Below are 55081 nucleotides of genomic sequence, written 5' to 3'. Positions count from 1 at the left end.
ATCTACAGCCCGTGGATTTCGGGCTTTCCGGCGTGGATCACGATGAAGCCGGTCTGGAAGTTCTGCTGTACGCCGCCGGGGACCGCGAACTCGTCGCTGATCGGGAAGCCGAGCTTGCCGTGTTCGAAGCCCTGCTTCCCCCAGGCGTCCATGATCGGTCCGTTGCGTACCGCCCACGCGCCCGACAGCGGACTCCAGTAGATGTTGCCGCCCTCGAACCGGCTGATCCGACCGGCGTTGACCAGCGGCTGTTCCGGTGCGACCGGGAAACCGAGGAAACTGTTCTCGAAACCCAGCTGCGCGTACTTGCCCAGGATCAGCCCCACCACCCGGTGGGCTCCGGACTTGGCGCTGTAGTACATCGGGCCGTTCTGGAAGCCCTGCACCACGCCGTCCCGGTTCGGTGTCCTGGTCTCCGGTCCCGTCGGATATCCGGCCGGGCCGCGCTCGAGTCCCAGCTGACGCCACGCGTCCAGGATCGCCCCGCGCACCACCTGCGCGCCGGTCTGCGGGGACCAATAGATCACGCCGTCGCGGAAGTTCTGGAAACGTCCGTGGCCGTCGGGCAGCGGACGTTCGTCGGAGACCGGAAAGCCCAGCGGCCCAGCGGGTCCCGCGGTCGCCTGATAGGTGCCGCTGATCGCACCGGCCACCGGATGCGCACCGGTCGCCGGAGACCAGAAGACCTGACCGCCGTGGAAGTCCTGTGCGCTGCCACCCGCCACCTGGTATTCGCCGGTGGTGCACGCGCCGAGCCAGTGACCGACCTTGGCCGCGCCCGCGATCGCGCCGCCGGAAGTGCAGGCGGGGGCGTCGGCCTGCAGGCCGAGCGCCTGCGCGGCCTGCGGCCAGGACTGCCGCATCTCGAAATCCCAGTACGGCCAGGAATGCGTGCCCGAGGGGCGATATTCCGCGGTCACCGGGATCGCCAGCTTGTTCAGCTTGCTGACGAAGTTCTGGGTGGTCAGGCGGGACAGGACCTCGAGGCCCATACCGGCGACATTCGTGCTCATACCCGGTGCGACACCCGATGGCGTGTCATAGGTCCCCGTGGTGCCCGCGCCCGCGGAGACGTACAGGCTGATCCCTTTGAGCTTCTCGGCCAGACCCGCGGGATCGTGCGCGGCCCATTCCGAACTGGTTGGCGGACCCCACATGTTGTTGGCGTCGAAGCCCCCCGCGTCACGCATCGCGTACATGATCGCCTGCGGCATGCCCAGCGTCGTTGTGGTCAGGAAGCCCGAATACGAGGCCGCGTACTTGACCCAGTTCGGATTTCGCCCGGCCAGGAACATCGCCGCCGTGCCGCCCATCGACAGTCCTTCCACACCGCGCACGGTCGTGGCCCGCCACTGACTCTCGAGGACCGGGGACAGTTCCTTGGTCAGGAAGGTCTCCCACTGGTAGTTCTTGCCGTTGTCGGGCTTGGCCCAGTCGGAGTAGAAGCTGGACTGCCCGCCGATCGGCAGCACGACCAGCGCATCCTTGTCGGCGAAGAAGTCGGTCGCACCGGCGTCGTGCGTCCAGCCGCTGTAATCGTCGGTCGCCCGCAGCCCGTCGAGCATGATCAGCTGCGGAAAACGCATATCCGGCCGGGTGTACCAATCACGCGGCAGCAACAACTGCACCTGAACCGGCGTGGCCATGGACGGCGAATTGACCCACAGCGAAACCCACCGGTGGTTCAGCCACACCACCTTCTGCACACTCGCCCCACCCGGCAGCGGAGCGGGCGCCGGCGCCGGCTTGGCCTGCGGTGCGGGAGCCGGTTGCGCGGCTTGCGGCGCAGGAGCCGCCGGCTGCGGCGCGGGAGCAGCCTGGGGCGCGGGAGCAGGAGCCGCCGGCTGAGGCGCCGGAGCGGCAGGCTTCGGGGCCGCGGGCTTCGGCGCGGGCGGAGCAGGAGGCTGCATACCCGCCGCCGGTGTCGTCCCGGCAGCCGGAGCCGGTGCAGCAGGAGCCGGTGCGGGGGCGGCCGGAGCAGCCGCAGGGACGGGAGGGTGAGCAGTGGGAGCCGGAGCCGGAGCAGCCGCAGGGGCAGGAGCGTGAGCAGTGGGAGCCGGAGCAGCCGGTGCCGACGCGGGCGCAGCAGGAGCCGGAGTGGGCGCGGCGACCTCGTGCGGAGCTACTCGAGCCGGAGGAGCGGAAGCCGCAGGGGCAGGCGTCGGAGCAGCCGAGGCGCGCCTCGGGGCAGCGATCTCAGCCGGAGCTTCACGCGCTGCCGATCTCGCGGGGGCCGGAGCCGCGGGAGCTGGCACGACCGGGGCCGGAGCGGGTGCCGCGGCAGGCCGAGCAGCCGCAACTGACGACGTAGGCGCGGCGGCCGGGGCCGCATGTGCCGGAGCGGCTGGGGCCGGTTGGGGTGGGACTGCGGGAGCCGGGGAAGTTGAGGTTCGGGGGGCGGGCTGCCGTGGTGCGGGGGTCGGAACTGAGGGTGGCTGGGCGATAGCCGGCACACCTGCCGAATAGCCCGCTGCGATCGGTAGGACGACAGCGGCGGATAGCGCCGCGAGCCTGAATCGGCGCGCGCGGGCGCGTTTGACACTCCCTCTGCTCTCATACGCCACACCTGCCACAGGGGTTTTTCTACCGCGCAAATCACGTTTGAACGTGCCGACGCGCGGATAACACTAGGGGTTGTCCATTCAACGACCGGAGAGTCACGGACAAACCGGCCGCAAACGACAACCGGCGCCGTGCACGAGGCACGGCGCCGGTCGGGGAAATACCGATTACATGTCAGGCATGAAGTGCGCGCAGGATGCCCGGACGGGCCTTGGCCAGCTCGTCCTGCCAGTTCCGCCAGATGTGGGTACCGGTGGCCGGGAAGTCGTAGGTGGCCGGGATACCCAGCGACTGCAGACGCGCCTGGAAGGTATAAGTGCTGACCATCGCGATGGCCTCGAGCGCCATGGCGTTACCCGTATTGAACAGGCCCACAGCCGAACTCAAGTTGTCGCGCTGATCCGGCAGACCGCTGCCGGAAGAGATGAACATCGGCAGGCCGCGCAGCTGCGGGGCGAAGACCATCGGGTCCGAGCGCAGCCACTGCGGACTCCACGGTGCGGCCATCGAGTCGGCGTTGAAGCGACCGGCGTCGAGCATCATGACGCGGATCGCCTCGCGCATACCCGGCGCGTTCCAGTTCAGCGGGCCCGAGAACGAGGCCGCGTACTTGAACTGGTTACGGTGGAACCCGGCCAGCCGCAACGCGGCCGGACCGCTCATCGATAGACCCGCGACTGCCCAGTTGGAGTGCGAGACGCCGTACCTACCCAGGAAGTCGGGCAGTTCCTTGGTCAGGAACGTCTCCCACATGTAGGTGAACTTCTGGCCGTTGGTGTTACTCGGCGACTGCCAGTCCGCGTACCAGCTGGACTGACCGCCCACCGGCATGACCAGCGTGACGTTGTCGTTACCGAACATCTGCTGCGCGTTGGTCTCGAACGACCACGCGTTGCGATCGTCGCGGGCGCGCAGACCGTCGAGCAGCAGCAGCGCGGCATTGCCGCCGCGCCGGGCCCACTGCACCTGGACCTTGATCGGGCCCATGGAGGAGGGAACCATCAGCTGCTGGTAGCCGCCGGGCGGAGTGCTGTGCACCGGGTGACCCACGATCGGGGACGCGGTGGCGAGCGACGGGACTGCTGCTGCCGTCGCCAGCGGGAGCGCCAGTGCTGCGGCACCGACGGCGAGAAGTCGCGCGCGCCAACCGAACCGAGCATTTCGCCGCCCTGTGTGGACTTCCGCCGAGGCGGGCGCCGAATCCGACGCCGGCGCGGCGGACCTGCCGAAACGCATGGATACTGCTCACTTTCTGCTGCTGTAGTCTGCTGTTGTAGGCGTGCCGCATAACCGCAGTCGGACTGCTGTCGGCGGCACGATACACACTCACCTCGGATCCCGATCTCCGAAGCGAGCAACGGCGCGTCTACGAGGTGGTCACACTTGCGCTCGCTGGACCATATTCGACGGATCGGCGGTTAGCAAGATGAGGGGCGAACCCATGTCCGAAATCCGCCCGAGACCTTTCGTAATCGTGCAGTGACCCTATCGCGTTCGCGCGGTTATGTCGCGGGAACCCTTCCTGGATCCGGGAATTCGTGGTAACTGCGAATCCGCTCGACAGCGCGCCGCTGTCCGAATTCGCCCGGGGCAGCGGCGAGTTCACAGATACCACCCGGCATGATCACCGTTTCCGGAATGTTCACATATCCGAATAGGCGCGCAGTACAACACAATCCGCGCGTCGGCCGACGCCGCCGAACACGGCCGGACCGCATTCGGCCCGGGGCCCACCGGCCCCGGGCCGAACGTGACCATCCCGATCAGCCGATATTGTGCGACATGTCCGGAATCATGCGATACGCCTCGTTACTCCAGTTGATCCAGTCGTGGATGCCGTATTGGGGGAACGAATACACCGCGTTGCGAGCGCCGAGCGTCTGCATTCGCACCTGGAACGCCCGAGTGTTCAACAGCGCCAGGAATTCCAGCGGCATACCGCGGATCACGCGATCGGCCGCGGCGACGACCGGCGGTGCCAGATCCGCCTGGTCGGGAAGGGCGCTGCCGGCGGCGATCCACACCCTCGTATTGTTCGCGACCAGCCTGGGCGCGAACACGAACGGATCCATCGCCAGCCACTTCGCCCCCCACGGCGGCGCCATCGAATCCACGTTGTATCCGCCCGCGTCGATCATGGCCGTCCGGAGGGCCTCGCGCATACCTGGTGCGGAAACGTTGAGATATCCGGAGAACGCCCCGGCATAACTGAACTGGTCGGGGTGATACGCCGCCAGCATCAGCGCCGCGCTGCCGCCCATCGACAGGCCGAACGCGCCGTTGCGCGTGGACCGGAAACCGAGCCGGTCGTGCAGCGCGTTGCGCAGATCCCGGGTCAGGAATGTCTCCCAGTCGTACCGGTAGCTCTTACCCGGCCCGGCCATGAACGTCTCGGTCGCACCCGATCCGGTGGCGGAGCCGGTATTGGTCGGCGGCAGGCCGACGAACGAACTCGGCGCATTCCAGTCGGCGTAGAAGCTGGACTGACCGCCGACCGGCATCACCACATTGATATTCCAGTTGGCCAGCACCTCGGCGACATTGGTCTCGATCTCCCAGCCATTGAGGTCCTGCCGGGCGCGCATGCCGTCGAGGGCGTAGACGACGCGATCGGTATTACCGTCGCGAGCGCGCAGGACCCGGGTCTTCACCGGTCCCATCACCGCATTGTTCACCCAGAAGTCGAAGGCATGCGGATCGAATGCCGCCGCGGCGCGCGGAACCTCGCCGTGCACCGCCAGCCCGATCGGCATCGCCACGACCAACGCCGCCGCCATCGCCGTGCGGCCGAACCACCTTCGCGCCGAGCGGCCGAACCTGCGGCCGCTGAACGATTGTCGGGAGCCGGGTGAACCGAGGCCTGGCTTCCTGGGCGCAAATCGCATCGGGTCTCGCCTTTCGCTCGGGCATCGGTCGTCCGCATACCCGCTCGCGGCCCGACACCCATCTATTCGGACAACACAGACGAACTCCTCGGCGCATACGGTGCGCCTCCGTACTGCACGGATCGTCGATACGGATCGAGTATCGACGACCTCATCACGCACGAAGATGATTGAAACCCGAGTTCTCCCGAAACAGCGCCAGCCACACCGGAAACGATGCAACCGTGTCGCAGCCGATACAGGCTAATGGACAGCAACTGGCCCCAGAGTGATCAATTCACCCTGGGGCCAGTTGCGTTCGGACCCTGCGCGGAAGGCCGGTCAGCCGATGTTGGCGGACAGGTCGGGGATCATCTTGTCGACCTCGGTCTCCCAGTTGTGCCAGTTGTGCACGCCGAAGGTCGGGAAATCGTAGATGGCGTTCTTCGCGCCCAGGCTCAGCATGCGGATCTGGAAGGCCCGGGTATTGGCCAGGGCCAGCGTCTCGAGCGGGGATCCCTGGATGACGTCCATCGCGTTGGACACATCACCCGAACCCGGGATACCGCTGCCCGCCGCGACCCACAGCCTGGTGTTGTTGGCCTTGAGCTGCGGCGCGAAGACGAACGGATCCATGTAGTACCACTTCGGGCTCCACGGCGGGGCCATCGAGTCGATGTTGTAGCCACCCGCGTCGATCATCGCCGCGCGCAACGCCTCCCGCATACCGGGACCGGAGATGTTCAGATAACCCGAATACGCGCCCGCGTAGTGGAACATGTCCGGGTGGTGCGCGGCCAGCGTCAACGCGGCGCTGCCGCCCATCGACAGGCCGAACACGCCGTTGCGGGTGGTCCGGAAACCGAGCCGGTCATGCAGTGCGTTGCGCAGGTCGTGGGTGACGAAGGTCTCCCAGGTGTACCGGTAGCTCTTACCCGGGCCCTCACCGAGAATCTGCAGTCCACCCGAGCCCGACGACGAACCCGAGGAGGAACCCGACGAACCGGACTGCGGCGGAATGCCCAGGAACGAACTGGGCGAATTCCAGTCCATATAGAAACTGGACTGGCCGCCCACCGGCATCACCACGTTGATGTTGGCGCGGGTGAGCGCATTCGCGACGTTGGTGTTGATCTCCCAGCCGGACAGGTCCAGACCGGCGCGTTCACCGTCGAGCGCGTACACCACGCGGTCGGTGTTGCCGTCGGCGGCGCGGAAGACCCGCGACTTGATCGGACCCATGGTCGCCGAATTGACCCAGAAGTCGAATCCGGTGGGGGTGAACGCCGCGGACGCGGTACCCGCCTCCGCCGCGGACATCGCCAGTGGCAACAGCGTAGCCAACGCCAGTCCGAGCGCCGAGCGCCTCATCCAGCCGGGCCGTCGTTGTGTACCCCGATCCAACGACCGTCTCCGACGTCTTTCCTGCGCCCAACGCACAGTCACGCCTCGCATATCCTGTTCGGCCTTTCCCTTGTGCGGCCGGGCTCGGCCGCTTCGTGCGGGCCGTCCATCAGCACAGGAATGGCCTGCACCGCCGGACGGAAGTACTCGGTAACCATATCGCCTCAACCACGCCGCAGCGTTACCAAAATGAGATGAAGTGGTAGAAAACGCAGTTTAGAACAGGTCGCCATCACATCACGGCCGGGGCATCCCGACAACCGGAGGCGACGAACTGCGTCCACGATGACCTGGACACCTCGACCGTCCGGCCCGGTTCTCGACCGAGCCGGACCGCACCTCGAATACACAGCCACTTCACAGCTACCGTAAGGTCCGGGCCCCGTCGCTGTGCCGAGGACCTACTTCGGCGGTGTGAGCGCCGGCGGAGGCGGCGGCGGGACCGGGTCGACCAGGTGACAACGCTCGATCTCGTACTTGGGCACGCGATCGAGGCGGTACTTGGAGAACGACCACGCCTGGATCACATTGTGCTTGAACCGCGAGAGCGTCAGCGGGGCCCGCGAGGAGGCCAGCAGATCCTGGGTGGCCGGGCACGACAGCGCGGTGTGCGCCCGCATCGCCCACTTCTCGTCCATGTACCAGGGCATCCACGGATGCCGGTCGACCATGCCGGTATCGGCCAGCGGCCAGTCCGGGTAGAGGTTCTTGTCGTGCCCGATGCGGCCGTCGGTGAGCCGGTCCGAATGCGCGGCAAGCGGATAGGCCAGGCCCTCCTGATCGATGACGCGCACGTTCAGCGGAACGTTCATGCTGGTCATGCCGAGGTTCAGGAAGTAAACGGTGTGACCGGCCCCGCCCTGCGGGATCGGCTGCGGCGGCGGCGCGATGTACCACATCATGAACGACGGCGAGTTCAGCAGCAGACCGCCGTTCGGGGTGTTGTTTATGCCGTCGACCATCGCCCGCATGCGCGGATAGTCCAGATAGTCCTCGGCCAGGATCGGATGATCGTGACCGCTGTTGAGCACGTAGTAGATTCGCTCGTCGACGATGCCGTCCGTGCTGATGTTCGCGCCCGCCTTGTTACCGGTGGTGTTCGACGCGAACAGCGCCCAGGCGATCGTGGCCACCCAGACCACCGGCAGCGCGAACGCCCAATTCCGGTGCAGCGCACCGCGCGCGGCCGCCCCGAGTCGCCACACCGGCACCACCGAGACCGGCAGCAGCAGGGTGAACAACTGCGGCAACAGCATTCGGCCGTGCATGAAATCGCCGCCGACGCGCAGTTCGAAGGTGATCAGCAGCAGCGCGCCGACCAGGATCAACGTCACCACCGCACGCGGGGTCCGCAACTGCTGCCGGACGCGTTCGATCCGGCCGAGCAGGCCCGAACGTCCCTGCGCCGCAGTCGATTCCGCATCGGTCTCGGTCGAGGAGGGGCGCTGCGGCCGGCGCGCGCGCAGGATCAGCACCGCGACGATCGCCAGCACCAGCAGCGGCGCCCACAGGAAGTACGGCCCGCTCATATCCCACAGGTATTTGAAACCCTGACCCCACTTCGCACCGCCCGCCTCCTTGGCGACCGCGGTGTTGGGCACCGGAAGTCCGTAGTACCCCATCCGCCAGATCTGATATCCGACCGGAACCAGACCGCCGACGGCAACGATGCAGGCGCGCAGCAGAATCGGCCGCAGCCGCGAGGCGGGCATCGGCGCGCAGAACACCAGCAGCAGGGCCAGCCCGCCCAGGATGGTCATCTCCGGACGCACCACCCAGCACAGCCCGGCCCAGAACACCAGGCCGAAAAGGCTTGGCAGCCGGACGCGTTCGGCCTGCGACCAGCGCATCAGCAGATACCACAGCACGCCGAGCCAGAAGATGACCAGGCAGTTCTCCAGGCCGGAGGTGGCGTAGTCGCGGGCCGGGGGCACCGCGATGTAGACCACCGCACCGGCCGGAAGCAGCAATTGCGTTGCCGCACCGCCCCACAGCCGCGCCGCGCCCAGCATCGCGAACACCACCGCGAGCAGCGACAGCGTCAGCGCGGTCAACAGGCTCACGTATTCCAGGCGGGCGTGGGTGATCCAGCTGAAGAACCAGATCACGTAGGTCCACGCGGCGCTGGTGTTGGTCTCCACGCGGTCGCCCACGTTGAAGACCGGGCCGTTTCCGGCCATCAGATTGCGCACGGTGCGCAGGACGATCAGGCCGTCGTCCGCGATCCACCGACGCGCCCAGGCGCCGCAGGCGAACACGACCACGGTGGTGGCAATCCCACCGACGAATGCCAGGCGGGCGAACAGCGCGAAACGCCGTGCGGGATCACGTAGCTCGACACGGTCGAGCGATCCGCCCGAACCGTCCGTCCCCTCCCGCTCTTCCCCGTCTGCCAACATCTCGTCAGGTGAGATAGACAGCGACACCTACCGCTCCGATCCAGGCGATGGCCAGGAACTGCAGGATGCGGTCCCCCAGCGCGATCTCTTCGGGTTCACCGGCCTCGCCGCCATCGACGTCGACCGAGTAACGCAGGACTGCGATCGTAAACGGAATCATCGAGATGGCGAACCACTGGGTGTGCTTGTGGTCGGTCTCGAAAGCCCACAGGCCGTAGAACACCACCAGCGCCGTGGCCGACAACGTCCAGATGAATCGCAGATAGGTCGGCGTGTAGTACTGCAGCGACTTTCGGATCTTCGCGCCGGTGTCGAGGGCGATCTTCAACTCCGCGTAGCGCTTTCCGGCCGCCATGAACAGCGAGCCGAACGCCATGATCAGCAGGAACCACTGCGACAGCCGGATGTCCGCGGCCGCGCCACCGGCGACCGCGCGCAGCAGGAAGCCCGAGGAGACGATGCAGATGTCCAGCACCGCTTGATGTTTGAGTCCGAAGCAGTAGCCCAGCTGAATGCCGATGTACACCGCCATCGTGACCGCGAGCTGCCAGGCGGCCACGAACGAGATCACCAGCGAGCCGGCCAGCAGCACGACCGACAGCGCGTAGGCCAGATTGATCGGCACGACACCGGCCGCGATCGGACGATAACGCTTGGTCGGGTGGGCCCGGTCCGCCTCGACGTCCATCGCGTCGTTGATCAGGTAGATGCCCGAGGCCGCCATGCAGAAGACCGCGAAGGCGATGCCGATGTGCCAGTCGCGCGTCACATCGGCGATCGCGTAACTGCCGTCGGGCAGTTTGCCCGCCGCCAGCGGCGCCGCCAGCACCAGGACGTTCTTCACCCACTGACGTGGCCGCATGGTCTTGATCAGACCCCCGGCCAGGGTCTTGGGCGGGCCCTTCAGGACGGCTTCGTCGAGGTCGGTGCCGGTCGGCTCTTCACTCATTTCAGCGAGGGCTCTTTCCTGTGCGGTCACTGGCAAATCTCTTTTCGGCGGCTAGCACGGCGGCAGCTGACGCGGCGCCCAGCGCGGAACCGGCGAGCACGTCGGAGGGATAGTGCACTCCCAGAACCATCCGGGAGAGCAGCATCGGGGGCACGAGCACCGCAGGCAAGGGTAGCCCGGTCAGCCGTCCGAGCAACACCGCCGCCGCCGTGGTGGAAGTCGCGTGCGAGGACGGGAAACTCAATTTGCTCGGCGTCGATACGTTGACCTGCACCGACGGATCGTGCGGGCGCTTGCGCCGGACGATCCGCTTGATGACGACCGATGCGGCATGGGAGCCGAACGCGCCGACCGCCACACCCGCCCACTGCCGCCGGCGCGGCTTGTCGACGAGTGCGCCGACCGCCCCGATCGCCATCCAGCCCAGCGAGTGCTCCCCGAAATGGGACATTCCGCGCGCGGCCGAGATCACGGCCGGGCTGCGGCCGATGGTGCCCTGCACGGCGTTGAGGACCTTGACCTCGCCCGATCGCGTCTGCGGATCGGGCACGACATGCAGTCCGGGCGACCTGCCGATCGCGTCGGCGGCTTCTGCGGTCATTTCGGGTTCTCCTGTTTGCTCGCGGCCTGGCCGATGCCGAAGGCGTCCTCCCAGGCCGCGGTGCTGGTCAGCTTCGCGTGCGCCGCACGATACTGGTTGCGCACCTCGGGGAAACGCTCGGCCAGTTCCCGGCGCAACCGCATGGCTTCCTTGAACAGCTCGAGCGCCTTGCGCGGATCGCGCTTGCGGTACACCACGCCGCGGCCGTCGGCCGTGGTCACGGTGACGCCGTCCACCTGCGAGAGCAGGAACCAGCGCGCGTCGAGCGTGGGGACGTTCAGCTGCGGAGTCTCGTGGTGCTTCGGGTTGGCCTTGCGGACGTTGTGCAACAGGCCTTTACCCAGGCGCGCCACCTTGGCGATCGGATTGCCCGGTTCGCCGACCGCGCCGACCTCGGCGTGCGAGGCCAGCGGCAGTTCGGTGGAGGAGGGCAGGGTCACCGCGTCGGGGAATTCCTTGCGCATGGCGTGCACCTTGCCCAGCGCGGTGGGCAGCAGGCCGAACAGCTTGTCGGGTCCGGCGAGGTAGTCGCGGATCGCCTCGTTCTGGATGGCGACCGTCGAATACTCCAGGCACAGCAGGTGTTTCAGCGTCGCCTTGATGGTGTTGACCACCATCGGACGGCCGTCGTTGGGCAGGTGCAGGGAGGCCACGACCAGGCGATTGCGCAGATGGAAGTACGCCTGCCAGTCGATCGCGTCGTCCTTGTCGGACCAGGCCATGTGCCAGACCGCCGCACCCGGCAGGGTGACCGTCGGATAGCCGTGTTCGCGTGCGCGCAAACCGTATTCGACGTCGTCCCACTTCAGGAACAGCGGCAGCGGCTGGCCGAGTTCCTCGGCGACCTTGCGCGGGATGACGCAGGTCCACCAGCCGTTGAAATCCACGTCGATGCGGCGGTGCAGCAGCTTGGAGTTGTCGCGGTCGCGCAGCGGATTCTTGGAGAAGTCGTGGTCGTATTCCACGTTCGGGGCGGCGGTCCACATGAAGATGGAGCGGTCCACCACCTCGCCCATGGTGTGCAGATGCGAACGTTCCTGCAGGTTGAGCATCTGGCCGCCGGTGAGAATGGGCGAGCGGGCGAACCGGGAGAAGGCCAGGGCGCGCAGGATGCAGTCCGGCTCGATCTCGATGTCGTCGTCCATGTAGACGATGTACTCGGCGTCGGTGGTCTTCAACGCCTCGTACATGACCCGGCTGTATCCGCCGGATCCGCCCAGGTTGGGCTGGTTGTGGAAGGCCAGCCGATCACCCAGCGGCACAGCGGCTTCGGCGAATCCGGGTTCGTCGACGACCTTGCGGGTGCCCTGGTCCGGAATGATGACCGCGCGGATCTTCTCCAGCACCAGCGGGTCCGAGCCAAGGGCGGCAATGGTTTTCACCGCGTCGCCGGGACGGTTGAAGGTGGGCATGCCGACCGCGATGGTGCCCGCGCCGGGCGCCTCGATCGGCGCGTACCAACCGCCGCTGCGCAATTCGACCGCCGAATCGGTGGTGATGTCGAACCAGATCCAGCCGCCGTCCTCGAACGGGGCCAGCTCGACCTCGAATTCCACCGACTCCGTGGCGATTCCGGCGGCCTGCTCGGCGTCGCCCTGCGCCGGATCGGCGGGCATCGTGCCGAATTCATTGCCCTGCACGTGAATTCGCGATCCGTCGGCCTTGGACCGGTACACGTCCACCCGGCCGTGGCCGGACAGCTCGAGCCGCAGCACCACCGAGTTCAGCACACTCCAGCGCCGCCAGTAACTGGCCGGAACCGCGTTGAAGTAGGTGCAGAACGAGACCTCGGACTCCGCGCCGATCGACAGCGAGGTGCGTGAGACCGCGTGTGCGCGACGGGCGTTGGTCTCCGACTCCTCCAGGTAGAGGGTGCGCACGTCGAGCGGTTCGCCCGGACGCGGCAGGATGACCCGCTGTAGCAGCGAGATCGCGCGAGTGTGAGTGGGCATCTGTTCCAGGGTCGCTTGTGCGGTCACCGATTGTCCGCCTTGGATACTCCGTCGTTCACAACAGAGAGGGTAGAGCGGAGGTGTCGCTGTTGATACATAGCAACATCTTTCGATAGTATGTTCGAATGAATGAGGTGGTGCGGTACACGTACCGGCTCAGGCCCGGGGGCACTGCCGAGGAAGCGTTGCTGGCCGAATGGGGCCGCTGCCGGTGGCTGTGGAACGAAGCCGTGCACCAGCAGAAATCCGGTCGGAAACCGACGTTCGCACGGCTGGGGAAGCTGCTTACCGAAGCGCGGGCGAAGCTGCCATGGTTGCGTGACGGTTCGCAGGTCGCCCAGCAGCAGACGCTGCGCGACTACGCGCAGTCGCTGGACCACTCGTTCAAGGTGAAAGGCCGTGGCCGTCCGAGTGCCAAATCCCGCAAGACGTCCCTGCCGTCGCTGCAATACACGACTCGCGGCTTCTCGATCCGAGATGGCCGTTTGGCGCTGCCCAGGGGTCTCACCATTCCGGTGGTGTGGTCGCGGGAACTCCCCTCGCCGCCCACGTCGGTGCGGGTCTACCGCGACAGCCTCGGTCACTGGTATGCCTCGTTCGTCGTGCGCCGCGAGATCCAGGTCCACCCGTCCGGGCACGGCGGTATCGGGATCGACTGGGGTGTGTCCACCACGGCGACCGCCACCGATCCCACGTTCGACCTGCCGCATTCCGGCCATCGGCGACGGTGCGCTGCGGAGTTGGCGAGGGCACAACGGAAGATGGCCCGACGGCACCGTAAGGGCCGAGCGCAATCCAGAGGCTATGCACAAGCCAAACGCGAGGCTGCTCGACTGTTGAAGAAAGCCGCCCGGCAAACCGTCCACTCGTCGCGAGTCTGGGCGAAACGCGTTGTCGATCGCCATGATCTGATCGCTGTCGAGGACTTCGAACCGCTGTTCCTGGCGAAGTCCACCATGGCCCGCAAAGCCGCCGACGCGGCAGTCGGTGCAGTGAAACGCGAGCTTGTTCAGCGTGCCGTGCGGGCCGGGCGGAAGGTGGTGATGGTCCGGCCCGCTTACACGACGATGACGTGCAGTTCCTGCTTTGCGAGAGCCAAGCAAAGACTCGAACTGCACGAACGAGACTTCCGGTGCGAGAGTTGCGGCTTCCGCGACGATCGGGACCGGAACGCTGCCAGAGTGATTCTGGCCGTGGCAGAACGGGGCCACGTCAGTGTCGAAGATGTAAGACAATCGGATTCACCTCCTTCGGGGGCGGTTTCGGTTGCGATCCGAGCTGGAGATCTTCTTGCCGTCAGGCAGCAGAGCCGTTAATTCACTTCCTGCTCGGCCGCCGCCGCCGCCGCGTGCGCGGATCACTGGTTTTGCTCGACCAAGGGCGCGCCGGATTCCAGGTGCGGGCGCAGGATGTTGTCGAACATGCTCAGCGCGCTGCCGATCGCCATGTGCATGTCCAGGTACTGATAGGTACCCAAACGTCCGCCGAAAAGCACCTTGGCCGTGACGGTTTCGTTCTTGGCCAGGTCACGGTAGGCGACCAGCTTCGCACGGTTCTCGGCGCTGTTGATCGGATAGTACGGCTCGTCGCCGGTCTGCGCGAAACGGGAGAACTCGCGCTGGATCACCGTCTTGTCCATCGGGTAGTCGCGCTCGGGGTGGAAGTGGCGCGGCTCGATGATGCGGGTGAACGGGACGTCGCCGTCGTTGTAGTTCATCACCGAAGTGCCCTGGAAATCACCGGTGTTCAGCACCTCGGTCTCCAGATCGATGGTGCGCCAACCCAATTCGCCCGCGCTGTAGTCGAAGTAGCGGTCCAGCGGGCCGGTGTACACGACCGGGGCGTCCGGGCTCTGCGCGCGAATCTCCTCGCGCACCTCGAACCAGTCGGTGTTCAACCGGATCTCGATGAGCTCGGATTCGGCCATCTTCTCCAGCCACGCGGTGTAGCCCTCGCGCGGCAGGCCCTCGTAGGTGTCGTTGAAGTAGCGGTTGTCGAAGGTGTACCGGACCGGCAGGCGGTTGATGATGCCCTCGGACAGTTCCTTCGGATCGGTCTGCCACTGCTTGGCGGTGTAGTCGCGGATGAACGCCTCGTACAGCGGGCGGCCGATCAGCGAGATGGCCTTCTCCTCGAGGTTGGACACATCCGCGGCGTCCACCTCGGCGGACTGCTCGGCGATCAGCGCGCGCGCCTCGGCGGGGGTGAAATAGCGGCCGAAGAATTGCGAGAGCAGACCCAGCCCCATCGGGAACTGATACGCCTGACCCTTGTGCATGGCGAAGACGCGATGCTGGTAGCCGGTGAATTCGGTGAACTGGTTGACGTAGTCCCAGACCCGTTTGTTCGAGGTGTGGAACAGGTGCGCACCGTATTTGTGCACCTCGATACCGGTTTCGGGATCCGCCTCGGAATATGCGTTGCCGCCCAGGTGGTAGCGGCGTTCGACGACCAGCACCCGCTTGCCTAATTGGGTGGCGGCACGTTCGGCGATGGTCAGCCCGAAGAATCCGGAGCCGACGATGATCAGATCGAAGGGCGTTGCGGCGGTCACGGGTGCCCAGCGTATCGGAAGTCCGCGACGACGCCCGGCGGAGTAGCACACTGCCTCGAACCGACCCGCGCGACCGGCACATTTCCGATGCCCGACATCCGCATTTCGCGTGGAATTCGCAGTGTGGGGAGGAATCGGACATCCGGGCGGTATGACATGGCGGCAACTGAACGGACGACCAGTTCATTGTCGTGGCAATGGCGCCGCGCTTCAGCGCGACCGAAAGACCCCTCATGCGGATCACCAGCCCCCTCACCCCGTTGTTCGGCGCGCTCGTGGTGTCGGCGGCGCTCGCCGCGGGCCTGCTGACGCCCTCGCCCGCGCATGCCGGCGCATCCGGCGCGCTGGCCGCGGTCCCCGTCGCCGACGCATCCGGCGCCTGCGGGCACGGCTCACCCACGTTCGACGACGTCGTCACCTATCTGGTCAACGGACTCGACGCGGTCCGCACCAGGCGGCTGGATCACACGATGTCGGTCTCGCGCCTGACGGTGAACGACGTCATCGAGGTGTTCATCCTGACCACCCGGATCGTGAAGATTCCGGCGCAGGTGATCGCGGGGCTGGTGCCCACGGCCGGGTTCTTCCTGAGCTTCATCGTCGGCGGCGTGTTCAGCGGCGTGAAGTGCCCATCGACCGCGCCGCCCTCGACAGCGACGCGGCGGGGCTGCGAGAGTTCCTGCGCGACAACCGGGTTGACTCTCGCCTTCGCCCCCGTCCGCTACGGCGCGCCCATTCTGCGCGGGATCACCCAAACCATGTGCCCGGCATAGGCTCTCGCGGTATCGAATCACCCGTTGATCATGAATCCGCCCGTGTACCACCGGGATGCGTGATCAATCGAGCGTGGCGCCGCGTCGGGCGGCGGCCCGCGCGCCCGGCCCAGTACGCGCACGAGATCATATCTCCCCCTCCAGATCTTCGGATGCGAACTCTACCGCGCCGAGCGCCGAATTCAGCTCTGTCGAAGCATATTCCGCACGACCGGCACGGCGGTTGCCGGTTCGGACGCGTCGCACGTGTTCCGGCATCGGAATCGACTCGGGCACAGGATCGCGATCCTGTGCCCGAGTTGGCATTTCGTTGCTCTGCTGATCAGTAGCGCGGGTACTGAGGCGGCGCGTAGTTGATCTGCGGAGGCTGGGGCGGCCGCACGCCGCACCAGCGCTTCGTAGAGGCGGACAGGGTCAGGAAGAGCATCACGACGACGATCACCAGTCCGGGAACGGAGAACGCCGCCGAGGCCGGTACGCCGGAGGCGAATCCGATGATCATGCCGATCAGACCGCCGACCACGCCGAGGCCGGACAGCACGGCCAGCATGATCCGCCCGCCGTTCTTGTGTCTGAGCAGCAGGAATCCGCCGATGAGGAACAGCACGGCGATGATGGCCTCGATGACCACTCCGAAGTAGTAACCGCCCGCGTCGAAATCGTGGTGCGAGCTGACGCTGGTCCCGTACTGGCTGTTCATCGAATCGACCGTGCTGTTGAGGCTGTCGATGGCCGCCTGCGCGTCACTCATGGCGTTCAGGGTGACGACGATCCCGATGATGCCGAGCACGGCGAGCGCGATCGCAAGCACACCCGCAGTGATCGCCGTACCGCCGCCGGTGGACGGCTGTGCATTACCGAACTGTTGGGGAAAACCCTGCGGCTGAGGCATTCCCGGCTGTTGGGGATACCCCTGCGGCTGAGGCACTCCCGGCTGCTGGGGATAACCCGGCTGCTGCGGATAACCAGTTTGCTGCGGGTAGCCCTGTTGTGGATAACCCTGCTGCGGTGGATATCCGGGCTGCTGTGCATAGCCCGGCTGCTGGCCATAGGGTTGAGGCTGACCGCCGCCGTAACCTGGCTGGCCGTATGGGTAGCTCATCGGATTTCCTTTCCTCCCCTGATCTCGGGCGCGAACTCTACCGCGCACGCTTGCCCCGGGCGACCCGAAAATTCCCTACACAGAAGGTATCCGAGCTGTGCGGGATTACTGCGAAATCGCCCCCGGCGTCGAAATCACCGGCGAGTGAACGCTGCCGACCGGGCGACGGCCACTTCCGCCTGCTGAGGTGAAACTCGTTCGCCACCAATGATATTCACCTATCCATCAATCCGGACCGAGCGCAAACCATCCCGGAACCCCGATCGATGATCGCCGACGCGCAGAAATCCGGCATCCCCCAGGGATATTCGACCGTGATCGGCGCGTATGACGAAATCCTCTGTTCCCCAGTTTATTCGAATCGACGGCAATCGAGTTGCCACCGGAAGAGTCGCCCTGCGATATCCGGGCAGCTCCATCCATCTCCTGTGGGATCTGTACCGGATGAACGCGAATCACCGCTAATGCAAACGGTTTTCGGCGTATGCGTACATCGCGTCACGGACGAATTCGGTCGTGCCCTCACCATGCTTGTCGTAATTCGCGGCGAAACGCGGGTCCGCGACGTACATGTCGCCGAGGCCGGTGAAGGCGCAGGCATCGGGCTGCTCACCGCCCCAGCCCGTGGTGATCCAGTCGTAGTGCCGTTGCGCGATCGCCTGTACCTGCGCACTGTCCGGCGCCAGACCGGTGGAATGCGCCCGGCCGTAGTCGGCGGCGATGTCCAGATGGGTCTGCTGGAACTTCTTGCGATCCGCCGCGCTCATCGAGCGCCACCAGGCATCGCTGTTCTCGTACGCCTCCTTGCCCCAGCGTTCGATCACCTCGTCCTTGTATCGGCTGTGGTCGAATCCGTCGAATGTCTCCTCCGCCATGAGCGGCTCACCTGCTTCCGTCTTGCGCAATGTCGTGTGCACCGACGCGATCTGCCGCGCGATCCGATCCCGCTGCTGGTACAGCAGTTCCAGATGCGTTCGCAATGCGGCCGCCGTATCCTGTTCCCCCGCAAGCACTTCGGCGATGACTGGCAGGCCGAGGCCGAGCTCGCGCAACAACAGGATGCGCTGCAACCGCACCAGGGAATCCTGGTCGTAATACCGATAGCCATTGGCCCCGACCCGGCTGGGCGGCAACAACCCGAGCTGCCCGTAGTGTCGCAACGTGCGGCTGGTCGTCCCCGCCGCCCGCGCCAACTCCTGAATGGACCACTCATCCACGGCCAACACCACCCGTTTCCCCTGATCACGTCGACGCAACCAGCATGCAAGTTGACGCTACGTCAAGGTCAAGGCTTATTCGGCAAAGTCACCCCGAGAACATGCGAGTGCCCCAAGCGCACCCGGCACGCCTACGGCCCAAACTGCACACCCGGTTCACACGGTGGATATTCACGCTCGAGGTTGTCACCGGCCGACATCACAGGAGGGCAGGAACACATACGAGTCACCTCGCACGCATCTGTACCGACCGTCTGAGACGAAACCGAGGACCGTGCAACTCGCCCGGACGTTGTGCAACCGCAACGTGCGCGGAGCCCGGGCCGACCTCGCATCCGCGGCCGGGCGATGAGAGCCGGACCGGGAGTCGCCCCGCAGCCGAAGCACCGAGATCGAAAACAGGGGTGGCACCCAGCCAGACGAACCCGGAACCTCTGCGGCGACGGGCGATTGCACCACTTGCACCACAGCCTCCGAAAGACCTGAGGCAGTTGGAGCCTGCGCGTAGGTCGTGACCGACGGCGCATCGGCGGCCGGTACGACGGACCCCGGAACCCCGGGAGTTGGAGCCGAAGCACCAAGATAGAAGTCAAGGACGGATCCAGGGAGACGAGCCCGGAACCTGCGGCGACGGAGATTGCGACGCCGCCTCTGGAACAGCCGGGACGGGTTCCGCCGGGGCCTGCGCGGAGCTCGGGGCCGACGGCGAATCGGCGGCCGGGGCGATGGGGGCGGCCGGAGCCGAGGCACCGGGAGTCGCAGCGTTGGACGACGGGACCTGCGGAGATGGCGGTTGCGCGGTCGCATCCGGGGCTGATCGGGTGGGTGTGGCTGATATCGGTGCTTGTGCGACCGCAGTCGGTTGCGCGGACGGGTCCTGGGCGGCCGGGGTAGGTGCTGGATCGGACGCGGGATGGGTTGCATTCGGGACGGGGGCAGCGGAAGTCGGGGACGATGCTGCGGCGGGAACGGGAGCCGGAACCGCCGGAGCCGACGCCGCAGCAGGAACGGGAACCTCAGCAGCAGGAGCCGACGCCCCAGCAGGAACGGGAGCCGGAGCCGAGACCCCACCCGGAGTGGGAGTGGGGACCGCCGCAGCCGGAGCCGATATACCAGCAGGAACCGGAACCGCCGGAGTCGGGGCCGGAGCAGGATCCGCTGGAGCCGGAGCCGGAGCCGGAGCGGAAACCGCCGGAACCGCCGGAGCCGATGCAGCGGCGGGAACGGGTGCGGGAGCTGCTGGAGTCGGGGCGGGTGAGTCGGAGTTCGTGGTGGGTTGGCCCTGGGCGGGGGGCGTCTGAGCGGACTGGTCGGTTGTGCCGTTCGGTGTGGGGGCGCTTGCGGCGCCCTGGCTGGTTGCGACGCCGGGGGCCAGTTGCAGGAGTCTGGTGAAGTCGACGACCTGTGCCCCCAGGGCCGGGGTGGCGATGATGACGCCGTTGCGGAACAAGCGGAACGTGCCGCGGTGGCCGGGAAGTAGCGACTCCGGGCCCAGCGCCACACCCAAAATTCCTGTGGGACCGCCTGTTTGGGCATATTTGGTATCGATGGCGCTGGGGCCGGGCGCGGGTTGGGGAGCGGCCGGTGGGTCGGCGGGGGCGATCGGGTCGCCGGGGGTCAATTCGGCTGGGGCCGGGCCGATTTCGAACATGCCGGCGTCCATGGGGTGCACGCCGTTGGGGGCCGAGGAGTATTCGCTGCGCAGCAGGTGACCGTCGCGCAGCAGTACCTGACCCGCGGTCGCGCGGACGGCCGCATCCGTGCGCGGATCCTCCCGGCTGGTCCCCGAATACGCCTGACAGTCCTGCGTGTCGCAGGTCTGCGCGTACGGGTAGCGGGTCTCGGCCAGGGCGTAGGAGCGGGCGGCGATCGCCTGTGCGCGCAATGCCTCGCCGCCACCCTGATCGGCCCAGTCCGCGGACATCTCGGTGGGGACGACGCCGCGCAGGTAGTCCTCGGTGTCGACGCGATCGACCGTACGGATGTCCTGCCCCTCCAGGGCGACGCCGAGCGCGCCCCGATATCCGCCCGCACCGCAGATCTTCAGCTGTTCGGCCGCCGGACGGTTGACGCCGGGCGCGATCGGATAGGCCCAGGGATCGGCGGTCGACCCCTGCCACAGCACATCCCCGCCGCAGCCGGACAGGATGGTGACGTCGGCGCCGCCGGAGGTCGGCGTCAGATGGGCGACCTGGCCGGGCAGCACGCGCCGGCCCGCGACGCTCAGCCCGGAATCGGAGTAGACGTCCAGCGGCTTGTTGTCCTGGCCCATCAGCCGCACCCGCACCATGGTCGGCCCGATCGTGGCCAATTGCGCACCCGGGTAATAGCCCTGCAATATGCCGACCGCGTTCTGCCCCGATTTGGCCTGGTCGAAAGCGCCGAACTGGCTCATTCCGCGACCGTGCCCCTCGTCCACGCCCGCGGTCGTGCGGTACGGCGCCGCATCGGGCCACGCCCAGTAGAGGGCGCCGGTTCCGGCGGTCAGCGCGACGGCCATCCCGCCCGCCATCGCGACACGCCGGCGCCGGCGTTTGCGCCACAGCCCTCCGTGGCGCATCGGAGCGATCCTCGGACGTTTCGAGCTAGTCATCACGCACTCCCACGGATTCCGCGGACAGGACCGCCGGGCCGTTCTCCGCCCGCCTACCCGCTGGATGTCGATCGGAAAGCTACATTCGAGTTATTGCCATCTAATCCTCTACCAAAGGCTTAGATTTGTAACAGTTGGGACCAGTGTGACGCTTGATCCGTCAGGAATCAACCATGGCCTCCCGGCTGACGGTCGCCGGTTCTACCTGAATGGAGCAGCTCGTGCCCGATCGCAGACCCAAAAGGTCGTACGTTCTCCCCGTCGTCGCCACACTCGCGGTGATCGCACCGCTGCCCACGATCGCGATGCAGAATTCGCCAGATTACCGAAACGCGGGTAATAGCGATTTCTCCGCTATCCCTGCGCATTTCGCCGAAGTCCTGCTGTCCTCGGCCCCCGACGCCATCGCGCCCCTGCACGATCTCACCGGTTTGAACCTCCCGGACCTGCACCTGTCCGACCTGCGCCGCCTCCCCCTCCCCAGCTCGATCCCGATCCCCCCGAACCTGCCCCTGCCCCCGGGATTCCCCGCCGAGATCCCGCTACCCCAATTCGGCGGCCCGCAGCCCAGCCCGACTCCCACTGCGCCACAAGCACAATCAGCAACGCCGACGCCCCAACCCGGCATCCAGGCCCCACTCTCCCCACAAGTCCCAGACACCCAACCAACCCCGACCACGGCCCCACTCCCCTACGCCCCGCCGATCCCCTCCGCACCCGGCCCGGGAACAGCGACCCAGCCGACTCCTCGAGCCCCGATCGCCCCGCAACCCAGCCCACGATCCTCCGCAACACCTCAGGTCCCAGCGGCACTGGAGTTCCCGGCAGCACCGCAGGCCGCGAGCCGCGCACCTGTCGCCGCCACACGACCGACGACGCAGCTCACCCGGCTCCTTGATTCCTCAGCGACACAACGGATCTCCGCGCCCTGGGCAGTTCGGACGGACCCCCGAACGTCGACGGCCGCGCAATCCGCCCCGAATGTCATCCCCTCGGCAACACAGCCCGAGGCAACGACTGCACCGCCTGCCACCGCGACCCGCTTCGAGGCCGCGCGACCGGACGTGCGCGCCGATGAAGTCGCAGCCGACCCGGCCGTCCGGGTTGCGGCGACACGGCAAACTCCAGCGGCGCAACGAGTTCCAGCCGATACGCATCATGTGAACGGCGCACCCGCTGTGGCCACGCGATTCGGGGCGGGATCCGTGGTCGTGCCGGTCGACTATCCGGTGTCGCCCGCCGTCCCGGAACCCGCACCGACGTCGGCGAACTCGGGCGACGCGACGTCTGCCGTACCGAACGCGGCGGCGGATCCCGCGTTGGTGCCGGGGGCCGATCCCGCCGCACCGGCGCTGGCCCCCGGAGCGGTCTCGCCGGATGTGGCGGCGCAGGTGGGCGCGCAGGTCAAGGAGGTCACGCGGGAGAAGCCGTTCAGCATGGTGGCGCTGACCGCGAAGGATCTGGACGGGACGACGGCGATGATCCGGGCGCGCGATGCCGAAGGTCGGTGGGGCGCTTGGTATCCGGCGGACCCGATCGAGACCGGGCCCACCGATGGGACCACGGCCGATCGCGCGGGCACCGAGCCGATCTACGTCGGCCGGACCAAGGACGTGCAGGTTCTGCTCACACACGAGGCCGATACGTCGGGGCACGCCCGGGAGGCGACCGCGACCGATCTGTCCGCCGTGCTGATCGATCCGGGGCACGGCCCGTCCGACGCGGCGCTGTCCTCGATCGCCGCGCCGCTGTCCGACGGTGGCCCCAAGGTGATCACCCGCGCGCAGTGGGGCGCGGACCCCTCGCTGCTGTGCGACAAACCGACCTACGACAACGGCCTGAGCGGAATCGTCGTGCACCACACCGCAGGTCGCAATGATTACACCGCCGCCGAATCGCCGGGCATCGTCCGCGCGATCTACGCCTATCACGCGAAAACGTTGGGCTGGTGCGATATCGGCTACAACGCCTTGATCGACAAGTACGGCCAGATCTACGAGGGCCGCGCCGGTGGCCTGGGCAAACCCGTGCAGGGCGCACACGCGGGCGGTTTCAATCAGCACACCGCCGGGGTCGCCCTGATGGGCGATTTCCAATCCCAGCCCCCGACCGACGCCGCGATCCAGGCCGCCGGACGCTTCATCGGCTGGCGCACCGAACTCGCCGGACTCAACCCGCTGAGCACCACCACCCTGTACTCCCAGGGCACCAGCTACACCAAGTACAAGAAGGGCGCGGCGGTGAAACTCCCCACCATCTTCGCCCACCGAGACGTCGGCAAGACCGCCTGCCCCGGCAACGCCGCCTACGCCCAGATGGACCGCATCCGCAAAATAGCCGCCGACACCGCCGCATCCGCGACAAGACGGTCACCTATCGCAGCGAACAGCGATGTGTCACAAGACGATTCCAACCAGTCGCGGAATTCCGACACGTCCACGAACCCGATCCCAACCCAGAACCCCGCAACCCCGACGAGCCCCCGAACAACCCCGGCCACCGGAAACACACCGAGCAGAACATCACCCGGCCCCGAAGCGGCATCGCCCGGCGATCGGTAAGCCTTGTCACACAAGGGCTTTCGTGAACAGCTCCAATGCGGAAGAGCCGGAGCGCATCCATACTCACCTCGGCCACGAATCGACACGACTCACCACGCCGCGAAGCCGAGGTAACACGGACTCGCTGTGGAGCAAAGGCCCGGCCTGCATATCGAGCGACGCGCATTCACCTCACCGACAATGAACTCGCCCCCCGATCGAAGGCCCACCCCAACCGCGTACTCCCACCACGAACTCGATTCCAGCACTGACGAAGTGGCTCGACCAACCGACCGGCATCGAACGACACGGATTCACCTCACGGACAACGCACTCGACTCCGGGCCGAAGGCCCAGCTCCCCACCGCATTCGCCCCACCACGAACTCGGCCCCGGCGACCGCGAAGTGGTTCGACCGGCGAAAACGTTCCGGTGACGTGAATTCGGTTTCGGCAACTCCGAATTCGCCCGGAGTGCCACGAATTCAGCTGGACCACCAGCGTTCCAGGACGCGGGCGACGCCGTCCTCGGAGTTGGTGCCGGTGATTTCGTCGGCGGCGGCGACGGCCTCGGGGTGGGCATTGCCCATGGCTACGCCGTGACCCGCGAGGCGGAGCATCGGGACGTCGTTGGGCATATCGCCGAAGGCGATGATGTCGCGGTGCTCGACGCCCAGGCGTTCGGCGACCATGGTCAGGCCCGATGCCTTGGTGACGCCCGGCGCGGATAGTTCGATCAGGCCGTTGTCGGTGGAATAGGTGAGGTCGGCGCGGCCGTCGAGGTGCGGTTCGAGGGCAGTGCGCATATCGGCGCTGACCACGCCGGGTAACCGGATCAGCATCTTGATGGCGGGGGCGGCGATCACCTCCCGGCGGGCGACCTGCGTATCGTCCGGATTGAGCCAGGCGTGCTGATATTCGGGCGAGCTCACGAACTGCGGGGTGGCCGCATCGTGCGCGGTCTCGCCGACGCGCTCGGCCGCCAGACCGCAACCGGGCAGGACGCGTTCGGCGAGTTCGGCGAGCCAGGCCAGATTCTCCACATCCAGCGAACTGTTGTGCAGGATGCGGTCGGCGGCGCTGTCGTAGACGACCGCGCCGTTACCGCAGACGCACAGCGGGGGGTAGCCGAGCCCGTCCACGATCGGATCGATCCAGCGCGGCGGCCGCCCGGTGGCGAGAACGAAATGCACACCGTCGTCGACCAACGCCTTGACCACGGCCCGAGTTCTCGGACTCACCTGCTCGGCCCGATCGATCAGCGTGCCGTCGACATCGGTGGCCACCAATTTGGGCTTGGGCGAGTTCCGGCGAGTCACCTATTCCATCCTGCCCGAAACGCGCGTGGGGAAGTAATCAGTTCCCCGGACGTCGCCACTGGTCCTCGCTCGCGCCGAGCGGGGGCACCTCGGGAAAGGGCGTCGGCTCGTTCGAATTCGGCGTCGCCCCGGAGTCCGGAGACCGCGGCGCCCCACCTGCGGCCGGTGTGGGCTGACCAGCCCCCGGCCCCGGCTGACCCGCAGACGGCGTCGACGCATCCGAAGTCGGCTGCTGCGACGTCGACGCACCCGGGCCAGGCTGCCCGGGATACGGTGCCGACACACCCGGACCGGACTGACCGGCATGCGGCGACGTACCCGGACCAAGCTCCCCGGGATACGGCGTAGACGCACCCGGACCGGACTGAGCGGTGTACGGCGTCGTCACGCCCGGACCAGGCTGCCCGGGATACGGCGGCGACACACCCGGACCGGACTGACCGGCATGCGGCGACGTACCCGGACCAAGCTCCCCGGGATACGGCGTAGACGCACCCGGACCGGGCTGCCCGGGATACGGCGGCGTCGCACCCGGACCGGGCTGCCCGGGATACGGCGGCGTCGCACCCAGGCCAGGCTGACCCGCATACGGCGTCCACGGCTGTCCTCCGTACGGCGCTCCATGACCAGGCTGTCCGAGATACGGCGCGGGGTTGGGCCGGAACGGGTCCACATACTGTGGGGTCGGCACCGGGTATCCCGGGTGCACGCCCGGCCCCGGATACGGCGCGGGATATCCCGTCGACTGCCCGGGAACGTGCGCGAGCCAACGCCCGGTCGCGGGCAGCAGCGTCAGGATCGCGGTGATGACGGGAAACACCTGCCCGACCAGTCCCCCGAGTCCGCCCATCAGGAACGAACCGGCGGGCGCGCCCACACCTCCGGCGTACAACACGACGTACGAGGCCACGCCCACGACGATCGTGACGACACACCCGGCGGTGATGAGGATCCGCCCGAGCGGCTTGCGCCGGAACATCAGCACCGCACCCGTCCCGAGCAGACCCGCGGTGATGAGACCGATCACACCGATGCCGATCAGATAGCCCGAGAACCAGGAATTGCGCAGCACCTCGTCGTCGAAATCGGGCAGAGCGCTACCCACCACGATGTCCAGTGCGCCGCCGAGAATTTGCCCGGCCGCACCGAGCGAGGCGAGCACACCCGCCGCCATCGCCGTTCCGCTGCTCGGTTCCATGCCCTGGCCCTGTGGATACGGCTGATAGCCGCCCGGATACTGGGGATAACTCACCGAACAGCCCCCTGTCTGTGCCGCCGGACCGCCCGACGGCATGAACCTTCTCTGCACGATATCTCGCAATCGAACGTGAGGTGATCGTGCGTAACGCGCTCGCCGGAATAACTATCCCTATGATCGGGGGCTAGTAACCGACCCGAGGGGACCGATGACCGGCTTTCTGCTACGACGTGCGCTGAACTATGTCGTGCTGTTGGTGCTCGCTTCGTTCCTTACCTTCACGCTCGCATCGATGACGTTCCATCCGCTGGACAGTCTCGAGCAGCGCAATCCGCGCCCACCGCAGTCGGTGATCGATGCCAAGGCCGCCGAACTCCATCTCAACGAGCCGATCCTGCCGCGCTACGGCACCTGGGTGAAGGATGTGGTGGTGCACGGCGACTTCGGCCAGACCCTCGCGGGCCAGCCGGTGAGTCAGGAGCTGGGCCGCCGGATCGGTGTGAGCCTGCGATTGCTGGTGATCGGCTCGGTGATCGGCACCGCGCTCGGTGTGCTGATCGGCGCGGCGGGAGCGATCCGGCAGTACAGATTCAGCGATTATTTCACCACGATCATCTCGCTGCTGGTGTTGAGCACGCCGATCTTCCTGTTGGCGACCCTGCTGAAATATGGTGCGCTGGAACTCAATACGGCAACCGGACAGCAGATCTTCCTCTACACCGGGGAGACCTCGGCCTCGGCGGTGGACGGGTTGTGGAACCAGTTCGTCGACCGGCTACAGCACATGGTCGTGCCCACGCTGGGCCTGGCCCTGGGCTCGATGGCGGCTTACAGCCGCTATCAGCGCAACGCCATGCTCGACGTCCTGCAGAGCGATTTCATCCGGACCGCCCGCGCCAAGGGCCTGACCCGAAAACGCGCGCTGTACAAACACGGCCTGCGCACGGCCCTGATCCCGATGGCGACGCTGTTCGCCTACGGCCTCGGCGGCCTGATCACCGGAGCGGTGTTCACCGAGAAGATCTTCGGCTGGCACGGCGTCGGCGAATGGCTGGTGGACGCGATCAACGGACAGGACCTGTACATCGTGGTCACGGTGACGACCTTCGCGGGACTGGTGATCCTGGTCTCCGGCCTGCTCTCGGACATCGTCTACGCCATGCTCGACCCCCGGGTGCGTGTGTCGTGACCGATACCGAAATCCTCGTACAGGGCGCGCCCGAGCCCGCCGCTGCCGGACGCCGTAAACTGGTGTGGCGCAGGTTCTTGCGCAACAAGGCCGCCATCGCGGGCGCGATCGTGTTGCTACTCATCGTGATCGCGGCGTTCGCGCTGCCGCCGGTCCTGCCCTACGACTACCGGCACATGGACTACGCGGCGCTGTATCAGGCGCCGAGCCCGAGCCATCCGTTCGGCACCGACGGCAGCGGTGAGGATCTGCTCGCGCAGACCCTGCACGGCTTGCAGAAATCGTTGATCATCGGTTTCTGCGTGGCGATTCTCGGCTCGATCATCGCCGTCGCCGCGGGTGCGGTGGCCGGACTGCTCGGCGGCTGGACCGACCGGACGATCATGTGGCTGGTGGATCTGCTGCTGGTGGTGCCCAGTTTCATCGTCATCGCGATCTTCTCCCCGCGCACCAAGGGCAGCGGATCGATTCCGCTGCTGATCCTGCTGCTGGCCGCGTTCGGCTGGATGATCAGCGCGCGCATCGTGCGCGGGCTGACGCTGAGCCTGCGTGATCGCGAATTCGTCCGGGCCGCACGATATATGGGCGCGTCGACGCGTTCGTTGATCGTCACCCACATCGTCCCCAACGTGGCCTCGTTCCTGATCATCGACACCACGCTCGCCCTGGGCGCCGCGGTGCTGTCCGAAACCGGCCTGAGTTACCTGGGATTCGGCGTCCAGCCGCCGGACGTCTCACTGGGCACGCTGATCGCGGCGAATTCCCAATCGGCGCTGACCTTTCCGTGGCTGTTCCTGTTCCCCGGCGGCTTCCTGATCGCGATCGTGCTGTGCGCCAACCTGGTCGGAGACGGGCTGCGAGATGCCTTCGACCCCAGTTCCTCCCGTGCGCGGGCCCGGCGCAAGGCGCCGAAGGCCCCGAAGCAGACCGAGCGGAAGACCCAGTCCTCATGACCGACACATCAGCCACCGAGAACACGGCGGCCGCGCGGCAAACCACCACCGCTCCGCTGCTGGAAGTTTCGGATCTGCGCGTGTCCTTCCCCGGTGAGGAGGGCCGCATCGACGCGGTGCGCGGGGTGAACTACTCCGTCTCCGACGGTGAGGTGCTCGCCATCGTCGGCGAATCGGGTTCGGGCAAATCGGTGTCCTCGCTGGCGGTGATCGGGCTGCTGCCCGACCAGGCGCGGGTGCAGGGTTCGATCCGGTTGCGCGGCAAGGAATTGCTGGGCATGGACGACAAGACCCTGTCGGCCTATCGCGGCAGCCGCATCTCCATGGTGTTCCAGGATCCGCTCTCGGCGCTGACCCCGGTGTACCGGATCGGCGATCAGATCGCCGAGGCGCTGCTCGCGCACGGTTCGATGTCCAAGCAGCAGGCCGCGACCCGTGCGGTGGAACTGCTCGACCTGGTGGGGATTCCCGAACCGCGGGCGCGGGCGCGGGCATTCCCGCACGAATTCTCCGGCGGTATGCGTCAGCGCGTGGTGATCGCGATGGCCATCGCCAACGATCCGGAACTGATCATCTGCGACGAGCCCACCACGGCGCTGGACGTCACGGTGCAGAAGCAGATCCTCGGCCTGCTGCGCACCGCGCGCGACATCACCGGCGCGGGCGTCATCATGATCACCCACGATATGGGCATCGCCGCGACCATCGCGGATCGGGTCGCGGTCATGTACGCCGGGAAGATCGTCGAAACCGCCGGTACCGCAGATCTTTTCCGCTCCCCGCGGATGCCGTACACGGTCGGGTTGCTCGGCTCGATCCCGCGAATGGACGGTCCGGCGCGCACACCGCTGATTCCCATCGAGGGCTCCCCGCCGGCCATGCACGCGCTGCCGTCCGGCTGCCCCTTCGCCCCGCGCTGCCCGGTCGCCATCGACGAGTGCCGCGCGGCCGAACCGCCGCTACAGGACATCACGCCCGGACATCGCGCGGCCTGCATCCGCACCGCGGAAATCGGTTCGGCGGAACTGTTCTCGGCCTATCAGCGCGAGATCACCGAACCCGAGGCCGAGGTCGAGACGGATTCGCATGTGGTACTGCGGGTCTCGGAGCTGACGAAGGTCTTCCCGATCACCTCGGGTGTGATCCTGCGCCGCCGCAGGGGCGAAGTGCGCGCGGTGGACGGGATCGGTTTCGAACTGCGCGCGGGCCGGACACTGGCGCTGGTAGGCGAATCCGGCTCCGGCAAATCCACCACGCTGACCGAGATCATGGAGCTGGCGAAACCGCAGGGCGGCACGATCGAGGTGCTCGGCAGCGACGTCGCCACACTCACCAAGGCCCGCCGCCGGGAGATCCGGGCGAAGATGCAGATCGTCTTCCAGGACCCGTCCGCCTCGCTCGATCCGCGCATGCCGATCTTCGACGCGCTGGCCGAACCGTTGCGCATCGCCGGACGTCCGCGCGAGGAAATCCGTTCGCGGGTGCCGGAATTGCTGAAACAGGTCGGCCTGCGGGCCGAGCACGTCGACCGGTACCCGGCCGATTTCTCCGGCGGGCAGAAACAGCGCATCAATATCGCGCGGGCGCTGGCGCTGGATCCGGAGATCCTGGTGCTGGACGAGCCGGTGTCCTCACTGGACGTCTCCATTCAGGCCGGTGTGCTGAACCTGTTGCGCGACTTGCAGGCCGAGCGCGGACTGTCGTATCTGTTCGTCTCGCACGATCTTTCGGTGGTCCGCAATCTGGCGCACGACATCGCGGTCATGTATCGGGGCAAGATCGTCGAAACCGGCCCGGCGGAACAGATTCTGACCGATCCGCAGCACGAGTACACCCGCGCGCTCATCGACGCGGTTCCGATTCCCGTCGTCGCCCGGTAGGAGCAAGGTTCGTGAAGAGGCGCACATTCGGCAAGGTCGTCGCGGCGGCATCGGTATCGGCACTGGCGGCGGCGTGTTCGTCCGGGACGGGGGGTTCGACCGGCTCGTCGACGCTGGGCACCGTCAACGACATCAATCCGCAGCCGCGCGACAAGGTCCGCGAGGGCGGCAATCTGCGCTTGGCCATCACCTCCATCCCGTCGAACTGGAATGTGCAGTCCGCCGACGGAAACGAGGGCGAGGCAGCCGATCTCATCCGGTGGACGATGCCGCGGGCGTTCAAGGCCGACCCCGCTGGACAGCTCACCGTCGATACGGACTACTTCACCGATATCAAGCTGACCAATACCAATCCGCAGCAGGTCGTCTACACCATCAATCCGAAGGCTGTGTGGTCCGACGGCACCCCGGTCACCTGGGAGGATCTGGCCGCGACCTGGCAGGCCCTGAACGGACGGGACAAGCGGTACCTGATCGCCATCAGCAACGGTTTCGATCGGGTCGAAAAGGTCGAGCGCGGCGTCGACGACCGGCAGGCGGTGCTGACCTTCACCACCCCGTACGCGGACTGGCGCGGTCAGTACTCGGGTAATTCGATCCTCTATCCGAAGTCGGTGACCGGCACCCCGGACGCGTTCAATCACAGTCTGGTCGACCACATGGGCCCGACGGCTGGCCCCTTCATCGTGCAGTCGATCGACCGCACCCAGCGCCGAATGGTGTTGGCGCGCAATCCGAAATGGTGGGGTACGCCACCGAAGCTGGACACCGTCACCTACAGCGTGCTGGACCAGTCGGCTTGGGCGGCGGCCCTGCAGAACGACGAACTCGACCTCGCGCGCATGACGAATCTGAACGACGTCCTGCTGACCCGGCGCACCCCGAGCCTGCAAGTGCGGCACGCGCCCATGAATATGTGGCGCTGGCTGACGTTCAACGGCGCGCCGGGTTCGATCATGTCCGATCCAGCACTGCGCGTGGCGATTTCGAAGGCGATCAATCGGCAGGCCATCGCCGACACGAGCCTGGCGGGCCTGACCGATCATCCGCAGGTGCTCAACAATCACATCTTCGTCAGGGGACAGAAGGGCTACCAGGACAATTCGGCCCCCGTCGCCTACGACCCGGCCGCAGCTGCGCGGCAGTTGGACAGCCTGGGTTGGAAACTGCAGGGCGATGTCCGGGTGAAGGACGGTCGGCAGCTCACGTTCCGCGACGTGATGTACAACGATCCGGTCTGGATCCAGATCGCCAAGATGATCCAGTCGGATCTGGCGAAGGTCGGCGTGAAGATGTCCATAGACACCCGCCCCGGACAGGACTACTTCACCAATGTGATCATTCCGGGCGACTTCGACACTGCCCAATACATCCTGTCGGGTGATGCGTTCGTGTTCAACAGCATTCCGCAGCAATTCGGCCTGTATCCGAACAACGTGCAGGGCAATTTCGGCCGGATCGGCTCGCCCGCGCTGAACGATCTGATCGACAAGGCGCTCACCGAACTCGATCCGGACAAGGCCATCGCCCTGGCGAATCAGGTCGACACCCAGATCTTCGCCGAGGGCCACTCCCTGCCGTTGACCCAGGACCCGGGGAACTGGGCCACCCGGGCCACCCTCGCCAATATCGGCGCGCCCGGCCTGGGCAGCTACGACTACACCTCGATCGGCTTCGCGAAATGAGGCCGCCCCGACGGAAGGATCGATCCATGCGGATTCGTTCGAAATTGGTCCCGCTAGCGATCCCGGCGGTCGCCATCGGATTGGTGTTGTCGGGATGTAGTTCCGGGGCCGGCAATCAGACGGGCAATGTCAATGTCGGAAAGACCAACGACATAAATCCGAAGGACCCGAGCGCATTACGCGACGGCGGCAATCTGCGGCTCGCGATCAGCTCGTTCCCGGCCACCTTCAACTATCTGCATATCGACGGCGGAGACGCGGACATCGCCTCGATCATCGATCCGATGCTGCCGACGGCGTTCGTCAGCAATGCCTCCGGCGAGATGTCGGTGGATCACGACTACTTCACCGATATCAAGCTGACCGGGACCAATCCGCAGCAGGTCACCTACACCATCAACCCCAAGGCGGTATGGTCCGACGGCACCCCGATCACCTGGGCGGATCTGCAGTCCGAGGCGCACGCGCTGGGCAGCGCCAACCAAGGGTTCCAGGTCAGTTCCACCTCGGGCTTCGAGCGGGTGGCGAAGGTGGAACGCGGCGTCGACGACCGGCAGGCCGTCGTCACGTTCAACAAGCCGTACGCGGAGTGGCAGGGCATGTTCGGCCCGCTGTACCCGAAGTCGGTAACCGGGAATCCGCAGGCGTTCAACGATGTGGACCGCAACGACCTGAGGGTCAGCTCGGGTCCCTTCGTCATCGACAATATCGACCGGACCCAGGACAGGATCGTGCTGAAGCGCAATCCCACGTGGTGGGGTGCGAAGCCGAAGCTCGACACCATCACGTTCACCAGGCTCGATCAGAGCGCGGTCCTGGGAGCGGTGCAGAACAACGAGATCGATTACACCTACATGTCGGGCCTGCCCAACGTCGTGGCGGCCAGGAACGCTCCGGGCGTCGTGGTCCGGCGCGCACCCGAACCGAGCTGGAGTCATATCACCTTCAACGGCGCACCGGGCGCACTCCTGTCCGATCCCGCACTGCGACTGGCGATTTCGAAGGCCATCGATCGGCAGGCGATCGTCACCCAGGCCCAGACCGGCATCGTGGACAATCCCACGCCGCTGAACAACCACATCTTCGTGAAGGGGCAGAAGGGGTATCAGGACAACTCGGCGCCGGTGGCGTTCGACCCGAACGCGGCTGCCAAGGAACTCGACGCTCTCGGCTGGAAATTGAACGGTGACGTCCGCGAGAAGGACGGCAAGAAGCTCGAACTGCGTGATGTGATGTTCGATCAGAAGGAATGGGTCGACACCGCCAAGATCGTGCAGCAGGATCTGGCGAAGGTCGGGGTGAAGGTGGATATCCAGACCGTGCCCGGCACCGGGCTGTTCACCGATGTCATCGATCCCGGGAACTTCGATCTGGCGCAGTTCAGCTGGGGTGGAAGTGCGCTCCCGCTCACCGCGCTGCAGCAGATCTACTACTACGACCCCAACAACCTGCAGAGCAACAAGGCGCGCATCGGTTCCACCCAGCTCAACGAGCTGATCGACAAGACGATCTCCGAGCTGGATCCGACCAAGGCCAACGAGCTGGCCAACGAATGCGACAAGCTGATCTGGCAGGAGGGGTATTCGCTGCCTCTGCAACAGGCGTCGGGCACCTACGCCACCCGGGCCGATCTGGCCAACATCGGCGCGTTCGGCCTCGCCACCCCCGATTGGACGAAAGTCGGCTTCCTGAGGTGATTTCCGGCTCGGGCCATCCGCTGGCCTATCCGGTTCTGACGACGATCGGCGCCCTGGTGATCTGCCTCGCCTGGGCGCCGTTCGCCGATTCGGAGCAGTTGGGCATGCTGGGGGCGGTCGCGCTGGTTGTGGTGGTGTACAGCGCATTTCGGTTGATGGTGGCGTCGGGGGTGCTGCCTTGGCATACCGATCCCGGAATACGGTCCGAGCCGACCGATTCCACACCGACGGACTCGGCACCGGACGATCTCGAACCGTCCGACTCCCAGCAGTTCACCCGGGGGCGAAACATCCTGTCCTGCCGCCGGATACGTCAGCAGCACCGCTTGCTCAGCCGCTCCTGGCTCGAACTCGCCGCGAACGGCCGAACCCGCTGGCTGCCGGTCTATTTCGATCCCTCGCTGGTCACCGCGACCGATTCGACTGCCGAATTTCGTGACGGAACAGTGCGTTTCGACGGAGTGCGCCTGTACCCCTCGGGCCCGGTACGCGAACGCGAGCCCCTCGGCCGCCTGCACGACAACCCCACCCGCCCCGATCCCGAGGGCCCCGCCCACGCCGCCGACGCATCCCGCTTCACCCGACGCCTCCTGCTGGACGGCCAATTCGCCGTAGCCGCACCATTCGCGGCCCTGCTGTGGGTCTACGTCGCCGGTGGCGGCTTCCCCGCCTTCATCGGAGCCGCGACCGTCGCCGCAGGTGTCGCCGTGTGGTTCTCCGCAATCCGGGGCTCAGACCCCAGCTGACTGTCCGTCAAGCGGGTTGCTGCTGGGTGGCCGCGTGGATTCCGCCGCCGCCCTCGGCGACCGCGTTGAATTCCACCGGGACGATCTCCCGGCCCGGGAACGCGTCGGCGAGGATGCCCACGGCGCGATCGTCACCGTGACGGTCGCCGTATGCGGGCAGGTAGACCGCGTCATTGCCGACGTAGAAGTGCACATAGGTGTAGAGGAACTCCGCGCCGCGGGTGCCGGGCATATCGGCCCGATTCGGTTGCGGCAGTTCGATGATCTCGAAACCGCGGCCCGCGGCGTCGGTGGCGTCGCGCAGGATCTCGCGGGCGCGGGTGGCGGCGCGGGCGAAGAAGTCGTCGCGATCCGGATCCACCGGACGATCCACCACGACCAGACCCGGCCGGGCGAACCGGGCCACCGCGTCGACGTGACAGTCCGTCACCTCTCCGCCCGCAACGCCCTGCAGCCACACCACTTTTCGCACGCCCAGCAGATCGCCGAGGGCCCGCTCGATCTCGTCGTGGTCGCTGCCGGGATTGCGCGTCGGATTGACCAGTGAACTCTCGGTCGCCAGCAGTGTGCCCTCACCGTCGACCTCGAGCGATCCGCCCTCGGCGACGATCGGCGCGACGACCCGCTCGATTCCCTCGTATTCCAGCATCTTTCGCGCGACTCGCGCATCGAGGTGATATTCGGCCTTCTGCCCCCAGCCGTTGAAATTGAAATCGATACCCACCACATCGCCGTCGGGCGCGGTCACGAACGTCGCTCCGGTATCGCGCACCCATAAGTCGTCCAGCGGCGCGGAGACGACCTTGACCCCGTCGCCGACGACCTGGCGCGCCTGTTCGACATGTTCACGCCGCGCGAGCAACGCGACCGGTTCGTGTTCGGCGATGGCCTGAGCCAGTCGTGCCACATCCGCGCGCGCCGCGGGTAGCAGTTTCTCCCAGACCGACTCCTTGGCCGGCCACGCCAGCCACGTCCGGGCATGCGGCGCGGACTCGGCCGGCATCACATAGCGGCTCATGATCTCCGACCGTATCCACTCGGTCCGACATGCGCCATGAAATGGCAGGTTGCGGCCCTGTCATCAAGGAGACACGGCGCGCCGCACCGCGTGTTGGAACATCCGTCCAGTCCGTTATGTCGCGAAGGCGCCACCGTTCTCATCCGTGAACGCCGCGAGGTGGTCCCGCACCCATTGCGCGTAGGTCCGGGGCGCACGGCCGAGGACCCGCCGGACGTCGTCGGTGACCGTGGTGTTTCCCCCGTCACGGATGAATTCCGAACCGCGCATGACCACCTCGATGTACTCCTCGGACATCCCGCGCGCCCGCAGATGCGCGAGCACCGCCTCCCGCGACAGCGGCGCGAGCGCCACCGGGCGGCCCAGTTCGGTGGCCAGCACGCCGGCCTGATCCGGTTCGGACAACGCCTCCGATCCGGTCAGCGTGTACACCTGTCCGGCGTGCTCGGCGGACAGCAGCGCCTCGACCGCCACGGCCGCGATGTCACGCGGATCGATCACCCCCTGCCTGCCCGTCCCGGTGCGGATCGGCACCGGCTCGCCGGTCCGGATCGCCTCGGCCCAGGCGAGGGTATTGGAGGCGAATGCGCTGGGGCGCAGGATCGTCCACGTCGTACCGCTCTCGCGCACCGCTCGTTCGCCGGGCACATGCCAGTTCGCGAAATCCCGCAGGGCCGGATCACCGGTGCCGATGGCCGAGAGTTTCACCAGCCGCGACACACCCGCCGACCGGGCCGCGGCGACCAGCGCGGCATCGGTGTCGGGCCTGCCCGGCGCGGGGACGTTGACCAGGAATACCGCCCGCGCACCGGCCATGGCCGCGGCGACCGAGGGCGGATCGGTGTAGTCGCCGCGCACCACCTCCACCTCGTCGGGCATCCGCGCCGCCTGCGGATTCCTCGTGAACGCGCGAACCCGCTCGCCGCGCCCGGCCAATTGCCGAACCACCGCACCGCCGATGGTGCCCGTGGCACCCGTAACCAGAATCATGAACTCCAGCCTGGTGTGGTCCGGGGCCGCCGCCATAGGAAATTTCGGCACGACCACCGGCGGCCCGGCGCGCCTACAGTCGATCGGGTGAGCGTCCTGTCCATCGCGCCCGTGCGCACCACCGAGCAGTTCGAGCAGCTGCGCGAGGCTCCGGCGGCCCTGCGGCCGTGGGTCACGGGCATCGGCCGCATCCCGTTCCTCGACGATCTGACCGAACCGTTCACGCACATCCCCCAGGCGGTGACCACCGTGGTCGTCCGGGCCGAGCGTTCGGGCCGCCGCGACGTCGTGGTGGTCGGCCCGCGCACCCGTGCGACGTACAAGCGGGCCGAGGAGTCCGCGGCATGTCAGCGACTACGTCTGGCCCCCGCCGCGGTGCGACCCCTACTGGGCGTCGCCGCGGTCGAACTGACCGACCGGGTGCGCCCGCTGGCCGATTTCCCGGGCCCGCTGGCCGGATTCGAGGACCAGCTGCTGCACAGCACCCCGGACCAGGCGGTTCGAATCCTGGAATACGCACTGCCACAAGCACTTTCCGATGACGCGGACCACCGCGCGCATCGACGTCTGCTGGACGCCGCCACCGCGGTCCTGACCGCGCGGTCGATCCCGGTCCCCGAGGTGGCCGCCCGGCTCGCCGTCAGCGAACGCCAGCTCCGCACCCTCTTCGCCACCGGAATCGGCCTGTCCCCCAAGCAATTCGCTCGAATCGGCCGCCTCCACCGCGTCCTGGCCGATCCCACCGCCGCTCCCCTCGCCACCACCGCCGCCACCCACGGCTACTACGACCAGTCCCACATGACCGCCGAATTCCGCACCCTCATGGGCACCGCCCCCTCGGCCTACTTCCGCGGCGCCCTGCCCGCTTCCACTCCCTGCGCCACCGAACTCCGCAGCTGATTCGCCGCTGAAACCAGCAGAACTACCGCGACGCAAGCGATACCCACAGACATCTCCGACCCGATCGTCCAGCGCATCGCCGCGTCCGCGAACCCACTTCCACGTCGCCGCGATCCTGGCTTCCGCACCCGGCCGATCCCGCCCCGGGCATCAGCGGTCCGACAACTCCGAATACGAACGGATCCATCCCGCCCGAGGCCGACGACAGCGCCGAACGCCCACTACGAACCCCTCCCACAACGCGATCGATCCCAATCGAGGTCGACCGCCCCACCCCGAGACCAGCGGTTCGAGATGTCTTGTCCGTTGCCGCGCCGTGCGCTACACTCCATCGCTCCGGTGAATCAGGTTGTCGCACAGTGAGAACCGATCCCGATCCGGCACGAAGCCAGCCGATCGTCACGACAACCATCGCATTCGGGATCGGCACGGCTGAGGGCATCCTCGACGCGGCAATCCCACTCGGCGGATCGCTCGGCAGCCACCCCCGGGACACCTCGATCTACGGCACCCCATCCTGAACCCACCGAATCCAGCGGCAGGACAGACCGGCCTCGGCTCAGCCGGCCGCCTTGCGCTGTGCCGCGGCCCGGCGGCGGGCGAGTTCCTCCTGATCCAGCACCGCCGCCCGCTCCGGGGTGGGCGCGCTGCCGCCGAGCCGGGCGGGCACCCAGGGCGCGCCCTCGGGCATCTCGTATCCCTGCTGCGCCAGTTCGAGCAGATCGCCCATGCGCGAGCGCAATTCGGCGGTCAGCTCGTCCACCCCGGCGGCGGTGAGTTCACCGGGCGGCGGGGCAATGGGCTCGCCGATCCGGATGTGGACCGGGAAATGGTTGCGGCCCAGCTCTTTCGGAATGTCCTTGGTCCAGACGCGTTGCGCGCCCCAGATCACCATCGGCACGATCGGCTGCCCCGATTCGATCGACATGCGCGCCGCGCCGGATTTGAATTCCTTCAACTCGAAACTGCGGCTGATCGTCGCCTCCGGATAGACGACGACGATCTCACCGCCCCGCAACGCGGTCACAGCCCGCTCGTACGACTCCGCGCCGTGACTGCGATCGACGCCGATCGCCTTGCAGTGCTTCATGAGCCAGCCGACGATGCCATGCTCGAGTTCGGCCTTCATCATGTACCGGACGTTGCGGCCCGAGCCGCGGCCCACCAGCCCGACCTCCATGAAATCCAGGTAGGCGGTGTGGTTCACGGCCAGCACGGCGCCGCCGGAGCGCGGAATATGTTCCTGCCCGGTGATTTCGATTCGCAGTCCCTGCGCCCGGAACACACCGCGTACCAATCCGGTGAGAACGTCGAATACGGGTTCGCGCGCCATGCTTACAACTCCTGTGCATCCACTCTCGCGGCCGGACTACCGATCCGGTTCGCCGGTAGCCGAATTCCGGTTCGCCGCGGCACGTTCGGCCTTGGCGGCGGCGTCCGCGGCGTCCATCGCGTTCGCCTCCTCCAGTGTGGGCGCACCTCCGCCCAATCGAGCCGGAACCCAGTATGCGCCCGGTTCGAGCCGATAACCCTGCTGCAACTCCTCGAGCATCTGCTGCATGGTCGTGCGCAGCCGCGTGGTCAGCTCCGCGGCCACCTCGGCGATGTCCTCATCGCCCACCGCGGGCGGCGCGATCGGCTCGCCCACCGCGATCCGGATCGGAGTGTTGGTGCGGCCCAAGCGTTTGGGGTGTCCCTTGGTCCACACCCGTTGCGCACCCCAGATCACCATCGGGATGATCGGCACACCCGATTCGATCGACATGCGCGCGGCGCCGGATTTGAATTCCTTGATCTCGAAGCTGCGGCTGATCGTCGCCTCCGGGTACACCCCGACCAGCTCGCCCCGCGCCAGATATTCCAGCGCGGCCTTGTAGGAGTCCGCCCCGGCCGAGCGATCCACCGGAATGTGCCGCAGCGCGCGCATGATCGGACCCGAGACGCCGCTGTCGAACACCTCCTTCTTCGCCATGAATCGGATGTACCGTTTCGGGGTGCGTGCGGGCAGCCCGGCATAGGTGAAGTCCATGTAGCCGGTGTGATTGATGGCGATGACCGCGCCACCGACGGCGGGGATGCGCTCGGCCCCTCGGACATCGAATTTCAGCCCCTGCGCGAAGAATATGGTGCGGGCCAGGCCGATGATCGACCGGTAGACGGGTTCCACAATTCCGCTAGCGTAGTCCTCGGCACATCGGGCTACACCCAGGCGTGTGTTCTGGTCCACACACACATCCATCCGACAACGGCGAGCGCTTACAGGAAAGAGGTTCACCGCAGTGAAATTTCCCCGACCGGCTACGCGTGGACGTCTCCGATACGCACTGGCCGGGGGCCTGGCACTGATCGCGACCGGCCTGGTCGCGGGGTGCGATTCACGAGTGGGCATCGAGGGCACCGACTACAGCGCCGACGAACCACCGGCCCCGGTGTCCTCGTCCGCGACATCGCCCACACCCCAGTCCGCCGACGCGGCGGCCGCGCCGATCCTCCCGAAGCCGAAGCCGGGCGAACTCGAGGTAACCGTCTCGCTGACCAAACCCGATTCCGACGCCGCCGACGCGCTCACCCGCTGGGCGATGGATCTGCAATCGACGTCGACGGCCCGGCTGCAGGCCAAGTGCTGGCCCCTGGCGCCGCAGAACGTGCAGTCCATGTACACCGACAAGAAGGCCATCCTGGCCGCCCTGGCCCGGCCCGGCGTGGACGACGGCACGGCGATCACCTGGCGGGGTACCGGCCGCGGCGCGGTCACCGTCGTCGCGCAGCGCACCGATGTGGACGCCGGATACGCCTGCCCGCGGGTCTTCGCCGCCGGAACCACGCCGACGTTCAACGAGGCCGACGCCCGGCACACCGTCCGCCGGTACCTGGACCGCGTCACCGGGACGCCGCTCGACCCGGCCGACAAGGAGGCCACCCACCCGCTGCGCTGCGCCGCGACCGCCGGAACCTGGGATCCCACCGGCGCCGGCCGGGCCACCACGCCGCCGCTGGCCGCCGAGCCCGGCAAACTCGACGACGTGCAGTCCTTCGTCGACCAGTCGCTGACCTCGGAGACGTTGCGCGGGTCCTACGTCTCGGTGTCGGCCTCGGTCCTGACCACCGACGGAGCCGAACAGACCCGGACATTCACCCTGAAGTCCGGCAAGCAGGGTTACTGCATCGGCGACGTCTCCTCGTAGTCGGTACCCTGGGTGACCGGCAACGTTCAGGAGGGAAGTTCGTGGAGATCACCAGCGTCGGACACGCCGGGTTCCATATTCGCACCGCGGCCGGGACGATCCTGTGTGATCCCTGGGTCAACCCGGCGTATTTCGGGTCCTGGTTCCCGTTCCCGGACAACACCGAACTGGACTGGGACGAACTGGGCGACTGCGACTTCCTGTACGTCTCGCACCTGCACCGCGACCACTTCGACGCGAAACACCTGACCGACCACGTCAGCAAGGACGCGACCGTCCTGCTGCCGGACTACCCGGTCCCGGATCTGCGCCGGGAGCTGGAGAAGGTCGGTTTCACGAAGTTCATCGAGACCGAGAACTCGGTGAAGCGGACCATCACCGGTCCGGGCGGCGAGATGGACGTCATGATCATCGCGCTGCGCGCGCCCGCGGACGGGCCGATCGGCGATTCCGGGCTGGTCGTCTCGGACGGCGAGACGGTGTGCTTCAACATGAACGACGCCCGTCCGGTGGACATGGACGTGCTGCACGAGACGTTCGGGCACGTCGACATCCATCTGCTGCAGTACTCGGGCGCGATCTGGTACCCGATGGTCTACGACATCCCGGCCCGCACCAAGTCGAATTTCGGCAAGCAGAAGCGGCAGCGCGGCATGGACCGGGCGCGCAGCTACATCGAGCAGGTCGGGGCGACCTGGGTGGTGCCCTCGGCCGGTCCCCCGGTGTTCCTGGACGACGCGCTGCGCTACCTCAACGACGACCGCGGCGACGAGGGCAACATCTTCCCGGATCAAATGGTGTTCCTCGAGCAGATGCGGATCCACGGCAATCCCGGTGGCGTGCTGATGATTCCGGGTTCGGTGGCCGATGTGCGCGGCAAGGAGCTCGAGCTCACCCATCCGGTCGATCCGGACGAGATCTACGGTGACAAGGCCGGATACATCGAGCGGATGGCGCAGCGCATGGCGCCCGCGCTGGCCGCGGAGAAGGCGACCTGGGCGACCGGCGACGAACCGCTGCTGCCCCAGCTGAAGGATCTGTTCGAGCCGATCATGGCGCAGAGCGATCTGATCTGCGACGGTATCGGCTACCCGGTCGGGCTGGTGCTCGGCGAGCAGACCTTCGTCCTGGACTTCCCCAAGCGGGTGGTGCGGGAGCCGATCGAGGGTGAGGGCCGGTACCGCTACGGCTTCCGGATCGATCCGCAGCTGGTGCGCACGGTGCTGCGCGATCACGAACCCGATTGGGTGAACACGATCTTCCTGTCCACCCGCTTCCAGGCGTGGCGGATCGGCGGCTACAACGAATTCCTGTACACCTTCTTCAAATGTCTCACCGACGAGCGAATCGCCTACGCGGACGGCTGGTTCGCCGAGGCGCACGACGATTCGGCCTCGACCGAACTGGCCGGGTGGGAGGTGCAGCGCCGCTGCCCGCACCTCAAGGCCGACCTGTCGAAATTCGGTGTGGTGGAAGGCAACACCCTCACCTGCAATCTGCACGGGTGGCAGTGGGATCTGGAGTCGGGGCGGTGCAAGACCTCCAAGGGGCACGAGCTTCGCTCGCGCAAGCTCTGAGCCCGTTGGCGCGGAGACCCTTGGCGCGCAATACGTTCCGGTAGCCGATCACTCGCCCGCGGCGGACCTGCGGGCCTCCTCCAGCACCTGCAACGTCGCCACCGCGTCGTGGGGATCGACCGGGACGGGGAGGTCGTCGAGCAGTGCGGCGGCCATCTCCGCGTAGAACGCCGGGTAGTTCCCCGCCTCGTTGGGGACCGGCTGCGTGTCGTCCGGAGTGCCGAGCGAACCCCAGTTCTCGGGATCCACCGTGCCCCAAGGCTTTCCGTCGTTCGGGCGACGTCCCGCGCGCAACGCGTCCTCCTGCGGATCCAGCCCGAAGGTGAGATAGCCGCTCGCCGAACCGAGTACGCGCATCCGCGGGCCCAGCCGGGGTGCGACCGCACTCATCCACAGGTGCGAGCGCACCCCCGAATCGTGCGTCAGCGCGATGAAGGCGTCGTCGTCGGCCCGCACATCCGGTCGGCGAGAGTCCAATTCGCAGTACACCTCGGTCGCCGGACCGAACAGGGTCAGCGCCTGATCGACCAGATGACTGCCCAGATCGTAGAGGATGCCCGCACCTTCCGCGGCCTCGCCGACCTCGCGCCAGCCGCCCTTGGTGACCGGCCGCCACCGCTCGAATCGGGACTCGAACCGGCGCACCTGCCCGAGTCGGCCCTCCTGGATCAATCGGCGCAACGTCAGAAAGTCGCTGTCCCAGCGGCGGTTCTGGAAAACCGCCAAGGCCAGCTCGTTCTGCTCGGCCACCGCGATCACCTCGAGTGCCTCGTCCGCGGTGAGCGCGAACGGTTTGTCCACCACCACCGCAAGTCCCGCGCCCAGCGCCTGAATCGCCAGCGGCGCGTGGGTGCGATTGGGCGTGGCGATCACGGCCAGATCGATGCCGTCCGGATCGGCGAACAACTCCTCGGCCGTATCCAGCACCCGCACACCCGGATACGCCGCGCGCGCCCGCTCGCCCCGCTCGGCCGAAGAGGTGACCACCGCGGCCACCCGCATCCTGGGCTCCGCGTCGATCAGCGGCGCGTGGAACACCTCACCGGCCAGCCCGTACCCGATAACGGCCACACCCAATTGCGCCATCCAGCTGCCTTTCGCTTCGAAAGTCTCCTCATGCGGCGCCGGCCCAGCCGCGATTGTCCGGCACGAAACGATATCCCGCCGAACGACCGAGCAGGCGGGATCCGCTACTCGCCGCCGAAGGCTGCCGAATCCCGGCCGGTATCCATCGGAATCCAGCCGTTGCTGGAGAATTCGTGTTCCGGTGCGCCCGCGCCGACCAGACCGTGCTGATCGTTCAGATCGTTCAGATCGTTGATCAGCTCGGCCACCGGATGCGAATCGCTGTAGTGGTAGCCCTGGGCCAGGGCGAAACCGAGTTCGGTGAGCACCGCGGCCTGATATTCGGTCTCCACGCCCTCGGCGATGACCTGCAGATCCAGCGATCGGCTCAGCGCCGCAATGACTCCCAGCAGCGGCGGGGCCGGGGAATCGGAGCGAATCGCCGCGACGAACGACTGATCGACCTTCAGGATGTCGCTGGGAATGGTGGCCAGGCGGCTCAGCGAGGAGTACCCGGTGCCGAAATCGTCGATGGCGATCCGCACGCCGCGCTCACGCAACGTGCTGAGATTGCCGATGGCCGTCTGGGATTCGGCCGCGAGCTCACTCTCGGTGACCTCGAGCACGAGCTGATCGGCGGGCCAGCCGGTATCGGACAGAATGCCCGAAACCCGGTCGGCGTAATCGGATTCGGCCAGTTCCAGGCCGCTCACATTGACGTTCAGGGTCAGGTCGAGCTGGGCGAAGGTCTCCTGCAGGCGCGCGGCGTCGGCGCAGGCCCGGCGCAGCACCAGCTCGTCCAGATCGGCGATGAGGTCGTATTCCTCGGCGACGCGGATCAGGCCCTCGGTGGTGACGTCCGGTTGCGCGCTCGAGGACCACCGCAGCAGCGCCTCCACCCCGACCGCCCGGCCCGCGCCGCCCTCGCCCAGGCTCACGATCGGCTGGTAGTGCACATCCAGCGCGCCCTTGTCGATGGCCTCGCGCAACTCCACCGCCAGCGGCAGCTGCCGCGAGGATTCCAGCACCGTCCGGTTGCGCCCGGCCTGCTTGGCCCGGTAGAGCCCGACGTCCGCGCGACTGACCAGCAGTGATCCGGATTCGCCCGGCTGCCAGGAGGTCACGCCCGCGGAACATCCGGTGGTGACCGCGGCCCGCAGCTGTTCGGTGAGCAGGATCGCGGCCTGTTCGGTGGTGTTGGGCAGCAGCAGCGCGAAGGCGTCGCCGCCGTATCGGGCCAGCTGCTGATCGGGGGCGAGCAGTTTCGACCAGGTGTCGCCCACGCGTTGCAGTACCGCGTCGCCCGCGCGATGACCGAGATGGTCGTTGATCTTCTGGAAACGGTCCAGGTCCACCAGGACCAGTGCGAGTCCCTGCCCGGTCCGCGCGGCGTGCGCGATCGCATTGCTCAGCGTGCGATCGAAGCCGCGCCGATTGAGCAGGCCGGTCAGCATATCGATATCGGCGTCCGACGCCATCCGGGTCAGGATGCCCACCACGATGCCGACCCCGACGGTCACCCCGGCCGGAATCCCGCCCGCCCACCACGGCAGCTCGCGCGAGGGCACCACCCACAGGCACAGCAGCACCGCGAACGTCACGTGGGCCGCAACCCATTGCCAGGCAAAGAAAATCGCCGCATCGCAGGCGACGAAGACATAGAACGCGGACAGGCCGATCGCCCCGACGGTATTGGGGAACCAGTGCACCGCGATCGTCACCAGCACCGTCGCGAGCGCGACGTAGCCGTGATGGATCGAATGCGGCAGCCGCGGCCCCCAGATCAGCAGGCTCACGCCCAGCAACAGCGCCACCGCCGCGGCCGATCCCACCAGCGGCCGATTACCGTCGTCCCCCGGGGCGATGGCAGTCAGCAGCAGACCCAGCACCCCGCCCATGACGTAGAACGCCCCGGTGGTCCGGGCCATGACCCTTGCCGTCGCCAACGCCGAAACCGTCCGCACCCGCGTCCGGGTATCGCCGCGCGAGCCGATTCCGCGCACGATCCATAGCCTAGACATAGTTGACCCGAGCAGTAGTCACATCCGCAGGAATCGGCGGGCAAAGTCTGCGATCATGCTCACATCCCCCGGTTTCCCTCGGCGTGTCGGGAAATGCAGGGGCTCTTTCGAATTCGATCGCAAATTACCAGCTACCAATTCTGTCGGATGTGTGACGTCGTACCCTAGACCGCTTCCAGGATCTCCTTGCCCACGAACGGCACCAGCGCCTCGGGCACCCGCACCGATCCGTCGGCCCGCTGATGGTTCTCCAGCAGGGCGACGATCCAGCGCGTGGTGGCCAGGGTGCCGTTCAGTGTCGCGGCGACCTGCGGTTTCCCGTTCTCGTCGCGATACCGCACCGACAGCCGGCGTGCCTGGAACGTGGTGCAATTCGAGGTCGAGGTGAGCTCGCGATAGGTCTGCTGGGTGGGAACCCAAGCCTCGCAATCGAATTTGCGCGCCGCGGAGCTGCCCAGGTCACCGGCGGCCACATCGATCACCCGATAGGGCACCTCGATCGCGGCCAGCATCTCCTTCTCCCAGCCGAGCAGGCGCTCATGTTCGGCGTCGGCGTCCTCGGGCTTGCAGTAGACGAACATCTCGACCTTGTCGAACTGATGCACCCGGATGATGCCGCGGGTGTCCTTGCCGTAACTGCCCGCCTCCCGGCGGAAACACGACGACCAGCCCGCATAGCGCTTGGGACCGGCCGACAGATCCAGGATCTCGCCCGAGTGGTAACCCGCCAGCGGCACCTCCGAGGTGCCGACCAGATACAGGTCGTCCTCCTCGAGGCGGTAGATCTCCGCGGCGTGCCGGCCCAGGAATCCGGTGCCCGCCATGATCTCCGGACGCACCAGCACCGGCGGGATCATCATGGTGAAACCGTTGGCGGTGGCGCGCTGCGCGGCGAGTTGCAGCAGGCCGAGTTGCAGCAGCGCGCCGTATCCGGTCAGGAAGTAGAACCGCGCGCCGGACACCTTGGCCCCGCGCTCGGTGTCGATCAGCCCGAGCGATTCGCCCAGTTCCAGATGGTCCTTCGGGGTGAAGTCGAATTCGGGTGTGCTGCCGATGGTCTCGCGCAGGATGAAATCGTCCTCGCCGCCCGCGGGCGCGCCCTCCTGCACGACGTTGGACAGCGCGCGCTGCGCGAGGTCCAGTTCGGCGTTCGCGGCGTTCTCCGCGGCCTCGGCCTCCTTGACCTTCGCGGACAATTCCTGCCCGTGTGCCAGCAGACTCGGCCGCTCGTCCGGCGACGCCTTGCCGACCTTCTTGCCCAGCGCCTTCTGCTCGGCGCGCAGGGAGTCCGCGGTCGCGACCGCGGCACGCCGCGCGGCGTCCGCCTCGAGCAGGGCGTCCACCAGCGCCGGATCCTCACCCCGCGCCCGCTGTGACGCGCGGACGACATCGGGCTGCTCACGCAGGAATCTGAGGTCGATCATGGGGACCTAGCCTAATGGGCCGAGTCCACCGATATTCCGCAGGCTGTATCTATGGCCTCCGCTTCGCCGCGGCGGGCCGGGGCCCTCGTGACCCCCGGCTTCCCTCCCTCCGCTCCGGTCGGTCCACGACCGGGGCGGGCCCCGGCCAGGAGCCGGCGTTTCATGGTGTTGGCGGAACTCGGGGCGTTTCACAGGTTGAGCGGAACCTGGGGACGTTTCACGGGTTGCGCGGAACCCGGGGGCGCGATGGGAAGCGCGATCGAGAGATGGCGCGACCCGCTCACCCCCATCGTGGCGTAGGGGCTCGCGCGCTGCCATGATGGACCGCGATGTCCTCCGAACATGTGCCCGCGCGCCCGCCCGCGAACGGACCCGACCCCGAGTGGGCCGAGTCGGCTTCCGAGTGGGACGACACCGCCGCCGAGCGGAAACCGGCCGCGCCGCACTCGGGCAGGCGCGTGCATCTGCCCGCGCACAAGATGCGCTGGGGGCTGCTCGCGGTGGCCGTGGGTGCGCTGGTCGCGGCGATCGTGACGCTGTCCATCTCCGGATTCCGCTCCTCGCACGGACTGGAGGCACGCGATCCCGGCGGCGGCGGTCCGGCCGGGCGGAACAATTCGGTATTCGGCACCGCGAAATCGGGCGACTGCCTGAGCTGGACCAATGCCAAGACCCTGGATCTGTCGAAGGTCAACTGCGCGGACAAGCATCTGTTCGAGGTGACCGCCGGCATCGACCTGAGCAACTATCCGGGCCGCGAATTCGGCCCGGGCACCCGCTTCCCGGATTCACTGCGTTTCGCCGAACTGCGCGACGAGCACTGCGTCACCGCGGCGCGGGCATATCTGGGCGGACGCCTGGACCCGCGCGGACGTTTCGTGGTCGGCATGATCAATCCCGGTGAGCCCGCGTGGAACAAGGGCGACCGCACCGTGCGCTGCGGGCTGCAACTGGTCAGCGCCACCGGCAACGCCACCCAGCAGACCGTCGGGCGCGTGCGGGACAGCGATCAGTCGCGCATCTTCGATCCCGGCACCTGCATCGGCATCAACCAGAACCTGCCGACCAACGAACCGGTCGAGTGCGCCGACCCCCATGCCTACGAGGTGATGTCGACCGTCGACCTGGGACAGCAGTTCAGCGGCGGCACGCCCGCGAACGCCGATCAGGACAAATACATGCAGGATCAGTGCTCGCGCGTCGCGGATTCCTATCTCGGCGGGCCGAAGGCGCTGATCAACAAGACGCTCACCATCTTCTGGGACAACATCGACGCCCGCAGCTGGCTGGTCGGCAGTCACAAGCTGAACTGCCTGGTGGGCAAGGGGACTCGGGACGGATTCTCCTCGATCACCGGATCGGCCAAGGGCAACATCCTCATCGACGGCCAGGCCCCGGTGCCGCCGCCGAGTACGGGCCGGTCCACCCCGGCCCCGCTGCCGGGCGCGGCCCCGCCGGTGCGGTGAGTCCGCGGGACCGAGCGCGATGACCGTATCGATGTCACCGGAACGGTTCGAGGAATTGGTCGGTGACGCACTGGATCTGATCCCGTCCGAACTCACCCGGGCCATCGACAACGTGGTGGTGCTGATCGAATCACGCAATCCGGAGGATCCGCATCTGCTCGGCCTCTACCAGGGCATCGCCCTGACCGATCGGATCGACAGCCAGTACGGCGGCGCGCTGCCGGACACCGTCACCATCTATCGCGAGCCCATTCTCGGGATGTGCGACAACGCGGACCAGGTCGTGAACGAGGTGGCGATCACCGTGATCCATGAGATAGCTCACTATTTCGGCATTGACGAAGCCCGACTGCATGAGCTGGGATGGGGATAGTCTAGTCCGCGGGGTGCATCGAGCCCGTAAACTTCGGACTCGAGGGAACCGGATCGCGGGCAACCGCGTCCAAGAACTCGTAGGGGGAATTCTCGTGGTTCCACCGAAGGCCCGGCCTGTGCCGGTCCTACAGTTGAATAGCTGCCACCAGAAGGAGTTCGAGTCATGGATCTCGTTCACGTCGATGCCGAAATCGTGCTCGCAGCCGCCGGTGAGCTCGACCTGCTCGCCGATCGCCTGGCCGCGGCCCAGGGGCTGAGCGGCCCGGCCACACACGTCATTCCGTCGGGCGCCGAAGAAGTATCGCTCTTGGCCTCCAACCACTTCAACGAGGGCGCGGTCACGCACGACGCCTCCATCGCACAGGGCATCGTCGAGTTGCGCAATGCCGCACAGACGTTGCGCATCCAGGTGAGCGAGTACGTCGCGCAGGACGCCATCCGGGCCGCGGGCATCACCGCCGTCCAGACGGCGCTCGAGCTCTGATCCGAGACCACCACTTCAACATCAACCACAGGGGAAGAGAACAATGGTTGCTGGAATCACCGGCGTGGTCTGGGAAGCCCGTCCGGCAGAAATCAACTCGGCCACGCTGAATCTCGGCGCGCACGGGGTGCCGATCGTGGCCGCGGGAACCGCTTGGGCGGGTCTGGCCGCGGCCTGGACCGACGCCACCGCGACGCTCACCCGCGTGATGGCCGAACTCGGGGTCGGCCTGCTGGGTGTCAACGGTGTCGCCGCGATGGCCCAGCTCACCGCCTTCACCGGCTGGTGTGGCGAGCAGACCGCGATGGCGGCCGGCATGGGCGCCAAGGCCGCCGCGAACGTGACCGCCTACACGGTCGCCTCACTGGTCATGCCGAGCCCGCCGGAGATCGCGGCCGTCGACGCGGCCCGCGTCGCCGCGCACACCACCGGCGGTGATCTGTGCGGCGCCGGTGAGATCGCGGAGGCCACGTATATGGAGGTCCAACTCCGCGCCGCACTGGTGATGGAGACCTACGAGGCCGCCACCTCGCTCATGGTCGCCACCCCGGCCGCCTTCATGATGCCGCCGCCGATCGCGGTCGGCGCCGGAACCGTCGGCGGCGCACTGGATGTCGCCCAGGCGGTACAGGCCGATATCAACCCGGTCGCCAACGCGGTCTCCGCCGCACAGGCGGCGGTGTCCAGCCCGGGTACCTCCGATGCCGCGACCCAGGTCGCGGGCGTCGCCGGATCGGTGGCCACCACGGCCGTCCCGACCGTCGGCGATGCCGCAGGCAGTGCGATCTCGGCGGCCACCAACACCACCGCGACCGCATCCCCGGGCGTGTCCACGACCATGGTGGGCGGCCTCGGTGGTCTCGGCGGCGGCGCCATCGCCACGCGGGCGGTGTCGTTCGCGGGCGGCGGCTCGGTCGGCATCGGCAACGGCGCGGGCAGCCTGCAGATCCCGGAGGGTTGGGGCGCGGGTCTGGGCACCAACTTCCCGACCGCGAACGTGCCCGAGGTCGCGCCGACCACTCCGGCGAGCGCCAACGCCACGCAGCCCGCCTCGGCCCGTCCGGTCAGCAGCGGAAATCCGTTGCTGGGCAACCAGGCCGAGGAGGAGGAAGAGCTCGAGCACAAGAACGAGCTGGTGCACGGCGAGTACTTCAACGACGGCCGGATCATCGCGGCGGGCGTCATCGGGGGCGACCCGAATGCAGAGTCCGCTAGGTGACGGTACTGGGCGCTGGACGGGGTGGGGCCATGCTCGAATCTGTTGTGCTGACGCTGGACGAGATGCAATTCCTGCTGGATAAATTGCAGATCAGCCAGGTTCCGGTCGTACTGGACACCTTTGCCAGGTACGACAGCGACGTCAGGCGTAAAGAGGCGTTCGATGCGGCCGCCGAGTCGCTCGCGGCGCGCGATCTTCTGGACGGTGAGTTCGTGCACCGGGATCTGGAAGATCGGCTGCGGGCACTCGACCGGCCGCACTGGGCCATCGCCGTGCGCTGGTACGTCGGCCAGCTGGTGAACCGGATGTGCATCGCCAAGGGTGACGAGCTGGAGGTCGTCGCCCTGCGCGGGCCCGACACCTACGTCATCAGCGAGGCATCGCACGATCTGCCCGGCACCATCCTCGCCGCACTGGGTCCGGCCGATCCGCTCGAGCTCGAGGGTATGAACGTGCTCACCGAGGATCTGCAACCCATTCTCAACGACGCCGGCGACAGCAATGCCACCGCGCAGCGCTTGAGCCGGGTGGGCCGCCCGCCGCGTGATGCGCAGACCTTGGCCGCGGCACTGGTCGAAGTGCCCTCGCACGTCTCGATCGTCGGCGTGATCTACGGCGACGGCAGCCGCGATATCGCGGACGGCGCGGTCGCCGTGTTCAACACCCGCAACGGCCGGTTCATCACGACCACCACCCGCTCCGAGGACGACGTGCAGTGGACATCACTGGCGACGGGCACCCCCGGGCGGCTGCGTACGGCGATCAAGGACCTCATCGAAAAGCTCCCGCTGCGTGCGGAATTCAATCCGCCCGCGGGGGCGATCTGAGTCCGCGGGTGCTCAACCCATCGGATTGTCGGCGTCCGGCTCGGCATCCCCGCCGAACGGCGGGGTGAAGCGGCCCCAGCGCGCGCACTCCCATCCGAGGAATTCGGTTCCGGCGTAACGCGGTACCAGCTCGATCGTCTCGGTGTTGTCCAGATGGTTGTTCGTGGTGAAGGGCGGGGTGACACCGCCCAGGGTCCTACCGGCCAGGCGCATGGCCGCGCCATGGCTGACGACCAGGATGTCGCCGTCCTCGCCCGTGGACAGATAGGTCCGCCGAAGCTCTTCCAGCACAGGCAGGTACCGGTCCAGCACCTCGCGGCCGGTCTCGCCGCCGGGCACCCGCCGATCCAGTTCGCCCAGGTGCCAGGACTTGTAGATGGTCTGGAAGAGTTCGTGCGCCGCCTCGGAACTGCTGCCGTCCAGCTCGCCGACGAACACCTCGGCCAGACCGTCCAGCGCCTGCGCGGGCGCCCCGGTCACCGATTCGATGTGCTGTGCGGTCTGCCGGGCCCGCAGCGCCTGCGAGCTGAACAGTCTGCGCGGCGGTGCGGTGAGTGCGGCGCCGAATGCCTTCGCCTGTGCCACACCACGTTCGGTGAGCGGGCGGCCCGGCACCCGGGTGTCGAGAATTTTGGCGACGTTTCCCTCGGTTTCACCGTGCCGCACCAGGACGAGCCTGCCGCTCATAGATCGGCCGTTCCCTTCTTCAGATCCGCGAGCCATGCCGCGGCGGGTTCGTCGGGCGGTGGTGGCGCTCCGGTGGGCGAGCTCGCGGGCCACGATCCGAGAAAGCGGATCCGCCCCGCAGTCCGATGCAGCGCCTTGAGTGCCTCGGCGACGGCGATGTCGTCGATATGGCCGACACAGTCCAGATAGAACCGGTACGTGCCCATTCCGGTGCGGGTCGGCCGGGATTCGATGCGGGTCAGATCGACTCCGCGCGTGGCGAATTCGGCGAAAACCCGCATCAGCGAACCCGGTTCGTTGGCCAGTTCCAGCACGACCAGCGAGGTCCGGTCGACGCCGGTGCGCGGCGGGGCCTGCCGTGGCCGCGTGACCAGGACGAATCGGGTGACGGCCTGATCGTGATCGGCCACGCCCGACGCCAGGACCGCCAGCCCCAGCCGCTCCCCTGCCAGCGTGGTCGAGACCGCCGCATCGGCATGTCCGGCCACGACGTCCTCGGCTGCCGCGGCATTGGAGGCCGAGGTGTACATCGAGGCCTGCGGCAGATGCTCGTCCAGCCAGCCCCGGACCTGCGCCGCGGCCACCGGATACGCGGCGACGGTACGCACATCGGCGAGCGTGATACCCGCCCGGGCGACGATCGTGAAGGCGACGTCGAGTTCGGTCTCGGCGACGATCTGCAACCGCGGCCCAAGGGCGAGCGCGTCGAGCGTCGGCGAGATCGACCCCTCCACCGAACTCTCGATCGGCACCACCGCACCCTCGACCGCACCGGCCCGGATCAACTCCAGCGCCGCGCCCTGACTGGGCGCGGCGACCCGCTCGACCGGTTCGTCGAAGACGCCGGTGGACTCGAGTCGGATCAGGGCGATCTCGGTGAACGTTCCCGATGGTCCGAAATAGGCGATACGCGGCACGGATACGACATTACCGACCGGTGGCCGGTGGGCTCGGAGTTTGCAGCACTTCCAGGGCTTTCGCGACGGCATCGGGCGTTTCGGACTCGATTGCCAGCAGCACGCCGCGCAACGCCTCCACCGCCCCCGGGCCCAGGCCGCGCAGGAATTCGAGATCCGGATGGGTCAGGGCGCGGCGGATGTCCTCGCCGCACAGCGCGGCGACCGTGGCGGCGACCACGCCGACGGCCCGCTCCCCGGAATCGGTGCGGGCGACGAATCCGCCGGCGGAATGCGCGGCCATGACGAGGAATTCGGCCACCTCGACATCGGGCAGTCCGGCGTCGAGCACCGGCGCTCCCGGAACCTCGGACAGCGGCCGGACCAGCGCGTCCGTCAGATCGGCCCGCGGCGCGGCGGGCATGGACAACGTCAGCGGAACCGGTTCGTGGGCGGTGGAATCGTGCGGCACATTTCCACCGTAGCGATCGAAATGCTTGCACAACCGGGCATATTCACTTAGCTTAGGTTTACCTAACCAATACATCGTGGCCGGGACCACAGCCCTGGAGGTAATGCATGCGACCGAATCCGACCCTCGCGCCGTCCACCGCCGAACGGATCCGCAACGCCTGCGTGCATGCCGATCACGCGATGCTCGCCCTGCCCGGAATCGATCCCGCGACGATCACGGTCCACCACCTCCGCCAGTGCGGTGACGCGGTGGTCGCGGTGCCGATGGACTCACCCGCGGTCCACGCCGCGGCACGCGGTGGCGAGGGCGGCGTCCAGGCTGTTCTCGAACTCACCGATCGCACGCCACTGCCGCTGCGGGAGCCGGTGCGCGCGCTGGTCTGGCTGCGCGGTCGCGTGCGCGCGGTCCCCGCCGGGACGCAGCGTCTGCTCGCCTCGTCCGTCGCCGAGGACCATCCGCATCCGGCCCTGCTCGACGTCGGGCACACCACGACCCTGCTGCGCCTGATGATCAATTCCGCGGTGCTGGCGGATTCGACCGGCGCGGAATCGGTCTGCCACGCGGACCTGCGCGAGGCCCGGCCCGATCCGTTCTGGGAACTCGAGGCGGCCTGGCTGCAGCATATGGACGCCGACCACGCCGACGTCGTCGCCCAGCTCGCCCGCCACCTGCCGACCCGCCTGCGCGGCGGCGCGATCCACCCCCTCGCGATCGACCGCTACGGCATCAGCCTGCGCGTCGAGACCAGCGAGGAGGACCACGACGTCCGGCTGTCCTTCCAGACTCCCGTGGAAGACGTCCAATCCCTCAGCCGCGCAGTGCGAATCCTCGTCGGCTGCCCGTTCCTGCACGGCATGCGCCACATGTAGCCACGGGGACGCATGCCCACCCACGACCCACAACGGCTTTGCGCTCACGAATTCCATTGCTCTCGAAGCATTTTCGACCCCACAGCGGGAGAATTCGGCGTACCCACCGGCCGCGATGCCGGTGAACCCGGACGGGGCGTACTCATCGGAGAGATCGCGTGGAGATCGGTGACGGCTCTGTCGTCGATGAATCCGGGCAGTGCCGTGGCCAGAAATCGCATCGGATGAACAGTCGCACCGGCCGATGCCATTCATCGCCGGGCATGGCAGGCAACCCGGGCGCGACCAGGGGCGGGTGCGCCCCGATTAGATTGGCGGGATGGATTCGGCTGCTGATGCTGTTCCGGTGTGGCCTGCGCCCGCCTCCGATGGGGAGCGGCGGGCCGTCCGGATCGAGATTCTGGTCGTTCTGGTCGTCACGTTCGGGCTGAGCGGGGCCAGTGCGGCGCTGTCGCTGCTGGAGAGTGCGCTGGCGCCGGGCGGGATCGGCGGGCAGTCGGTGGCGCTGAATCCGTCGCGAGCCACACAGTCGACCATCGATCTGCTGTTCCAGCTGTTGAGTGTGCTGCGGTTGCTGGGGTGGGGTGCGCTCGGGCTGTATCTGTTGTGGCGCAGCGGATTCGGGCCTCGGCTCATCGGTCTGGCGCGAATTCGGTTGCGCCACGATGTCCTTCCCGCGCTGGCACTCGCGGCCGTGATCGGCCTGCCGGGCCTGGGGCTGTATCTGATCGCGCACGCGCTCGGGTTGAGCGTCACCATCGTGCCCAGTTCCCTGGGTGATCACTGGTGGCGACTGCCCGCGCTGATCCTTTCCGCGGTGGCCAATGCCGTCGCCGAGGAGCTGATCGTGGTGGCCTACATGATCACTCGGCTGCGGCAATTGGACTGGTCGCCGAACCGCTCCCTGCTCGCCTCGGCCCTGCTGCGCGGCAGCTATCACCTCTACCAGGGCCTCGGCGGCGGCCTCGGAAATCTGGTGATGGGCTTGATCTTCGGCACATTCTGGCAGCGCACCAATCGCCTGTGGCCATTGATTGTGGCCCACGCCACAATCGATTCGGTCGCTTACATCGGTTACACCGTGCTGCACGGCCATGTCTCCTGGCTGCCCTGAAACGCTCAGCTTCTCCCGTTACTATCGCGGAGATGAACGGCGAGCGACCCCCGTACGATCCGCGGGATCCACGGATGCGCCGGGTCCCGCCGAACGGGCCCGGCATGCGCGGGCCGATGCCGGGCGGGCAGGGTGAACCGCCGCGCGAGCCCACTCAGGTGATGCGCCGCGATGCGCGGGGGCAACAGCCGCTGGCCTGGTCACAGGGCGGTCCGCAATCCCCACCGCCTCCGCCGCGCGGTCGCGGACCTCGCCCGGGACCGGATCGCGGTTGGGCCCCGACGCAGCGGCCCGCGCCGTACCGCGAGGGCCC

Annotated in this window: 45 protein-coding genes and 1 pseudogene; 22 read left to right on the top strand and 24 right to left on the bottom strand. The window is 67.3% G+C overall.

Translation table 11 applies throughout. The features are described from left to right. Window positions 1–2: 2 nt before the first annotated feature. Entirely contained in the window at window positions 3–1910 is a 1908-nt protein-coding gene (locus NM2_RS03235) for an alpha/beta hydrolase-fold protein (RefSeq protein WP_084530435.1), read from the bottom strand. A gap of 11 nt (window positions 1911–1921) precedes the next feature. Here NM2_RS03235 and NM2_RS03230 point away from each other — a divergent pair, with 11 nt between their 5' ends. Further along, entirely contained in the window at window positions 1922–2311 is a 390-nt protein-coding gene (locus NM2_RS03230; protein WP_157120860.1) for a hypothetical protein, read from the top strand. Between the two features lie 425 nt (window positions 2312–2736). Here the strand turns inward: NM2_RS03230 and NM2_RS03225 are convergent, their stop codons facing one another. The 7 genes from NM2_RS03225 to NM2_RS03195 all read right to left on the bottom strand — a co-directional run bounded on the left by NM2_RS03225 (window position 2737) and on the right by NM2_RS03195 (window position 12731). Beyond that, the gene (locus NM2_RS03225; protein WP_084530434.1) at window positions 2737–3798 is read right to left on the bottom strand and encodes an alpha/beta hydrolase; all 1062 of its coding nucleotides are present in this window, start codon (window positions 3796–3798) and stop codon (window positions 2737–2739) included. Between the two features lie 527 nt (window positions 3799–4325). Beyond that, window positions 4326–5339 carry an alpha/beta hydrolase gene (locus NM2_RS03220; RefSeq protein WP_067663765.1) on the bottom strand — a complete coding sequence of 338 codons (1014 nt, stop codon included), beginning with the start codon at window positions 5337–5339 and terminating at the stop codon, window positions 4326–4328. 429 nt (window positions 5340–5768) lie between these two features. After that, window positions 5769–6797, bottom strand: coding sequence for an alpha/beta hydrolase (locus tag NM2_RS03215; RefSeq protein ID WP_067663762.1), 1029 nt, complete (start codon window positions 6795–6797; stop codon window positions 5769–5771). Between the two features lie 434 nt (window positions 6798–7231). Further along, a complete protein-coding gene (locus NM2_RS03210; RefSeq protein WP_067663760.1) occupies window positions 7232–9229 on the bottom strand; it encodes an arabinofuranosyltransferase AftB family protein in 1998 nt (665 codons plus the stop codon). A gap of 4 nt (window positions 9230–9233) precedes the next feature. After that, window positions 9234–10178, bottom strand: coding sequence for a decaprenyl-phosphate phosphoribosyltransferase (locus tag NM2_RS03205; RefSeq protein WP_067663758.1), 945 nt, complete (start codon window positions 10176–10178; stop codon window positions 9234–9236). Between the two features lies 1 nt (window position 10179). Continuing rightward, window positions 10180–10779 (bottom strand): phosphatase PAP2 family protein, encoded by a 600-nt coding sequence (locus tag NM2_RS03200; RefSeq protein WP_084530432.1) that lies wholly within the window; start codon window positions 10777–10779, stop codon window positions 10180–10182. Continuing rightward, on the bottom strand, window positions 10776–12731 hold the full coding sequence (locus NM2_RS03195; protein WP_067663755.1) for a glycosyltransferase: 1956 nt from the start codon (window positions 12729–12731) through the stop codon (window positions 10776–10778). The genes NM2_RS03200 and NM2_RS03195 overlap by 4 nt, the downstream gene beginning before the upstream one ends. A gap of 185 nt (window positions 12732–12916) precedes the next feature. Between NM2_RS03195 and NM2_RS03190 the strand changes: the two genes are divergently transcribed. Then, complete coding sequence (locus NM2_RS03190) at window positions 12917–14047, top strand: RNA-guided endonuclease InsQ/TnpB family protein (RefSeq protein ID WP_245717818.1); 1131 nt, start codon at window positions 12917–12919, stop codon at window positions 14045–14047. A gap of 41 nt (window positions 14048–14088) precedes the next feature. Here the strand turns inward: NM2_RS03190 and glf are convergent, their stop codons facing one another. Next, on the bottom strand, window positions 14089–15285 hold the full coding sequence (glf, locus tag NM2_RS03185) for a UDP-galactopyranose mutase (protein ID WP_067663750.1): 1197 nt from the start codon (window positions 15283–15285) through the stop codon (window positions 14089–14091). Window positions 15286–15518: 233 nt separating this feature from the next. Between glf and NM2_RS03180 the strand changes: the two genes are divergently transcribed. Next, window positions 15519–16058, top strand: a complete 540-nt coding sequence (locus NM2_RS03180) for a hypothetical protein (protein ID WP_067663747.1) — start codon at window positions 15519–15521, stop codon at window positions 16056–16058. Between the two features lie 322 nt (window positions 16059–16380). Here the strand turns inward: NM2_RS03180 and NM2_RS50785 are convergent, their stop codons facing one another. From NM2_RS50785 to NM2_RS03165, 3 genes are all read right to left on the bottom strand, one after another. Next, window positions 16381–17160 (bottom strand): DUF948 domain-containing protein, encoded by a 780-nt coding sequence (locus NM2_RS50785; protein WP_176586718.1) that lies wholly within the window; start codon window positions 17158–17160, stop codon window positions 16381–16383. Between the two features lie 461 nt (window positions 17161–17621). Continuing rightward, window positions 17622–18377 (bottom strand): MerR family transcriptional regulator, encoded by a 756-nt coding sequence (locus tag NM2_RS03170; protein WP_067663780.1) that lies wholly within the window; start codon window positions 18375–18377, stop codon window positions 17622–17624. 589 nt (window positions 18378–18966) lie between these two features. Then, complete coding sequence (locus NM2_RS03165; RefSeq protein WP_067663742.1) at window positions 18967–20937, bottom strand: SpoIID/LytB domain-containing protein; 1971 nt, start codon at window positions 20935–20937, stop codon at window positions 18967–18969. A 1211-nt stretch (window positions 20938–22148) separates the two neighbouring features. Here NM2_RS03165 and NM2_RS48680 point away from each other — a divergent pair. Next, a complete protein-coding gene (locus tag NM2_RS48680; RefSeq protein WP_369690297.1) occupies window positions 22149–23531 on the top strand; it encodes a peptidoglycan recognition protein family protein in 1383 nt (460 codons plus the stop codon). A gap of 463 nt (window positions 23532–23994) precedes the next feature. On the opposite strand, the gene NM2_RS03155 is transcribed toward NM2_RS48680, so the two are convergent. Further along, window positions 23995–24828 (bottom strand): Cof-type HAD-IIB family hydrolase, encoded by an 834-nt coding sequence (locus NM2_RS03155; RefSeq protein ID WP_067663738.1) that lies wholly within the window; start codon window positions 24826–24828, stop codon window positions 23995–23997. 37 nt (window positions 24829–24865) lie between these two features. Further along, a complete protein-coding gene (locus NM2_RS03150; protein ID WP_157120859.1) occupies window positions 24866–26080 on the bottom strand; it encodes a hypothetical protein in 1215 nt (404 codons plus the stop codon). A gap of 154 nt (window positions 26081–26234) precedes the next feature. On the opposite strand from NM2_RS03150, the gene NM2_RS03145 reads away from it, so the two are divergent. From NM2_RS03145 to NM2_RS03120, 6 genes are read left to right on the top strand one after another with little or no spacing between them, the layout of a single operon-like run. Then, window positions 26235–27215, top strand: coding sequence for an ABC transporter permease (locus tag NM2_RS03145; RefSeq protein WP_067663733.1), 981 nt, complete (start codon window positions 26235–26237; stop codon window positions 27213–27215). Further along, the gene (locus NM2_RS03140; RefSeq protein WP_067663730.1) at window positions 27212–28168 is read left to right on the top strand and encodes an ABC transporter permease; all 957 of its coding nucleotides are present in this window, start codon (window positions 27212–27214) and stop codon (window positions 28166–28168) included. The genes NM2_RS03145 and NM2_RS03140 overlap by 4 nt, the downstream gene beginning before the upstream one ends. Next, window positions 28165–30048, top strand: a complete 1884-nt coding sequence (locus tag NM2_RS03135) for a dipeptide ABC transporter ATP-binding protein (RefSeq protein WP_067663728.1) — start codon at window positions 28165–28167, stop codon at window positions 30046–30048. Before NM2_RS03140 ends, NM2_RS03135 begins: the two co-directional genes overlap by 4 nt. A gap of 11 nt (window positions 30049–30059) precedes the next feature. Next, on the top strand, window positions 30060–31733 hold the full coding sequence (locus NM2_RS03130) for an ABC transporter family substrate-binding protein (RefSeq protein ID WP_067663726.1): 1674 nt from the start codon (window positions 30060–30062) through the stop codon (window positions 31731–31733). A gap of 26 nt (window positions 31734–31759) precedes the next feature. After that, window positions 31760–33430, top strand: a complete 1671-nt coding sequence (locus tag NM2_RS03125) for an ABC transporter family substrate-binding protein (RefSeq protein WP_067663723.1) — start codon at window positions 31760–31762, stop codon at window positions 33428–33430. Then, window positions 33427–34176: a hypothetical protein gene (locus NM2_RS03120; protein ID WP_067663720.1), complete on the top strand. Its 750-nt coding sequence runs from the start codon at window positions 33427–33429 to the stop codon at window positions 34174–34176. The genes NM2_RS03125 and NM2_RS03120 overlap by 4 nt, the downstream gene beginning before the upstream one ends. Window positions 34177–34183: 7 nt before the next feature. Here NM2_RS03120 and NM2_RS03115 read toward each other — a convergent pair whose 3' ends face one another. Further along, entirely contained in the window at window positions 34184–35194 is a 1011-nt protein-coding gene (locus NM2_RS03115) for an agmatine deiminase family protein (protein WP_067663718.1), read from the bottom strand. A gap of 114 nt (window positions 35195–35308) precedes the next feature. Beyond that, complete coding sequence (locus NM2_RS03110; protein ID WP_067663777.1) at window positions 35309–36184, bottom strand: NAD(P)H-binding protein; 876 nt, start codon at window positions 36182–36184, stop codon at window positions 35309–35311. Window positions 36185–36271: 87 nt separating this feature from the next. On the opposite strand from NM2_RS03110, the gene NM2_RS03105 reads away from it, so the two are divergent. Both NM2_RS03105 and NM2_RS48675 read left to right on the top strand, forming a co-directional pair. Then, window positions 36272–37084: an AraC family transcriptional regulator gene (locus tag NM2_RS03105; RefSeq protein WP_218025842.1), complete on the top strand. Its 813-nt coding sequence runs from the start codon at window positions 36272–36274 to the stop codon at window positions 37082–37084. A gap of 359 nt (window positions 37085–37443) precedes the next feature. Then, complete coding sequence (locus NM2_RS48675; RefSeq protein ID WP_157120858.1) at window positions 37444–37605, top strand: hypothetical protein; 162 nt, start codon at window positions 37444–37446, stop codon at window positions 37603–37605. A 38-nt stretch (window positions 37606–37643) separates the two neighbouring features. On the opposite strand, the gene NM2_RS03100 is transcribed toward NM2_RS48675, so the two are convergent. Both NM2_RS03100 and NM2_RS03095 read right to left on the bottom strand, forming a co-directional pair. After that, entirely contained in the window at window positions 37644–38417 is a 774-nt protein-coding gene (locus NM2_RS03100; protein ID WP_067663716.1) for a lysophospholipid acyltransferase family protein, read from the bottom strand. A 36-nt stretch (window positions 38418–38453) separates the two neighbouring features. Continuing rightward, window positions 38454–39251 (bottom strand): lysophospholipid acyltransferase family protein, encoded by a 798-nt coding sequence (locus NM2_RS03095; RefSeq protein WP_067663714.1) that lies wholly within the window; start codon window positions 39249–39251, stop codon window positions 38454–38456. 112 nt (window positions 39252–39363) lie between these two features. On the opposite strand from NM2_RS03095, the gene NM2_RS03090 reads away from it, so the two are divergent. Together NM2_RS03090 and NM2_RS03085 are read left to right on the top strand one after the other, a co-directional pair. Continuing rightward, window positions 39364–40269 (top strand): hypothetical protein, encoded by a 906-nt coding sequence (locus NM2_RS03090; protein WP_157120857.1) that lies wholly within the window; start codon window positions 39364–39366, stop codon window positions 40267–40269. A 41-nt stretch (window positions 40270–40310) separates the two neighbouring features. Further along, window positions 40311–41846: a Rieske 2Fe-2S domain-containing protein gene (locus NM2_RS03085; RefSeq protein ID WP_067663705.1), complete on the top strand. Its 1536-nt coding sequence runs from the start codon at window positions 40311–40313 to the stop codon at window positions 41844–41846. Between the two features lie 48 nt (window positions 41847–41894). On the opposite strand, the gene NM2_RS03080 is transcribed toward NM2_RS03085, so the two are convergent. The 3 genes from NM2_RS03080 to serS all read right to left on the bottom strand — a co-directional run bounded on the left by NM2_RS03080 (window position 41895) and on the right by serS (window position 46356). Beyond that, window positions 41895–42932 (bottom strand): Gfo/Idh/MocA family protein, encoded by a 1038-nt coding sequence (locus NM2_RS03080; protein WP_067663702.1) that lies wholly within the window; start codon window positions 42930–42932, stop codon window positions 41895–41897. Between the two features lie 104 nt (window positions 42933–43036). Continuing rightward, a complete protein-coding gene (locus tag NM2_RS03075) occupies window positions 43037–44914 on the bottom strand; it encodes a putative bifunctional diguanylate cyclase/phosphodiesterase (protein WP_245717817.1) in 1878 nt (625 codons plus the stop codon). A 182-nt stretch (window positions 44915–45096) separates the two neighbouring features. Continuing rightward, entirely contained in the window at window positions 45097–46356 is a 1260-nt protein-coding gene (gene serS, locus NM2_RS03070; RefSeq protein WP_067663697.1) for a serine--tRNA ligase, read from the bottom strand. 329 nt (window positions 46357–46685) lie between these two features. On the opposite strand from serS, the gene NM2_RS03065 reads away from it, so the two are divergent. The 5 genes from NM2_RS03065 to NM2_RS03045 all read left to right on the top strand — a co-directional run bounded on the left by NM2_RS03065 (window position 46686) and on the right by NM2_RS03045 (window position 50727). Beyond that, complete coding sequence (locus NM2_RS03065) at window positions 46686–47822, top strand: septum formation family protein (protein WP_084530429.1); 1137 nt, start codon at window positions 46686–46688, stop codon at window positions 47820–47822. Window positions 47823–47841: 19 nt separating this feature from the next. Continuing rightward, window positions 47842–48195, top strand: a complete 354-nt coding sequence (locus NM2_RS03060; protein ID WP_067663692.1) for a metallopeptidase family protein — start codon at window positions 47842–47844, stop codon at window positions 48193–48195. 165 nt (window positions 48196–48360) lie between these two features. After that, window positions 48361–48681, top strand: a complete 321-nt coding sequence (locus tag NM2_RS03055) for a PE family protein (RefSeq protein WP_067663689.1) — start codon at window positions 48361–48363, stop codon at window positions 48679–48681. 43 nt (window positions 48682–48724) lie between these two features. Beyond that, window positions 48725–49900, top strand: a complete 1176-nt coding sequence (locus tag NM2_RS03050) for a PPE domain-containing protein (RefSeq protein WP_067663686.1) — start codon at window positions 48725–48727, stop codon at window positions 49898–49900. Window positions 49901–49929: 29 nt separating this feature from the next. Continuing rightward, window positions 49930–50727, top strand: a complete 798-nt coding sequence (locus NM2_RS03045; RefSeq protein WP_067663684.1) for an ESX secretion-associated protein EspG — start codon at window positions 49930–49932, stop codon at window positions 50725–50727. A 12-nt stretch (window positions 50728–50739) separates the two neighbouring features. On the opposite strand, the gene NM2_RS03040 is transcribed toward NM2_RS03045, so the two are convergent. Genes NM2_RS03040 through NM2_RS03030 form a run of 3 tightly spaced genes read right to left on the bottom strand, consistent with a single transcriptional unit; the run spans window position 50740 to window position 52782 of the window. Then, on the bottom strand, window positions 50740–51414 hold the full coding sequence (locus NM2_RS03040; protein ID WP_067663681.1) for a histidine phosphatase family protein: 675 nt from the start codon (window positions 51412–51414) through the stop codon (window positions 50740–50742). Next, complete coding sequence (pheA, locus tag NM2_RS03035; protein ID WP_067663678.1) at window positions 51411–52331, bottom strand: prephenate dehydratase; 921 nt, start codon at window positions 52329–52331, stop codon at window positions 51411–51413. The genes NM2_RS03040 and pheA overlap by 4 nt, the downstream gene beginning before the upstream one ends. Window positions 52332–52341: 10 nt before the next feature. Then, a complete protein-coding gene (locus NM2_RS03030) occupies window positions 52342–52782 on the bottom strand; it encodes a hypothetical protein (RefSeq protein ID WP_067663675.1) in 441 nt (146 codons plus the stop codon). 107 nt (window positions 52783–52889) lie between these two features. On the opposite strand from NM2_RS03030, the gene NM2_RS03025 reads away from it, so the two are divergent. The 3 genes and pseudogenes from NM2_RS03025 to NM2_RS50845 all read left to right on the top strand — a co-directional run. Next, on the top strand, window positions 52890–53654 hold the full coding sequence (locus NM2_RS03025; RefSeq protein WP_067663674.1) for a DUF2470 domain-containing protein: 765 nt from the start codon (window positions 52890–52892) through the stop codon (window positions 53652–53654). A gap of 319 nt (window positions 53655–53973) precedes the next feature. Beyond that, complete coding sequence (locus tag NM2_RS03020; RefSeq protein WP_067663671.1) at window positions 53974–54768, top strand: CPBP family intramembrane glutamic endopeptidase; 795 nt, start codon at window positions 53974–53976, stop codon at window positions 54766–54768. Between the two features lie 32 nt (window positions 54769–54800). Then, window positions 54801–55081: pseudogene (locus NM2_RS50845) on the top strand (LCP family protein); the annotation flags it as partial.

This window comes from Nocardia miyunensis NBRC 108239 (genome assembly GCF_001613065.1).
Lineage (GTDB): Bacteria > Actinomycetota > Actinomycetes > Mycobacteriales > Mycobacteriaceae > Nocardia > Nocardia miyunensis.
The sequence above is the reverse complement of the archived record's forward strand: the minus strand, read 5'-3'. Positions and strand labels throughout refer to the sequence as shown.

Excerpts from the sequence above, each read along its gene's own strand:
- NM2_RS03205 (WP_067663758.1), bottom strand. The coding sequence starts at position 10,178 with ATGAGTGAAGAGCCGACCGGCACCGACCTCGACGAAGCCGTCCTGAAG.
- NM2_RS03125 (WP_067663723.1), top strand. The coding sequence starts at position 31,760 with ATGCGGATTCGTTCGAAATTGGTCCCGCTAGCGATCCCGGCGGTCGCC.
- NM2_RS03100 (WP_067663716.1), bottom strand. The coding sequence starts at position 38,417 with ATGGCGCGCGAACCCGTATTCGACGTTCTCACCGGATTGGTACGCGGT.
- NM2_RS50785 (WP_176586718.1), bottom strand. The coding sequence starts at position 17,160 with ATGAGCTACCCATACGGCCAGCCAGGTTACGGCGGCGGTCAGCCTCAA.
- NM2_RS03060 (WP_067663692.1), top strand. The coding sequence starts at position 47,842 with ATGACCGTATCGATGTCACCGGAACGGTTCGAGGAATTGGTCGGTGAC.
- NM2_RS03235 (WP_084530435.1), bottom strand. The coding sequence starts at position 1,910 with ATGCAGCCTCCTGCTCCGCCCGCGCCGAAGCCCGCGGCCCCGAAGCCT.
- NM2_RS03050 (WP_067663686.1), top strand. The coding sequence starts at position 48,725 with ATGGTTGCTGGAATCACCGGCGTGGTCTGGGAAGCCCGTCCGGCAGAA.
- NM2_RS03080 (WP_067663702.1), bottom strand. The coding sequence starts at position 42,932 with ATGGCGCAATTGGGTGTGGCCGTTATCGGGTACGGGCTGGCCGGTGAG.
- NM2_RS03110 (WP_067663777.1), bottom strand. The coding sequence starts at position 36,184 with ATGATTCTGGTTACGGGTGCCACGGGCACCATCGGCGGTGCGGTGGTT.
- NM2_RS03025 (WP_067663674.1), top strand. The coding sequence starts at position 52,890 with ATGCGACCGAATCCGACCCTCGCGCCGTCCACCGCCGAACGGATCCGC.
- NM2_RS03045 (WP_067663684.1), top strand. The coding sequence starts at position 49,930 with ATGCTCGAATCTGTTGTGCTGACGCTGGACGAGATGCAATTCCTGCTG.
- NM2_RS03215 (WP_067663762.1), bottom strand. The coding sequence starts at position 6,797 with ATGAGGCGCTCGGCGCTCGGACTGGCGTTGGCTACGCTGTTGCCACTG.
- NM2_RS03145 (WP_067663733.1), top strand. The coding sequence starts at position 26,235 with ATGACCGGCTTTCTGCTACGACGTGCGCTGAACTATGTCGTGCTGTTG.
- NM2_RS03115 (WP_067663718.1), bottom strand. The coding sequence starts at position 35,194 with ATGAGCCGCTATGTGATGCCGGCCGAGTCCGCGCCGCATGCCCGGACG.
- NM2_RS03210 (WP_067663760.1), bottom strand. The coding sequence starts at position 9,229 with ATGTTGGCAGACGGGGAAGAGCGGGAGGGGACGGACGGTTCGGGCGGA.
- NM2_RS03055 (WP_067663689.1), top strand. The coding sequence starts at position 48,361 with ATGGATCTCGTTCACGTCGATGCCGAAATCGTGCTCGCAGCCGCCGGT.
- NM2_RS03135 (WP_067663728.1), top strand. The coding sequence starts at position 28,165 with ATGACCGACACATCAGCCACCGAGAACACGGCGGCCGCGCGGCAAACC.
- NM2_RS03020 (WP_067663671.1), top strand. The coding sequence starts at position 53,974 with ATGGATTCGGCTGCTGATGCTGTTCCGGTGTGGCCTGCGCCCGCCTCC.
- NM2_RS03225 (WP_084530434.1), bottom strand. The coding sequence starts at position 3,798 with ATGCGTTTCGGCAGGTCCGCCGCGCCGGCGTCGGATTCGGCGCCCGCC.
- NM2_RS03220 (WP_067663765.1), bottom strand. The coding sequence starts at position 5,339 with ATGGCGGCGGCGTTGGTCGTGGCGATGCCGATCGGGCTGGCGGTGCAC.
- NM2_RS03195 (WP_067663755.1), bottom strand. The coding sequence starts at position 12,731 with ATGCCCACTCACACTCGCGCGATCTCGCTGCTACAGCGGGTCATCCTG.
- NM2_RS03200 (WP_084530432.1), bottom strand. The coding sequence starts at position 10,779 with ATGACCGCAGAAGCCGCCGACGCGATCGGCAGGTCGCCCGGACTGCAT.
- serS (WP_067663697.1), bottom strand. The coding sequence starts at position 46,356 with ATGATCGACCTCAGATTCCTGCGTGAGCAGCCCGATGTCGTCCGCGCG.
- NM2_RS03180 (WP_067663747.1), top strand. The coding sequence starts at position 15,519 with ATGCGGATCACCAGCCCCCTCACCCCGTTGTTCGGCGCGCTCGTGGTG.
- NM2_RS03040 (WP_067663681.1), bottom strand. The coding sequence starts at position 51,414 with ATGAGCGGCAGGCTCGTCCTGGTGCGGCACGGTGAAACCGAGGGAAAC.
- NM2_RS03165 (WP_067663742.1), bottom strand. The coding sequence starts at position 20,937 with ATGCGCCACGGAGGGCTGTGGCGCAAACGCCGGCGCCGGCGTGTCGCG.
- NM2_RS03065 (WP_084530429.1), top strand. The coding sequence starts at position 46,686 with ATGTCCTCCGAACATGTGCCCGCGCGCCCGCCCGCGAACGGACCCGAC.